The following is a 57,671-nucleotide window of genomic DNA, read 5'->3' as shown; positions in this document are numbered from 1 at the left end:
AGCGCACGAACTTGGTTCTGACGTACGCGAGTACCTTTCGATAACATTTCAAGAATAGGTAGCGTGAAGCCTGCAGTTTTACCTGTACCTGTTTGAGCAGCGGCCATAACATCTTTGCCCGTTAGGACAGCTGGCACGGCTTTCTCTTGTATTGGTGATGGCTTATCGTAACCTTGTGCTTCAATAGCTTTAAGGATCGGTTCAGAAAGGCCAAGGGAGGTAAAACTCATAGATTATTTTCTCAGTTGAATAACATTTAGTATGAGCAACACGTTAAAAAGTGCGTTGCTTCAGCTTTTGCTCATCAAATACATTGATACGGAGCAAAGCGCGGTATTCTGAGGCTTTTCCCCCCATTCAGCAACTAAATTCTAATCGCAGCTAAAATTCAACCTAGATAACTTGTCGCTTCTGTTCGTACATTTTTTCATCAGCGGCTTTTAAGAGCGCATCGACATCATTGTAGTTGTTATTGTGAATAACCCAACCCACACTGATTCTGAGATAAATAGAGTGCGCGTCGTACACAACTGGTGCCGAGCATATCGCCTTTCGTAGTTTAGTCACGATCGACGATACGTGTTGATCATCGATAATGCGTGGCAACAAGACCAAGAACTCATCACCGCCTATCCTTGCGACGATATCTGAAACACGCAGCTCACTTCTGATGCGGTTAGCACACTCAATCAATACCTGATCGCCTGCCGCGTGACCATAAGTGTCGTTGATTGCTTTAAACCCATCGAGGTCGATATTTACAACGGCAAAGGTTCTCGCTCTCTGTTTTTGAGTGGTTTTGAAGGCCTGTTTGAGGCTATACATGAAGTATCGACGATTCGGTAACATCGTTAGCTCATCATGCATAGAGCGGCTATCTGCAATCCGGTACAGACGATAAATAGTAAAGAAGGCAAACGCCAACACTAATATAATGGAGTAGCCTACCAGCCTTACCGCTTGGATTCGATACCAAGGCTCATCCATCAATACATGTTCGTTACCGGAGAGAGCAAGGTACCAACCCCCGTATGGGAAACTCACCTGTTCAGTGGCGAACGCATTATCGAACACATCCTGAGTGCCATAAAAGACAGCGCCATCTTTCCCTGAACTGTTTGCACCACGAATTGCTAATTCATACTTGTTCTCTATCTTGCCGATTCCAACATCTTCAAACAGCTCATCTAAACCGATAACAGCACTGGAGACACCCCAGTAATCTTGATTGAAAGGCGGGTCTCGGAAGATCGGAGTGCGTGCAATGAGGGCTTGTCCACCTTGAAATAGCTCAAAAGGACCGGCAATAAAGGTGTTGCCAAGATTACGGGCTATCTCAACAGACTCCCATTGATTTGGGTGATCACGATAATTAATACCGAGAATCTGCTCATTACCTTCCATCGGGTAAACAAAGTTTAGAATGTCGTCTTTGGCGAGTCCGATAAGTCGAATATGGAAGCCATCTTGAATGATATTCTCAGCAATCTTATCCCAATTTTTCACCTCACCATCGGGGTTGATGGTCACTAAGGTCGAGAAATTATTGAGGATATACATATCTGACACGATCGCGGCTTCAATCCGAGAACGAATAATGGATAGTTGCTTTTTTGCCTCTGAATACGATTCGTTTTTAAGAAAAGTTAATTGCTTGGCATGAAAGAACTCAATTGCGCTTACTATCGCAAGGAAAAAAAGAAAAGATACTACTCTGGCAGACCACTGCTTGCTAGAACCACTTGGCATTTACGAACCTCTAACACTATTGTTCTATATACTGCCTTATAACGGCTCATTTCTGGCTTATTGCCCCAGTATGCCGCTAAGTCATTAAAAATCCATACTGACGTCGACTATCTATCAAATATTGAGTGATCCATCACTTCAAACTTCTTTACTAAACGAATGGTTTAATCAAAAAGGGTTAGTGAACCTTATAAAGCTTACATTGTATTGACTCAACGCTTACATTGAAGGATTCATCAATGTTATTTTACATAGACTAATAATCAGCTTGGTACCTCACGACATGAAGTTAAAAACTATCACACTGTGTACATTGCTATCAGCCTCGGTTGCCGTTCACGCACAAGAAAACGTTCAAGCGCCAACCGCAGTGAACGTTCAATCCCAAGCAGATTCGCTCAATTCTCAAGAACAATCTTTCAAGCAATCTGCAGACCTAATTCGCACCACCTACGAAAGCCAGCTTTACACCCTGCCTGCATTCAAAGAAGGTCACTACGGGCTGCGCATGTATCGTCAAACATTAGACGATAAGTATTCAGCGGCGGTGTGGAGCGACATGGCTCGAGTGGCAAGCAAGCTCAGCACCCTGTCGAATGACGTTCAAACCATGGAACAAATCGTACTCTACTCAGAGAAGCGAGTTGCATCTTATATTGGTGATAACGATGAGCGCAGTATTCGACGCTACAACATCACCAAGCACATGCCTGAATACCTTTACCTTGGTGTTGACCTTCTAGGCTCTATGGCTCGTGCTAACGAATACGGTTTAGAACACAAGAACGATGCCAAGCTACGCGAAATCATTCGTCGCTATGACTTCTCACGATACGTGACCAATGAAGACATGGTGAAAGCGTGGGCTGCTCAATTAGCGAATCAGGTTTACTGGTTGCGCCAACTGGGTGAGCAAGATGTCGTTGATGAGTTCGTCGATACCTTCAAAAAAGCATACCCAAACGATAAAGACAGAAAGCTTTCAAGCCAGCAATACGGTAATAAGATCTATGGTATGACACACGTCATCTTTGGTGACTCCGAGTACTATCAGCATCAAGTCAGCGAACAAGATCATCAATGGATCTACAATTACTTCAGAGAAAACATCGATACGATTCTGCTGCGTGCGAAAGAAGATGTGATTGCGGAGGTTGGATTAACTTTCTTATTAGCAGGTTTAGAAGATGACCCAGTTGTAGAGAAAACTCGACTCGCGATTCAAGCTTCAATCGATGAGAAACAAGGCATGATCCCTTCTATCACCGGTGATTTTGACCTTGAGTACGGTGAACACCGCAACGTGCTAGCAATCATGCTACTCGATTGGCAGCAAGTGAATGAAGCGCCGACTTATGAGGGCAACCCTAAGGTGTTTACTAACATCCCTTACGGACTCATTAAAAACCAACCACCGAAGAACTAGCAACATACCTAGCCTAGGTTCATCATAGAACCCAAAAAGCCTCATACCTTTCAAGGCTGCGGCTTTTTGCTGTTTACTACGTCAGTACTCGTATCAAAAGTTGTTAATATCAAAACCTGCGTAAAGATAAAAACAAAGACGACATCAAGCTCCTGACACGGCTTTGTTCATCACTATCGTAAAATCCCCTTCTGCGTAGCCCTCCGTTAAAGAGACATCATCGCAGAGCGTTTTACAGAAACGATAGACACCTTGAGGGTGATAACTCATCAAGGTATTACGCGAAGGATACTGGCTTGAGTTGAGAAGATTAAAAATCACCGTCTGATTCGCCAGTTCATACATGCGAGTAATCATGTTTGTCAGATAATCAGAATCACGAGAGATGTAGTTCAGTGAACCACTAGCGATGACAATGTCGTGCGCCTCAAGGTTCATTTTGCTCATATCACCCGCCAAAAACTGACAACGATCTTCTGTGTAGTTTTGCTTCGCCTTCTTAAGAAAGCCTGCGTGTTGGTCAACGCCGGTATAAGATTGAATACGATAGATGCTGTCGAGCAGTTCAAACAGCTCGCCATAGCCGCAACCCAAATCTAAAACACTCTTCTTTTCGAAGTCCGCCGCACGAGCGATTACTTCAAAGCGACACAATTGACTCTCTTCGCTAGTCCAACCTAAAGCTTTAGCCTTGTCGCCATTCGAGCGGTTTGTCTGCTTTCGATGATAGCGATACACCTTCCAACGATCGAGCCAGTGCATTCAAATCAGCCCTACTTCAATGAACATCAGCACACCTTGATAAGATTAAGCTTTAGAACTTGAAGAAAAGAGCCCACCGATTTTATAACCGATCGCATAGCAAACCACGGCGACAGTAACAAACACCAATGCCGAGAAGAAATACGCTACAGACGCTGCGACACCAGCCCCCCACACCACGCTGAACACCAAACCGAGATAAGCCTCTTTTGGCCACTGGTAGATAGGAAACTGAGCGCCGCCAGCAATTAGGTAAACCATCGCAAACAAGCCAATGAAGGTAACAATAAGACCGATGAGAACGCGAATGTTCATGGAGAGACCCTTGATTAATTTAGCTTGGTTGCCATTGTTCCTAATCGAAAGCGGATATGCTTAGTCGGAACCGAATGTTCTCAATCGAAATCGAATGTTCTTAATCGAAATCGAATGTTCTTAATCGAAGCCGAATGTTATTAATCGCAACCTGATGATATTCAAGTATATCGGATAAAAGGAACTGGCTCTATTACTCTTCCGAGTGAGCTTTTACTCACGATAGACAAATCACAGTCGACGGCCAAAACCTGATTTCGCCTGATTAACAGGCACAAAAAAGCGGACACCCTCCTTACGTTAACTCCGTAAGTAAAGTGTCCGCTTTAACTGAATATAGCTTAAAGCAGGATGAAAATACCCGCTAAGCATGCACTCATTAGGTTTGCTAGCGTACCAGCAGCTACAGCTTTCAAACCTAAGTTTGCAACTTCAGCACGGCGCTCTGGTGCCATAACACCGATTGAACCTAACTGAATCGCGATAGAACCAATGTTAGCAAAGCCACATAGAGCAAAAGTCACGATCACTTGGCTGTGTTCAGATAACAGAGCTTTGTTCTCAACGAAGTCGATGAAAGCAACAAACTCGTTCATAACGATCTTCTGACCGATGTAAGAACCCGCCATCAATACTTCGTCACTTGGGATACCGATCAGCCATGCAAGAGGCGAGAACAGGTAACCAAAGATAGCTTGTAGCGTAATACCCGCAAAACCGAACGTTTCACCTAGGCTTTCTAGGCCAGTGTTGACCATCGCAATCACACTCACGAATGCAACCAACATAGTACCAACCGCTACCGCAACCTTCATACCGTTCATCGCGCCGCTTGCCAATGCATCAATCACGTTGCTTTGATCAGCTTTATCTAGTTCGATATGGTCGTAATCACTTGGTGTGCTGCGCTCAGGAACAATGATCTTCGCCATTAACAGACTGCCCGGAGCCGCCATAAAGCTTGCAGCGATAAGGTATTTAAGCTCAACACCAAGGCCAGCATAACCACCAAGTACACTACCCGCTACCGACGCCATACCACCTGCCATTACAGCAAACAGTTCCGAACGAGTCATAGACTTTAAAAAGGGACGAATAAGAAGAGGAGACTCACCCTGAGAAAGGAAGATATTACCTGTAGCAACCAGAGATTCAGCTTTACTTGTACCCAGCAGTTTTTGCACCGCTCCGCCCAAGATTTGAATCACTTTCTGCATAACGCCTAAATAATAGAGCGCAGAGATCAAAGCACTGAAGAAGATAATGATTGGAAGTACGCGAATCGCGAAAATGAAACCTTCAGTAGCCAGATCACCAAATAGGAAAGCGATACCAACGTCTGCAAAACCAAGCAAACTCGAAACGCCATTGCTTAGGCTTGTTAACGCCAGTTGTCCCCAAGGGAAATACAATACTAAGGCTGCAAAACCGATTTGAAGTAATAGTGCACGAGAGACCGTTTTCCAGTTAATTGAAGAACGACTTTCAGATAACAGGTACGCGCAAGCAATCAGTGCAAGAACACCGACAAAACCAAATAGAATATTCATAATGTGTCCTAGTAATCCTTAAAGAGTGAACATGAGCCAAGCAAATGACATCAAAGGAACAGGACAAAGAACCGCAAGCAAAACGCTACGCGATGAAGGAGCTAACAGGGTTAGCGAATGTAACAACGAGTTGTTCATGTAAAAAATCACCTTATACAAGCAGTGGAACGTAGCTGGTCCGGTCCGTGGGGTCATTCACATATCCATGTGACGGCTTGTATTGGCTAAGCACCGGCTTAAAACCGGAAGAGAAGTATAAACAGTTAAGTGAGACTTTCATCACATTTTTTAACGCAAACGATCGCGCGATCAAGGATTAAGCAAAATGTATTGTTTGTCGTCGTTTTCGAGCTTCAAAACTGTAAACAATCTGTAGGGAGTTGAATTTGTAATGTTAAGTCTTTAAGTGTGTGAGCGTAATCACTCGGTTAATTCTGTGTGATTCTTACTACTTTTCTGTGCTCTGCCTCATTTCCCGAGACTTCAAGATTCATCTTAAGTTTAGATGCGTATATACTTTGTATGACCTCACCAAATAATTATCTATAAAATACCAATAGAGCTGATTAGATATAACAGCCATCGAGACTAAGAGAGGAAACACGTGAAGAAAATGGAAGCTCCGCACGATATGAACATTGGAGCTAAATTCAAAACAAATAGACACGGTTATGTGACAGTAGTTGAATATTATAATACTCATACTGTTATCGTCGCGTTTGAAAACACCGGAAATATTCGAGCTATCAGTGCGGCTAAATTACGTACAGGTCAGCTAACTGATCGTTCGGTTGCTCCTGAGTCAATTATGATTGGCGAACAGGTTGAATCGGTTAAACACGGAATATTAACCATTACTCAAGTTGAGTCTGAAAATATTGTCGTGTTAACAAATGCTGATAATGAAGAAATTAGAATGCTATTGCCAGCAGTACAAAAAATGAAAGACAAAGTTGAAGATATTGATGAAGATAAACTTGAAGCATCAAAACCAACCTCTCTAAGCCAGCTAACTAAAAGAAGTAAAAAGACTAAAGACGTTAATAGCATGCTTAAGAAAATGCTTACCGATTACGGCCGATACGATTAATTCAATATTTTGTCTTAGCTAAACCTTTCAAGATTCATATTCTAATATCCAAATAAAGATCCTCCTCCCTTTCTAAATAAAAGACGTTGCATATTCGAGTGAAAAGTTAAATTTGATCAAAGTCTCACTCTGGATCTTTACTACAAATTAACGAGATCTCCATCACAATCTCATTTTAGTTTTGTGATGGGGATCTTATTGAAATCTGAATACTTCCATTACTATGCTCTCACACAATAAGAGAACGAAGTTTCTCAACCCCTAAAATCCAATTGAGACAAATATTATGAAAAAGATTCTTGTAGTTTGCGGTAACGGCCTTGGTACTTCTCTAATGATGGAAATGGCAGTAAAAGAAGTCGCTAAAAAAATCGGTTTCGAAGCAGAAGTTGATCACGAAGATCTATCATCTGCAGCATCAAGCAATGCGGATATTTGGGTTGCAGCAACAGACGTTGCAAACCAACTAAAAGACGCTGGTAAAGAGAATATCATCAGCCTTAAAAATATTTTTGACAAAGCATCTATTGAAGAACAACTAAAAACTTTCATGTAAGGTCAAAATTATGCAAAACTTTTTCGAGTTCATGCTCGGCTTATTAAAAGAGCCGGCGATCATGGTAGGTTTAATTGCTTTTATCGGCCTGGTTGCACAAAAAGCAGATGTTTCTACCATTCTAAAAGGCACAATTAAAACCGTAATGGGTTTCCTAATTTTAGGTTTTGGTGCTGGCGCTCTTGTTGGCGCACTAAATAACTTCTCTGTTGTATTTACTGAAGCATTCGGCGTAAGTGGTGTTATTCCAAATAACGAAGCAATTGTTGCATTAGCACAAGAAGCATTCGGTTATGAAATGGCTCTAATTATGTTCTTCGCATTCGTTGTGAATATTTTATTGGCTCGTTTAACACCTTTAAAATATATTTTCTTAACGGGTCACCACACAATGTTCATGTCTATGCTGGTAGCGGTAATCCTGTCTACAGCTAACATCGAAGGCACTGCTCTCGTTGCAATCGGCTCGATCATTGTGGGTTCACTGATGGTTATCATGCCTGCACTTGCTCAAAAATACACAGAGAAAGTGATGGGTACTGATCAGTTGGCGATGGGTCACTTCTCAACGTTCTCATACTTAGTATCGGGTTACATTGGTAGCAAGTTTGGTGACACTTCAAAATCAACAGAAGACATCAACGTACCTAAGAGCCTAATGTTCCTGCGTGATACGCCAGTTGCTGTAGCAACAACAATGGCTATCTTCTTTATGTTTGCCTCAATTGTTGCTGGCGGTGACTTTGTTGAAACAGTATCAGGCGGTCAAAACTGGGTAGTATTCACCTTCATGCAATCTCTTGTGTTTGCCGGTGGTGTTTACATCGTACTGCAAGGTGTGAAGATGCTGATTGCTGAAATCGTTCCTGCATTCAAAGGTATCTCTGACAAGCTAGTACCGGGCGCAAAACCTGCTCTAGACTGCCCTATGGTATTCCCTGTAGCACCAAACGCGGTACTTATCGGTTTCCTTTGTTCTTTCGCTGCTGGCCTACTAGCAATGGCAGTTCAAGGCGCGCTTGGCTGGACAATCATTGTAGCTGGCGTCGTTCCACACTTCTTCGTAGGTGGTGCAGCAGGCGTTTACGGTAATGCGACAGGCGGTCTACGCGGTGCAATTCTCGGTTCATTCACGCAAGGTCTGTGTATCTCTTTCCTACCAATGCTACTGCTTCCAGTACTGGGTGGCCTTGGTCTTGAAGCGACAACGTTTGCTGACTTCGACTTCGGCGTTGTTGGTCTTATCCTAGGGTGGATTGTTTCATGAGCTTATTCGATTTAATTGGTAACCAAGGCGTTATCATCAACTCTGAAGAGAACCTAACGGTTGATGCTGCGATAGATGTGACCTGTTCAACACTGCTAGCGAGCAACAAAATCGAAGCAAGCTATGTTGAAGCTATCAAGCAAAAACACAAGGATATTGGCGCGTACTATGTTCTAGCACCAAAGATTGCGATGCCTCATGCTCGCCCTGAAGATGGTGTGAACGAAGCATCACTGCAAGTAACGGTATTCAAGAAGGGTGTTGATTTAGAGTCAGAAGACAACGGTGACGTTTACCTTTCGATTACTCTGGCAGCGATGGACTCAGATAGCCACATCCATACGATTATGGCGCTATCAGAGTTGTTCCAAAATGATGATGACATCGATGCCATCATCGCAGCGGAAACTGAGCAAGCGATCATCGAGATCTTAAAACGATACTAATCTCGATATAAAGATCCTGATAAGCCCCCATGAAAAAAGCGATAGCCTCGGCTATCGCTTTTCTGTTTCTGGTGCTTGGTCATTTCTCATCGAATATGAGTTAAGGCATCACACCTAGAAAGCATTCAGTGGCGTTAAAACGCGTACATTCGTTTGTCTGTCGATAATTCAAAGCAATATTGCGCGTGTTTATTAAGGCACTCAAACACTTCTCGATCCAACTTAAAGTTATCAACGTGGTCCCTCAAAATAGCGAGAGTCTCTTCTAACGTCATGCCTCCACGATAAGGTCGAGACTGAGTTAGCGCTTGAAACACATCCACCACAGCAACAATTCGACTGGGTTGATCCAACTCTTCCGCCGTTTTTCCCATTGGGTAACCCGAACCATCTAACCTTTCATGATGATCAGATGCCCACTGACAAACCTGAGGTGAACTGAACAACTCCTGCAATGCGAATCGAGTGTCCGTTGCATGGCGTTTAATACAGCAATACTCTTCTTCAGTGAGTAAATCCGGCTTATGCAGAATGTCATTAGGGGTTTGCAGTTTACCGATATCATGAACCAAACCTGCTAAATAGAGTTTGCGCTGAGTGGTGTAGGAATAACCCAGTTGTTTGGCGAGGTATTCTGAAAGCTGCCCAACCTTTAAAGAGTGCTTAAAGGTAAACGAACTTTTGGTATCAACAACATTGGCGATAAACTCGGCAAAGGCCACCGTCTCATCCAGCGACATTTGCTGGGAGAAAAATGGCACAGGTTCAAAGTTATCCCTCATGTTCTCGATGTATGGAATCTCCATAGAAAACCAGAAGTCATCCAAATCAACCAACTCGCACATGTGTTGCACAAGGTTGGTTTCGAACATCTCATCCGCTTGTTCAGTCAAACGTTCAATGATGCACGCTTTGCCATCTGGTGTTAGGTTTCCATAACGATCAGAAGAGGTTATGCCGTATAGATAATCGACTCTATCGGCAAGCATCACGATGGCAGCTAGTTCTCTTTCTAACTCGCTGATATGAATAGCCCTTAGCTCAGACCACGGAGTATGGTGATAAAGAACCGGCTTAGCAAATATAGAAAGAACTGGGCACTCTTTTAAGATTTGGTAGCCCTTTTGACAATGGTGATAGCTTGAGTCAGGTACAAACCCAGACGTTAAACTGAGCTGTTCATCAATTTGCGAGACACCACAGTCGTGAATCAAGCCTAACGAAAACGCGAGCTGCGCTTGCTCTTCTTCCCACCCCACACTCAGAGCACATCGATACGCGATATAGCCCACTCTCTGTCCATGATTTTTACTTTCGAAACCGACGTTATCAAGCGCCTTAGCAATACCGAATAGAGCCTTCCTTAGGTCCACGGTCACGTCCTGGCAATGTTGATTCATTATTTAAGCCTAGCATTTTTATATTTTTTATATATTTAGGCCGCTAATACTAATGCATAGCTAATGATTATATACACAACTATTGTAAGGTTTAATGAGTTTCGTGATAGAACCAACGTATCACGAAAAATCCGCACTACAAATGGTTGCATATTAAAAATCATGCGACATTATAGCCTGCCGACTAAGATTCGCTTAAATAAGCAGCCATAAGAAAAGGAAAGACATGTTTAAAACGGTTATCGACAACGAACTCTCCATCGCATTGGTTGAAGAGAGCTTCGCTTCTCACTACGCGGAAATCTCACAAAGCCAGAATGAGTACCTAAGTCAATGGCTCGTGTGGCCGCCACATTGTAAAACCGAGCAAGACTTTAGGATCTTCATCCAACGCTCGCTACACGATTATGCCGAAGGGAAAAGCATGACTTGTGCAATCGTGTATCAAGACAAGGTCGTCGGTAACTGCAGTTTCAATACCATTGATCATGATAAGCAAAAGGTGACGATAGGTTATTGGTTATCTGAGACATACCAAGGAAAGGGGATTGTGACGCGCGTTGTCCAGAAGCTGATTGATGTTGCTTTCAATGAGTTAGATATGGAAAAGGTAGAGATATCAGCCGCAACCGGTAACCAAAGCAGCCGCAAGGTTTGTGAGCGCTTACATTTCACGTTAGAAGGTATTATAACTCGTAACGAGAACTTGAATGGCCGCATCGTAGACCACGCTATTTATGGACTTCATCGCTCTAAGCTCTAGGCTCTAGGCTCTAGGCTCTAGGCTCTAGGCAGCAGTACTAAGAAGTCACTAGCTTGTAAATCGGAATATGAAAAAGCCACGGTATTAGTCCGTGGCTTTGTTATTTGACGAGCCTGAAGAGTTCTTAAAGCTACAGTTTATGCGATCTTAGGAATCACGATACTGAACTTGGCACCACCATGGTTGCTGTCGTCGATTTTGATATCCCAAGAAAGTTTTTTAGCCGCCGATAGAGCAATCGCGAGGCCCAACCCCAATCCACCGTTGGTCGACGTTCTGCTTGAGTCTAGTCGAGAGAACGGAAGGAATACCTCATCACGCCTATTCTCTGGTATTCCAGAACCATTGTCTTCAATCACCACCAGCCAGTTTTCTGAGTTCTCATCCAGCGTCATCCACACTTTGTCTTGTGTGTAATTACCCGCATTCTTGAGAACGTTATCGAACACCAAGCGTGCCATTGAGCAATCACACTTAATCTTGCACTCTAGCTGTACCTTAGATTCAAAGGTGGCATTGTCTAGTTTCGAGTAACGAATTCGGTCTAGGCAATACTCACGAAGATCGGAGGTCACTTTAACGAGCTCAAAGAAAGAGTTATCCATGACATTCAACTTCGACAGCATGATGATTTCTGACGTGAGCTCGTTGATATCCTCAATGTAGGTATCAATGTCATCGAAAAGAACCTGATGATTATCGGGGGCTCCCCTTCTTAGGATATCGGTCGCCAGTTGAATACGACTTAGCGGAGTTCGTACTTCGTGTGGGATAGCTTGAGCGAAAATATGACTTTGTTTTACTTTGCTTTCGATCTCTTCAGCCATGAAGTTAAAACTGCTGGCCAAATCAGAAACAGGATGGATGTCGTCCATGTCAGATCGAGTACTAAGCTTGCCCTTACCAAACTGTTTCTGCTTCTCGACGAGCAACTCTATTCTTTCTTGAAAACGCCTCACAGGTAAGTAAACACTTGCTCCAATCGCCACAATCACAGCCAACAACAGCCCTAACAAAAAGTGTCGTTCTGAGTCTTCGTACCATTCAATGTCAGGAGAGAAAAAGTCCCCTACCTCACTGAACCCAAAACTGAATTTAGAGTTTGGTAGCTGAAACACGGTCGAATAGAGGTTGTCATCACTTAGATATATCGGCACACCGTTTAAGGTTGTGTATAACTCACATTGTTGGCAAGGCGCCTCGCCCGACCAATTCTCCAACAGGCGTAAATTGAAGATATAAAATTGTTGGTAGCCTATTCTATCGAGCTCTTTATAGAGTGAGTTTTCTTGATTGTGTTGACGAACATACTGCTCCGCAAAGTAGATGCCATCATTGAGGAAGGTTTCGATCTCGGTGCGTCGCATGTACCCCTCACCAAGGTTCAAGAACAAAAATATCGTTGCCGACATCCCAGTCACAATCCCAAGGTATAAGCGAGCAAACATCGAAACCGAGAGAAGCTTCGTAGCAATGAACTTACGCAACCAGCATGTACCCCTTGTTGCGAACCGTACGAATCAACTGTTTGTCTTTTGCGTGAATGCGCAGCTTTCGGCGTAACCCAGACACGCGCATATCAATCGAGCGGTCGTTGAACGCGTAATCTATCCCTCTAAATAACTGACAGCACTGGTCTCGAGTCACGACCTGACAGATGTTATTAACGAGAAGGTTTAAGATTTCAAATTCAGCAGAAGTAAGCTTGAGGTTTTGGCCGTAGAGCGTGGCACTTTGAGCAGAGCTGTTGATTACAATATCGCACTGTTTTTCAGCCGTAGTTTCTTGCGCAGTTTTTACGGGAGTCGCTCGACGCAATAACGCTTCAATTCGCGCTAACAAGGCATGGCCACGAATCGGTTTGGCAACGTAATCGTCCGCACCAAATTTAAACAAGCTGACCTCGCTCATTTCATCGGCGGAAGCCGTTAGCACTAAAATCATTCCATTATAAAACTCACGGGCTTGACGGCAAATTTGCGCGCCGCTCATCCCTGGAAGCATCAAGTCCAACAGCACTAAATCAGGTTCAATACTACGGATCGCTTCAAGTGCCAAGTTCCCTTCATGAACAACGCTAACATTGTAACCTTCAGCTTCGAGGTAAAGCGTCGTTAGACGAGCTATCTCTTGGTCATCTTCAACAATGAGCACTTTGGTTTTCGACATTCCTATCACCAGTATTTATTAAAAGCGAAGGCAGTATATATACTGGTCATAGATCATCAATGTTGGAATCAGAGCCCTACATTTACCGTACGCAAAACATAGTAATCACTTTTGTACATACACGTTTACAGAATAGAGAACCAACAACCGGTGCGCCTTGGTTTATCAAGGTTTCCTCCTTCAGAGCACACCATTTTGATGTGCAAGGAAAGTGGCTCTTTGATAAAAGCGAACTGCTGCTAAACCTAACCTGTACAACAAAGCAAAAAGAGAAGCTGATAAAAGCCAGATACAACGCAGAACACGACTGTTTAACGGAGCTTTATAATCGCCGTGGGATCAGCAACCTTCTAGAAACCAGCATTGCCTATCGCTCACCGTTTGAATTGATGTTTGTCGACCTTGATGGCTTCAAATTAGTTAATGACACTTATGGGCACACTGTCGGAGACCAACTACTCAAACAGGTTGGTGAACGCCTTAAACAGTTGGTTGATGAGAAATGCATGATAGGGCGATTTGGTGGCGACGAATTCATTGTGATTGCCCACACCTGCCGAAATCAAAATATCCCACTACTTTGCTCTCGCATCATTGATGCCTTAAACCGAAGTTTCCATATCAGAGGCATCGGCAGTTTATCTGTCGGTTGCAGCATAGGTACCGCGCATTTCCCTGATAACGCGGTTGACCAAGAAACATTGCTAAAGCAAGCGGGTATGGCGATGCATCTTGCAAAAGCGAATGGTCGAAACCGCTTCCAAACGTTTACCCCAGACTTAGCACAAACCCTGCATCGCAAAGTAGAGATCCGCCATCGACTGGCACGCGCCATAGAAAACGACGATCTCAACCTTCACTATCAACCGATCATGAACACCAACAGCGACAAGGTGAAAGGGTTTGAAGCCTTGCTTCGATGGTCAGACAAAGAGCTAGGTAACATAGGCCCTGATGAGTTTATTAGCTTAGCGGAGGAGACGGGGCAGATTGTACCGCTCGGGAAATGGGTTCTGAACTCTGCACTCAAACAGCTATCGATATGGCAACGTGAGTTTGATAGTGAGTTGATGATGAGTATCAATATTTCGAGTATTCAGATGCACGCGACCTTTGCCGAGCAGCTATTAGCAATGTTGAACTTCTACAATATCCAACCTCAAAGCATCGCCCTTGAGATCACCGAATCTTCCATGATCTTCAAGCATGGTGAAGTCAGGCAAGCGTTAAGCGATATTTCTAAATTGGGCGTAGAGCTTCACCTTGATGACTTTGGCACAGGCTACTCGTCACTGTCGATGTTGCATGACTTACCGATTAGCACCGTGAAACTCGATAAAAGCTTCGTCCACGGTTCACACAAAGGGAGCAAAGCGATTGTCCAAGCCACCCATGCTATCTATGAAAAATTGGGGCTAAAAGTGGTTGCTGAAGGTGTCGAAACCGAAACGCAAAAAGCGTTCTTAATCGATTGTGGATACCAGTATCTTCAGGGATTTTTATTTAGTAAACCAATTCCCTCAAATGAAGTCGAAAGTCAGTTTTTGAATGGTCGACAATCCTACAATTAAAGACTTATTTATCAATAAATTAAGTCGTTTGAATGCTTCCTAAACAATCGGCTTCTGTGGGTGTGTACGCTTACGTATGCTTACATAGCGTTTAACAGTAAGAGGAAATAATTAAGCTATTGTTTATAAAGAAAATTACTTAGAAATTCACACAATAAAACACCAAACCATTATACCCACTAACTGTAATGACTTTGGTATTTAGATTACCCTCATTCCGTCCCTTTAGCAGAGCAAATAATCGGTAACCATGAACAGACAAAACGGCTTCACTCTTTTAGAACTCATCATCTCTGTATTAATTTTAGCGATCGTTTCGGCGACAGCTATGGTCAAGTTCTTAGACGTTCAAGGAAGTGCTCGGGCGAGTAAAATACATGATGTGGCTGGTAACCTTCGCACGGGTATCGATATGATCTACGCGAAGTCAGCGATTGCTGGCGTTGAGGATGAGTGCAACTATGTTGAAAAGACGGAGATTGAGACCTACTACGTTTGTCATGGTTACCCAATCGCCTATGTTGACTCACTAAGAAGACTGCTCAATATCGACGCAACAGAGCTTCATGTCATCAACAAAGAAGTAGACTCTGGCAGCAATGCAGAAAGAGTAGCCGCCATCTCTTTCGACACCGAAAACTACACCTATTCGCCAGAAGGAGACTTTTGTCAGGTGCTTTATCAGCCAGAAAAAGAACCACAGATCGTGGTGCTTGATGGTGCATGTTAAATACTCAACGATTGCACGCTTCCATAGTTAACACAAAGCCTCCGCGACAGGTCTTTGAATATCATGTGGTTACGCTAACATTTGCTCAAAAATAACACTAATTGATCTAACTTGTTGCTGCTTATACTTTTAGGCAGTGCTCATGGTATAACACCAACCTCATTCATATCTTATTTTCATCACTAGCCGATTAATATTTACATAGACACATATTTGATACATATGTCAATAATAATTCCATTAAAATTCTTTAATCAACACATCATGATAAAAATCATCCTTTCCCTATTTTAAATATCCCACCTTAAAGTTTAATTATTTAAATTTCGTAACAGAATAAATTAAAGTCAATCATTCAACAAATATAATTAATTCTATCATTTATTACTTTAATTAAATCACCAAAACAATACGCCACATAAATTATATTAATATCACATAAAATGACATAATTTAATTTTATCATGAAAAATTCTGATAAATCTCACGCATCGATAAGCCGAATGAATACCATCAGAAGCTACATTAGAAACCTCTAAATCCAGTCGCTAAACCTACCGCGTAGAAGCTGTGAAATGGATAAATACCAAAACAAATGGATAAATCCCCTTTACCCCTTGTAAATCATTGGCTTTCATTTATAAATTCAACTTTTGGGTGAACATCTCCATAACCTTTCATTAAAGCCCAAATTCTGCGATTAGTATCAACATCTTAAGAGGAAATGGTGACATTTTGGTTATATTATTTAGATCGAACTCTTGTGTTGAATGACAATCCCAGCCATCACATATCCATCACACAAATATAATAACTATCGCTTAGGAGTTGAGCTATGCACTGTTCTTTCAATATAAATAACAATAATGAGAGCTTGCAACTGATCTACAATGAAGAAAAAATATACATAAAAAGAGACAGTAATAAGATATCAGAGGAAACTCTTAATAGTAAAGAGAGTTTTGTTTTCAAATACCTTATTGAACACTCGTCAATATCAAACCCTCAATCTGCACGAGATGTTGAAGAATCATTTAAATTACACTTTGACGAAGAGTTTAGCTTATACGCGTTAAAAAATATTATTGCTTCTATAAGAAAGAAATATCGAAGCTTATGTAAGAAAGCGAAGGTAGATAATAATAGCGAACTTATCTCTAACCTTTATAAGGTAGGTTACTTTATCGATCTCGATAAAAGCTCAACCAACCGTATCGCACCTAAGTACGACATCAACCAGTTCAAGCCCAGCCAGTTCGAGATGTTGAAACTGATGTTCAACACCTATCATCGAGAGCTGATTAAGGCTCTGATAGCCGTGTTCACCATCTCTTCCTTTTTCCTATTCGTTGTCTACTTTTCCCAAATCCTTTATACGACGAAGATTGCGAATGAATACAGTGAGAACACCAAACACATTGCCGCAGAAGTCATGGACTACGGTTGCGATAGCCACGGGGCTGTGCACTCGCTAAGGCACTCGCTCAACCTTGATTCTGTCGTCATGACCACACCTTATGACTCCTGCTATATCTCTAAAACACGTTCTAAGATGATAGAGCTCAATCAATTAGACGACTTCTACGATAGTGCTGACTTTGCCTATTCACGCTTCATGGATACCGAGCACGACATTGAGATGGTTGCTCGAATATCTAAACGATCTATCGAAGCTCGATACAAGAACTCACTATTGCCTCTATTAGTCGATTCGATTTCCATCCAGAAGAATGGTTACCACATCTTAAACCTTGGCGAAGAGAGTAAATCTATCTATCAAACCTCCCTACCAACGGGTGCAACCATCACCTTCTACAGTGACGACATTGTTGCACTATGGATTGCGCTTTCTCTGATACTCGCCACCCTGCTTTATCGCTCCTATATTCTGGGTTTCGTGATCTACCTGTTTCGTTGGAAACACATCTCCTTTGAAGAAGAGCCGATCATCAACACCGAAGACAACTGCGTCCTGTATTACGAGTTGCTATCTCGTGTGCGTAACGTTGGCGTTTTAAGCTTCATCAACACCATGAGACGCACCAATTTACTCACCTTTCACACTATCTTGCTCATCGAGACGGTCAGAAAAGCCAAATTACACAACAGCCATGAGATCTATGGTGTCAACGTGTGTCCGAGCGCTTTGGTGGGATCGAACTTCGCAAGGCTCAGAGAGCATTTGGCCGCGATGGAAGCGAATGAATTTGTCGTCGAGATTACTGAATATTCGAACATTGGCTATGGATGTGAGGTTATCGATAACATTAAGGATATCAAAAAGCTTGGTATCACTATCGCTCTGGATGACTTTGGTACAGGCAATAACAACATCGAAATCATCAATGTTATCTCTCCGGCCTATCTAAAACTGGATCGTTGCTTTGTTAAGGATATCGAGTCAGGAGAGCACCATCAGGGTGTATTGCTTAATATCTCGGAGATTGGACGCTTATCAAATATCACGATGATTTATGAAGGTGTCGAGACGCGCAGGCAGCAATATATCTTGTGTCAGCTAGGCTACAACTTACATCAAGGCTATCTGTATAGCCGGCCCAATGACTCAGAGGAGCAATAGGCCCCCCCTAATAGAAACCTTGACGAGCAACCATTGCCTATTCAAATAATCATCGCTCATACAGCTGCTTGAAGCCCACAAGGATGTGGGCTTCAAGTACCCTCCCCGCCAAACATGCTTTATCCAACTATAAAAATATCCGATCCATTTTCATAAAACCCTTGCCAATTCGAATAAAAAGGTTAGTGTTATACACATGTATATCACCATGCAGTTTTAATTATGACCGAATGGAAAGAAGACCAACCGATTTTTAGGCAGCTTGCCGCCAAGATCAGTGACCAAATTCTTCAGGGTGTTTGGTTAGAGCAACAAGCATTACCCTCTGTGCGTGCGGTTGCTGCCGATCTCAAGATCAACCACCTTACTGTCATGAAAAGCTATCAGTTACTGGTGGATGAAGACTTGGTAGAGAAAAAACGCGGCCAAGGCATGTATGTGGCCGAAGGGGCACTTCAAAAATTGAAAGAGTCTGCACACCAATCATTCATCAACACACAGATCCCAGCCATCGCTGAGACGCTAGGCATCATTGATATGAGTGTCGAAGAACTCGTGAAACAGCTAGCACAACATATAAAGGACAAGTCATGAGTACTTTACTTTCCGTGAAAAACGTAACCAAAACCTATTCAAATCAAGTGGGTGTCGAAAACATCAGCTTTGAGTTAAAGCCAGGGCAAGTACTTGGTCTGCTGGGCCATAATGGCGCAGGTAAATCGACTCTGATCAAATCACTGCTTGGTGGACACAACTATCAAGGTGAGATTGAAGTAAACGGCTACCACCCTATCCACCAGCACGCAGAGCTCATGCAGCATTTGTCGTACATTTCAGATGTTAACGTGTTACCAGAGTGGATGACGGTTAAACAACTGCTTCGATACACACAAGGTGTGCACCCTAGCTTCAACAAGCAAAAAGCAGAACAGACATTAAGCAGCACCAACATCAAGCTCTCTTCGACTATCAAGCAGCTTTCTAAAGGGATGAAAGTACAACTTCACCTTGCGATCATCATCGCGACTGACACCCAAGTGTTGATCTTAGATGAGCCTACACTTGGCCTAGATTTACTGTACCGCGATACTTTTTATCGCCATCTACTTGAGTGGTTCCACGACGGCGAACGCGCCATGATCATTGCAAGCCATGAGGTTTCAGAGATTGAACATTTATTAACGGATGTTCTGATTTTAAAACAAGGCCATTGTGTGCTGCAAAAGAGCATGGAAGACATCGAAAGCGACTATTTCATTATTGAAGTCGCAAACAACCATTCAAGCGAGATTCAGAAACTCAACCCACTGACCTCACAATCAGGGCTAGGCACTACTAAGTGGTTATTGGAAGGTCAATACAAAGCGCAAGTTGAATCACTGGGTAACATCTATAACGTTGGTCTCGCAGATCTATTCCTTGCAACACAGACGGAGAAGGCATAATGGATCCAAGTTTTTACATGCTAGAAAAAGAACTCATCGAGCACAAAATTAACACTCGATTGCCTCTGTTTGTCGCGTTATGTGGTTTCTTACTGTTCGTTAGTCTGTTCTTCAATGGCGCAGCGCAGCATGAGTTTTTCTTCGAAATGCAAGTGAACGGTGACGTGAGCGACATCCACAGAGAGTTCGCACAAGACCTCAACTCAGTGATCTACTTTGGCGCGGGCCTTATTTCACTGATCCTATCAACGCTTTACATCCCTAAAACGCTGCGTAAAGAGCGCCAAGAAGGCAGTTCGATGTTTTGGAGAAGTATGCCGGTATCTAACGCAATGACTCACGGTGTGAAACTCGGCTTCGGTTTAGTGGTGATTCCGGCTATCTGTGCATTGTTAGTACTGTTCGCAGATTTTCTATTCTGGATATTGAACGTCTCAAGTGAACAACAACTGGCGCTATTGGTTGAACAACAATCTCTGTTTTATGTGCTGAGCAACTGGGTCGTGTTTTTTGGACGAATGATGTTAGTTGCACTGGTTTTATTGCCACTGGCAACCGTCACTCTAGCGATTTCGCAGCTGGTAAACTCTCCATTGCTTGTCATTTTCATCTCAAGCTATGCGATTAAGTTCCTCTCTGTCGCAGTGTTTGGGTTCTATGGCATCAATGACTTCCTATCTCTCATCGCGTCATTACCAATGAATGTACTCATAGCAAGCAACCCATTAAGTGCGATTGCAGAAGCGCCGATTTTATCTTTAGGTATTTACGCACTGATCGGTGTTGGTGGCTATCTACTGAGCCTAAAGCTAAATAGAACGGACGATGTGAGCTTAAAGACGCTGTTCCAACGTTAGAGTCTATCCTAAGCACGAGCCTTTATCGGGCAGTCACATCAGATATCAAAATCTAAATCAAAGCTTCTGAGAAATCGGGAGCTTTTTTATTATCAAGACGTTAACGAGTACAGGGATGCGATAACAAGGAACAAGGAACAAGGAACAAGCTTTAGTTTGGGGTAACAGGTTTAACAAACGAAGATAAACTTAGAGGAGGTATTAATGAGCTGACATTGAATTGCATTGTTGTTAATGCCTGCCAGCTCTTTGGGGATGATTTCGTTAGTCGCCGACCAGATGAAGGTCCTTGAGAGTGCTAATGAAATCAGTTTGTTGCGTTTTACATTTGATTAAGCTTTTCAGCTTTTAAAGCTCTACGATTAAAGCTTATTTCTTTGATGCTTCTTTTGACGTGTCTTTCCAGTATTGGATACGAACGCGATGAAGCTGTGCTCTTCTCATTTTTTTCATAAGGGATATTTCCTTTTCTTTAACTGCTCTTCATGAGCTATTTTTATTGCCAACCATTCGAATCTAACGGTGTTTGATGCCCAGATCAATGATACAAATCACAAAATATATAGAGTTTTGAGTACCATTTACATCAAAGTACGACCTAGATATCAACTATGGCTCAAATCAATCCTATGAGCCGCTGTTCAAAATTAAGGTTAGTTCTCTCAGATGACAAATTCATTTCAGTATCAATACAGTTCAATGATACTAATTTAATAGACCGGACCAACGCTGATTTAGTTCCAGTGTCTTATCATTTGTTGATTACATCACCTTTAAAGTTACGGTGTAACTAAAAAATACATTCAATGTGAACTAATAATCGCCACATTAGCCTATACGTTACAACATCAAAATGGGATTATGTTTGTAACGGATAGAGCTTTTGATAGAAAAAAGCCGTAATGGACCAAATTAAATAGACGTAATTAAATAGACGTAATTAAATGGACGTAATTATGAGTAAAGTAATTCTGCAAGGGCATATTCTAGTGCCAGACAACGACCTAGAAGCAGTGACACATGCCTTGGTTGTGCACAAAGAACTGACACTAGAAGAACCTGGTTGTATTGTGTTTCGAGTCAGTCAAAGCACGCTTCAACCTAATCGCTTTGAAGTGTATGAAGAATTCACTAGCCGAGAAGCATTCGAAATGCACCAACAGCGAGTAAAAGCCTCTGAATGGGGTGAAATCTCCCAGAACGTGACACGTCATTACCAAGTCACTGATGTTCCGACATCATAATGATACATCCGCTAGCCAAACGCATCGTCACGTTGATCAAACAAGATCCCTTACGAATGAAGGTTTTAGACTGTGTCGCTCAGTTGGATTTGCCGCAGTGTTATGTCGCTGCGGGCTTTGTGAGAAACCTCGTTTGGGATCACCAGCATGGTTATGCCTCCCCGACTCCATTCAATGATATTGATGTGATCTACTTTGATCCCATTGATATCTCTTACGAATCGGATCTTAGATACGAGGCTCAGCTTAAACAACGGTTACCCGAACTGAATTGGCAAGTTCGCAATCAAGCCTACATGCACACTAGAAATGGGGATGAACGTTACCAAGGCTCATTGGATGCGATGAGTTATTGGCCAGAGAAAGAAACCGCCGTCGCCGTGAAACAAAGCCTCCATGGAAACATCGAGTGTATTTCTGCCTTTGGCTTAGAGAGTTTGTTTGATTTGCAAATCACACCCAATCCAAAGCGTAGCCGAGATATCTTTGATCAAAGAGTGCAATCCAAAGGTTGGCTAACCCAGTGGCCCAAGTTAACGATGAGTCACAGTTAACTAGCAGTCGAATTCAAACGCTAAAACCATTGACTAAAAGTCCAATCAGATCGAACATGCCCCACTTACTAGCTTATTAAGTTAGTAATTAACCAACTCATCAACCACGCGTGGCGACTAGCTGCTACGCTCTCTCGTCATACTGAGTAACGACCATGAACCAACAATACATGCTGCAAGCACTCGAAGCTTCGCGCCAAGCCTTACCTGATTGCCAACCAAACCCGCCAGTAGGGTGTGTTTTGGTGAAAGACGATAAGGTGGTGTCTGTTGGATACACGCAAAAAGTCGGCGGAAACCACGCCGAGGTTGAAGCACTCAATAACTATAACGACAAAACGGACGGAACAATGGAAGGGGTTACCGCTTACGTAACTTTAGAGCCATGTTCGTTTGTCGGCAGAACACCCGCTTGCGCCAATACATTGGTTAAAGCAGGTGTAAAACACGTAGTCGTGGCGATGCTAGACCCAGACCCTCGTAATAATGGTCGTGGAGTTGCCATCCTTGAATCGCACGGTGTGAAGGTAGATGTGGGGTTATGCCAAGCGCAAGTGAGCACCTTTTTAGCCCCTTACCTTGGTAAGTCCTAGATCTTAAACAGCCAGTATTAGTTCAATTTCACTCGATAAAGCGGATTGACTGGCTTATCGACAAAATACGACCAAATATGATCGTAGACGGCATGTTGGTTGGGGAACGGCGCTAACGCTTTTGCTTCTTCTAAATTACACCAGCGGTACTCGGTGTGTTCGTCATTCAGTTCAATCGCTTGGTTGGGTGGGCATAGCACCGCAAACACAGGGATTAGCTGAATCACATTCACGTGCGCCTCATAAAACTGCTCCAGAAACTGCGCGTTATACAAAGCTTCCACTTTAATTTGGGTCTCTTCTTCAAACTCGCGCACGATAGCCTGCCAGCCTGTTTCACCCGCTTCAATCGAGCCTGCGACGTGACACCAAAACTCACCTTTAACACGCTTCATTAATAGCATTTTCATTTGTCCGTCGCTCTCTGAAATAGCGACACCGGAAACAATCGAAGTATTGAGTGGAATCATAACGTTACCTTAGTTTTAATAAGAGGGCGGCAAGGCTACCACCCTTGGTTTGTTAAATTGTCTTCTATGATTAAAAACGAGAAGTTACTCATCAATTAATGGCGTTCAAGCCATAACTCATAGGCTCGTCGCTTGGCTACCCAGTAAGAGAACTATTTCTTATTTGAGGCGCTTTTCGATAAAGAGTAGAATCGCCGCCTTGTACTGTGTTTAACGTCTCTGAACATACACAGTAGACTCACAACCATTTATCACCACGATATAAGTATTAATACGACTATGCACTCATCAAAACCAACGCACGACTCAGAAAACAGCCACACACCTGAGCATTGCTTCACTCGTTTTCAACAGCCGATCGAGTCATATTCGTTGCCTGAGCGTTTCACATTCCCGTTCTACTACGAACCGCACCCATTGTGTGAAATCGCTTCTCATCAGCTTCAACAATATCTAGAAACTCAAACCGACTGGCAGCATGACTTCGGACTTGATACTGACGCTGGTCGCGGCAAAATGTTTGGTGTGTTATTGGTGAAAAGCCCTGAAGGTGAATTGGGGTACTTCTCTGCTTTTTCAGGGAAAATCGCCGACCAAAACCTACTGCCTCACTTTGTACCGCCCGTGTTCGACATGCTCAGCAGCGACAGCTTTTTCCATCAAGACACAGCCGACATGATGGCTGTCAACGCTGAGTTTAAAGCGCTGCAAGCAAATACTGAATACCTTGAATTGTGCGAGCAACTGGCACAGCAAAAAGCGCAAGCCGAGCAAGAGATTGAAGCTCAACGTCTATTGATTATTGAAGGCCGAAAAACGCGTAAAGAACAACGTGAACAAGGTAAAGAAAACCTTGATGAGCAAGCTTTCGAACAGCTAAATAATGAGCTAAACAAAGCCAGTGTTGCCGACAAGAACCAGCAGAAGTACCTAAAACTTAACTGGGAACAGACCCTGCAAGTGTTGCAAGCTAAAGTTGATGTGTTCAACACTCAACTGGCTGAGCTAAAAGAGCAAAGAGCACACATTTCTCATCAGCTTCAGCACAAGTTGTTTTCACAATACGCTTTCCAAAATGCGGAAGGGAACGTTGAAGACCTTAACCAGATCTTTGAAAACACGCCAAACAAGATACCACCAGCTGGCTCTGGTGAATGCGCTGCGCCTAAATTGCTGCAATACGCGTACTTACATGGTTACACGCCACTGGCATTGGCTGAATTTTGGTGGGGCCGCTCTCCAAAGTCGGAAATCCGCAAGCACAAGAAATACTACGCTTCTTGTCAGAGTAAATGTGTGCCGATTTTAGGCCATATGATGAAAGGCCTAGAAGTCGATCCAAACCCATTGCTAGAGAACCCAGCAGAAGGCAAAGAGCTGGATATTCTGTTCCAAGATGAGCACATCGTGGTAGTACACAAGCCAGCAGGTTTTCTATCTGTGCCGGGTAAAACCATCAAAGATTCCGCCTACACACGTGTTCAAGAAATGCATCCCGATGTTGAAGGCCCATTTGTGATTCATCGCTTAGACATGGCGACCTCTGGCATTCTAATCTTCGCTCTCACACGACGTGCGAACAAGAGCTTACAGAAGCAGTTCATTACTCGTGAAGTCGAAAAGCGTTACGTGGCAATGATTGAAGGCGTTCTAACAGAAAATGAAGGCTATGTTCGACTACCATTACGTGGTGATTTGTATGACCGCCCTCGTCAAATTGTCTGCTTCGAACACGGCAAGCCAGCAGAAACCAAATGGGAAGTGATTGAGCGAAACGGGCAAACCACTAAGGTTTACCTGCATCCTAAAACAGGGCGTACACACCAGTTGCGTGTTCACTGTTCACACCAAGAAGGCCTTAACATGCCTATCGTCGGTGACGGCTTGTATGGCAATAAAGCCGACCGATTGCACTTACACGCAGAAAGACTTGCGCTGCACCACCCAGTCACCAAAGAGTGGATGGAATTCCAGTTCGACGCTGAATTCTAAAATCTCTCATTAGTACCGAGCTTTGACAAGGAGTCACAACCGCTTGTGGCTCCTACCTCTTTTGGGTATATCTCCACGCTTATTGCACTACATCAAGATTCACTTTGTTGTGAAGAGTAGCATGCCCACCTTCTTCTCTCCTTGAGGCCTTTGATATGTCATCAGCTGCTTTGAATTTACAACCTAACAAACTGACTTCCCCATTAATTGCAACTCAAGCACCAAGCTTGAAGCCAATTACATCCAAAAAGCCAGACTTAAACTCGGCAATGCTTAACTTAATTGAAGAAGTTAAAAACGAACTCCCACTTTACGAGTCAGAGACGTTTATCTGTGGTCCAAAAGGAAATTGCTCGGGTTGCTCTAAGAAACTACTTGAGATGGTCGACAGCGAGTTAATGTATTGGGAGCACAGTATTTCCATTGGCCAAGGCCCTAACTTCGAAGAACTGCGCCGCTTTGGTAAACTATGCAGCAGCGTTCGACGTGGTTTAGAGCGTAACGGTTTAGTCGAAAAACGCCCAAAGAAAAGATAACAAGCCAAGTCGATAATCATTACAATGTGTCGCTGGCGATTACAAGCTACACTGCTACTAACTGATTGAACTCGTTAGCTATAAAAGCAATAATGTTTTGTAATACAATTCAGTGCACAGACCGACTTCGTAGATTCGAACTCATTAGAGATAAGTTCATCGTTACTTTCACCATATTCTTGAACGACTCTATCCTTCTTGTCTGACGTGCCTTAGCCTTCTGTATAGCAATATCACACCAATTAAAAACCTATTTTGGACAACGGAGAGCCACCTTGAAGAGACCACAACCAGTACTGGGAAAGACCGGTATGCTATTTTTTCTCGTCATAATAAGTGCTTTCCCTCCATTGACCATCGACCTTTACCTACCTGCGCTTCCGCAGATGGTCGACGTGTTTAATACTGACCGATCCATGGTCAACCTAACCCTGAGCAGCTACTTCGTTACTTACGCTATTGGTCTTTTATTTTGGGGGCCGCTCAGCGAGAAATTCGGTCGTAAGCCGATCCTATTAATTGGATTAGCGGGTTATATGGTCGCGAGCATATTGTGCGCGATGACCAATAGCATCGAACAGTTAATTGGTGCTCGTGTATTCCAAGCCTTTGCTGGTAGTGCTATCACCGTTATCGCTACCGCCATTGTCAAAGATCTTTATGATGGCAGAGAACGTGAAAAGATCATGGCGACTATCATGTCACTGGTGATCATCGCGCCAATGGTTGCGCCTGTATTTGGTGCCTTTCTACTGAAAATTGCGTCTTGGCGAATGATGTTCGTCACCCTTGCCATTTTTGGTGCATTTGCGTCAGTATTAGCTTGCTGCTATCGAGAAACGCTCGAAAACAAATACCAAGGTTCCATGTTCCGTTCATGGGGAAGAATGGGCGTGGTCATGAAAAACAGCTCGTTCCTCAAGCTACTGGTCATTTTCTCTATCATACCGATGGCGTTGATGGGCTTTCTTGCGGCGGGTTCTTATATCTACATCGATCACTTTGGATTGACCGAACAACAGTTTAGTTACGCGTTCGCATTCAATGCACTGTGCGCCTCATTTGGTCCAACAATTTACATGAAGTTGTCCTACCGAATGCCGGTTCAAAAGGTCATCTCAGGATGTTTTGCTTTATTAGCGCTTGCGGGAATCTTCACCCTAACTATTGGCGACCTGTCCCCTTGGTTCTTCATGTTCATCGCTGCACCAGCGACATTAATGGCGATCATCATGCGAGTACCGGGGACCAACTTGATGTTGAATCAACAAGATCATGACACGGGCTCTGCCGTCGCACTGATACAGTTCTTCAGCATGATTTGTGGCTCGCTTGGCATGGTATTAGTTTCAATCCGCCCAGAGTCACTGATTGAAAACCTAGGCTTTATCCAATTATCCATCGGTACGCTAGGCGGCCTGATGTGGCTAATGGTCAGAAACAAAGAGTTCGTGACTAATAAGCTGAATTAAAGCTCTCAAGCCTAATTGTCATTCACACTACAATAAACTTGAAAACCGCTATAACGAAATTAGAAACCGTCTACATAGGCGGTTTTCTTGTATTTGAAGACGTACATTGAATTTTCAAGCCATGAGTTTCACGCACAAAAAAGCTCCTATTAAGGAGCCTTCTTATCAGAGCCAGTGAGCACTCAGTTTGGTCAATTGTTACTAAGCTTGAGCCACTTGACGTGCTGGGTGTTTAATAAACACAGCAACCACAGCCACGATTGCAAGAGCAAAACAGTAGTAAGAGTTAGCTACAATATCCAAAGGCGATAGGTTAAATACCGAACCTAACAGCAATACCTGCGCACCGTAAGGCAATACGCCTTGAATCACACACGAGAAAATATCCAATAAGCTTGCAGAGCGGCGTGGAGATACATCGTTCTCTTCAGCTAATTGGCGAGCCACACTACCAGAAACAATGATTGCTACGGTGTTGTTTGCCGTACATAGGTTCACCATTGATACCAAGCCTGCAATGCCTAGCTCACTTGCGCGGCCATTCGCTTGCTTAGAGTGAGAAGAACCAAATGCACGAATCAAACCGCTCACTAAGTTAGTCAGAAATGCTAATCCACCTTGGCGACGCATCAGCTCACTCAAACCACCAATCAGCATCGACAGTAAGAAGATCTCTTGCATGTTGCCAAAGCCTGCGTAGATATCTTGAGCGTAATCCGTCATACCGTAGTTCTCAATAGAACCTAGGCTCACTCCACCCGCTAGCAAGATACCAATCGTCAACACAACGAACACATTCATGCCCGATACCGCAAGGATTAGGATAGTGATGTACGGAAGGACTTTCAGCCATTCAATTGGGCCTGTTTCAGGAACTTGAGTTGCTGTGCTGTTGAAAGCAAAGATAACAATCGCGATAAGTGCAGCAGGAAGTGCTATACGGATGTTCTCTTTAAACTTGTCTCTCATCTCACAGCCTTGCGAGCGAGTCGCGGCAATCGTGGTATCTGAGATGATAGAAAGGTTGTCACCAAACATAGCGCCACTTAGCACTACGCCAGCGGTTAGAGGAATACTCATACCAGCTGATTCAGCAATGCCTAGTGCAACAGGAGCAACCGCAGCGATAGTACCCATAGAAGTACCCATTGCCGTCGCAATGAACGCCGAAATAAGGAAGATGCCCGGTAGGATCATGCTCGTTGGGATAGCCGATAGACCAAGGTTTACCGTCGCGTCCACACCACCAGAAGCTTTAGCCACAGCAGCAAAAGCACCCGCTAATAGGTAAATCATACACATTGCAATAATGTCTTTGTGACCCACGCCACCTAAGAACTGCTCGATCGCACGGTTCAATTTATCTTTGCTCAATAGCAGCGCTAACATCACGGCAGGCAGAGCCGCAATCGGAGCTGGAAGCTGATAGAAAGCAAAATCGACGCCTTGTAGCGACAGGTATGTACCCACGCCAATAAACAGCGCAAGGAAAACGATCAGAGGGATAAGCGCCACTGCCGAAGGGGCAATTACCGCGTTAGAATTTTTTGAATTGGACATGGAACGACAACACAATAGAACAGGAAGGAGAGCAGACTAATGTCACACTTAGAACTTGTCAACGTCTAGACGTCTAAACGCCTAATTTAATGCAAAGTAATAAGAACCCTATTGAGCATCACGTAATAAAAAAGGCTATTTACTCATCAGTAAACAGCCTTTCGATAACAGATAGTGCGTCGCTAGAAGTTAGCGTTTCTGCTTGAAGGTTACTTGGTATTCGCCAATACCTTCATAATGGAAGGTCGTTGGTTTATCGAATTCCATTTCCACGATACCGCAGTAAGAGCCCGTGATAATTGCTTCACCCGCTTGGAAATCAACACCACGACGCGTCATGTAGTTAATCAGCCAGTAAATTGGGCTTGGTGGCAGTGTATTCGGGTGCTTACCGTCGAATGCTTGAACTTGCTCGCCTTGAGTCACTTCAATACTGATCTCTGCAGAAGTGAACGCTTTTTCGCGATCAATCTCAGGGCCAATGAATAAGCCTTGGTTTACTAGGCCATCGGCCAGTTTTTCATAGAACTCAGCGCCGCTGTCATCCGCAAAACGAGATTGCATTAACTCAAGTGCCATGTGACAAGAACCAATCGCTTCGTTGATTTGCTCTTCGCTGTAGCCTTCTTGGTTTGCAGGCAGACTCTTAGCAAGAGTAAATGCAATTTCAGGCTCAACACGCACTACATCGTTGTCTGCAAACAGTTCACAAACTTCGCCTTGTTGAACGCTGCCCGAGAAGATTGGCGCAACAACAAACTTGTCTTCAGCCAGAGGAAGTAAGCACTTCCAACCGCCGACTTTATCGCTTTTCAAATCGATCATTGAAGATTGGATCTTTAGCGCATCTTCCAAGTTATTCGGACGGTACTGTTCGTCCAATCTTGGTGCTTTGGTGCCAGCAACGCGACGACTCAACAGTTCTTCAGCTGCTTGTTTAAATACATTTGTCATATAATACCACCTTTAGTTTTATGACCAGTATAATATCGGATTTCTTAAAGCTTGAATAGACAATTCAACAACGGTGCTACACCGAAAATTCAGCCATCAATTTTCGCATATTCTAGACGCAAACAACTGAAATTATTTTGATTTAAAGACAACAAAAGCCAGTAAGTTCGTTACTGGCTTTTCGATGTGTTGCTGATGGTTAGGCTTTACTGCCCTTTCAAGGTCTTCTTAAGGTTTTGCATGAAGTCTCTGAAGTGAGGCATAAAATTAACAAACAGAGGATGCTTTCTATCTTGCATCATCAATGGGCCGAGTAAGCGGATACTCACGCCTAGTCGTGCTGCTGATTGCTCATCTAAGCCGCTGTCTTGTTTGATCTTCTCAACAATCGCGAACATGTTTTCTCTGTCTTCAATTTCAAACTGCATGGTTTGAAGTTCGCGGTCTTCTTTAACGCTCACTTCTTCAATAGTGATGCGGTAGTTATTGTGTTTGCCTGTAAATGCTTTCATGTGGATCTCCTACAATGCTGTGAAATGTTTTGGCTAGCTCTTCATGAATCGTTCTAGCTTAGGTTTAACCGTCATCGACATTACGACCATGATCGTAAGGCCAACAGGAAGCGCGGCAATAAATCCATTAAACCATCCACTGGTAAACGCCGATGTATCCGAAAATCCAATGTTATTTGCCGCTGTTACAAATGCCATCATGGACTCCATTATGAATGCCATGATCAGTCCTACGATCAGGTTGCGAACTTTCTCGCTATAAGTTGTGAACACTCTAGCAACGGCTTTGGTGACTAAAGCCATCATCACCGTGCCCATTGGCATCATGATCACGACAACAAGGGCTAACGAAGAAAGCCAGTTGCCAATAAATTCCTCGCCGAATCCGACATTCATGTAAGTCATCACAGCCGTTAAACTGCCGCCAATCGTCAGCATTAAGCTCATCATGACAAAAACTTTGTATAAAACCGGTGTGCCTTTTTGCTCAGGAAGAGTTGGCGTTAGAGTTGCTTGAATCGTCATATCTATTTCCTGTCTTGAATTTACGAACAATTAAGTTGATAATGTCAACTATAAATACAGTAGTTGATAATGTCAACTATATTTCTAAGGATCGTTTATGTCTGATAACACATCGCTAGAATCAATCTTTCGTCTAGTGCACTCTTTGAAACGTCAAATGAGCGAACAGATTGAGAGCTTAGACTCAGAGATCGCACCTATGAACATTCGTGTCATGAAGATCATTACTAAGAAGTCTCCATGTACCGCTATCGATATCGCACACTTCCTAGATCGTGATAAAGCACAGGTCACTCGGCTCATTAATGCCTTGATCAATCAGGAACTTGTGAAGAAGTCTCCGAACCCGGAAGACAAGCGCAGCCAGTTATTGGTTCTGACTGATAAGGGTCAAGAGATCATGAGTAAGGTCTCGGATATCGATCGAGACATGCTGAAGAGAATGACCAAAGGCATGGCCGAAGACGAGTTAGAACAATTCAGAAAAATTGCGAAGAAAATGGCGCAGAACTTAGAAAGCTGATCTTAAAAATAAAACGAAAAAACGCCACCGAATCGTAAGATCGGTGGCGTTTCGTGTATAAGTTGGGTTGTACAGCTTAGTGGTTTAGCTATGTCTATTTGGATGACAGCTCTAATTCGATGCTAGTTTCCACCATGCCTGAACAGGTACAGGCTCTGAGATCACCAAACGTTCACCCATCACCGGGCTTACCATTTGTACATCTCGCTCTTTGCTTATCGCCAGTGCTTGTTCCATTGGGTCTTGCCAATCATGCATAGAAAGGTCGAAGGTACTGTTGTGGATTGGCATCATCACCTTACCTTGCAGATCAATGTGTGCCTGAACACTCTGTTCTGTGAACATATGAATATCCGCCCAAAGTGAGTTATACGCACCCGTTTCAACCATGGTTAAATCAAACGGCCCAAAACGGTCGCCAATCTCTTTAAAGCCATTGAAGTAACCAGAATCACCGCTAAAGAAGACTTTCTTGTCTGAAGCGTTAATAACCCAACTGCCCCACAGTGTTTGGTCACGATCAAGCAAGCCACGACCAGAGAAATGCTGTGTCGGTGTCAACGTGAACTCAATGTCTGAGGCCGTTGCCGATTCCCACCAGTTCAATTCGATGATCTTCTCTTTATCCACGCCCCACTTTTCCAACAGTGCGCCCACTCTTAATGGCACTAAGAACGTCCCTACTTTGTCGGCTAATACCTTCACGGCACCTTTGTCTAAATGGTCGTAGTGATCATGGCTGATCACCACCACATCAATATCGGGTAGGTCTTGCAGTGTGATTGGTGTCGGATGAAAACGCTTTGGTCCCATCCATTGCACCGGTGATGCACGATCACTGAACACAGGGTCAGTCATCACTAACTTGCCATCCAGCTTCATCATCACGCTTGAGTGACCTAAGCGGTAAGCAACGTCGTCTTGTTCTTCGATCAATTGCTCAGCTGTCATTGGAATCAAAGGCAATGCAGCGCGCGGCACTGGCTCGTTTCTTTCCACAGTCACGTATGCTTTCAAGATTGAAAAAATATCAGACATACCCGATTTGTATTCCAACTCACTGTTAGCAAACTTCTTTGGAAGCTTATCTAGATTGTCGTTTGATTGTGAACCTGTGCTTACGATAGCGACCACGGCAAGTACTCCTAAAATCGGTAATAGATATTTTTTCATTGGTATCTCTTTAACCGTTGGGATAGACCCAACACATAAACTACACCGACTAGTTTATATGCCAAAACCAAAAAGTAAACCACCGAGTGTAATTTTTAATTTATCTAGACGTAAGCGTGTCAAAACCAATTTTGGCAACGAGTTAACTTAGTTATTTAGCTAGTAAGAAAGGTTAATCAGCAGACCATACATTCTTGAAATCTGGCCATCCCCAGTTGGTAATGGCCACGTTTTTCAAAATGCCTTGAAAACGCACGGTTTGTAGGTGATGGAACATAGGCACTAGCCAATAATCAGAAATCAACGTCGATGCAACAGGCTCCAACTCTGCCAAGTAATTCGGCAGTTCAACTGAGGCTTTGTGATGATCTAAGCGCTGTTTAAGCCAATCACTGTTCATCTCTCCGAGCGCGGAATGCAATACAGGGTCATTCATCAACCACGAGAACAGCGAAGATGGCGCATTATCATCGAGATTCAGGTTACACAATACCAAATCTTCTTTTAAATCGCCCCGCTGAGAAAGCAGCGCCAACTCTCGAAAGCTATAGGTGTTCACTTCAACTTCCACTCCATGTCGTTTAAGGATGTCCGACACGGAAATGGCACACCGATAAAGGGCATAGTAGTTATATACCGCAATGCTCAATTTCTTAGGCAACTCGCTCTCTCTGGAAGGCGTTCGATACAGCTTCTGCCAACTTGGCAATATGTTCTGAGCCAAAGAGACACTGAATAATCCTTGGTTTTGCTCCAGTTGCGCCAAAATAGCCTGAGGGTTTGCAAGGGCTGATAGGTACTTACGTTGCTCGTCGCTTAACGGATTCACTGCTGAGTTTTGATTGAACAGAACAAACAAACAACCATCTTCGATTCGACTACGAAGCCCGTCAGTTTCAGCCGAGACTAGCTCAGTGTCGCTTTTCCCTAATTGGTGAAAACAGGCGGAGTCTTCATAAGGTGACACCTGCATCTGGCTATCATCGAATCGAGCACTACCTGTCATCGACTCTTCAAACTGCCAAATAGTCACTTCATCGGTTAAAGAGCGACACCCGTAAAAGTGTTCGAATGCCGAGAGCTTGATGCGCTCACTATTGGTTTCAACCACTCTGAAAGGGCCAGTACCGATCACAGCATGAGACATTGAGCTCAATGGTAATGGTTCACGCATCACTTGCTCGGCGGGTTGAATCGAATACTTAACACCAGCAAGCAACCCCGCAAAACCTGTGTCCGCTTGGGTTAATTTAAAACTGATCCTTAATGGCTGCTCACTGTAGATGGAAGCGACATGATCTAACTCAGCTTGATAGAAAGGCAGAGCTTGTAGAGCAGTAAACAAAGCAACCAGCTGCTTGGCATCTACTGGCTGACCATCATGAAAAGTCAGACCGGGGCGCAGATAGAAAGTCCAAACCAGTTGCTCTGTGTCATATTCCCAATGGTGAGCTAATTCAGGCTTTAACTCACCTTTACCATTACACGTCACTAGGCAGCTAAAAACCTGTCTTATCAAAAATCGTTCGCTACTGCGGTGTATATGGTGCGGAAACAAATCCTCAAACTTACGCTTATAGGTTAATTGAACGTGCAGCAGCCCTTCACGCATGGTCGCGCCGGAAGTTTCTTGCAGTAAAGAACCAAACACAGCGCGGTCATTATCCAATATGGAAAGTGCTTTTTCGTACTTGCCCTGCTCTATCAGTTTACTTGCAACATGCTGCGCCAACTCTGAATTGCTAAAACGCAGTGTTAAGTTAGAGCGTTGATTCCTGCCAACTTTTGGCTCCCACACCACCCATTCAGCTTGATGCATCTTACCAAGTAAGGTTCGAGCGTGACGCAAGCTTGTAAACAGCATATCCGCTACTTCGGCTAGGGTGACTGAATGAGAAATGTTTGGCTCGAACGACTCTAGCCGCGTGTAGTAACGCATCATGTTTAGATCAGACAAATAATGAACCTTTTAAAGATAGCTCTTCCTAATTAAGCCCATTATAAAACACATTCATCAAAAAGTAGTGTAATGCGACCAAAACAGGAACAACCAATAAAAATAACATCTGTTTTTTAGTTCCTCTTAATTATCCATAATGAACGGGTCAGCAACAAACCATAGGTTGTAAATAAAGCCTAACCAGAGAGAGTAATGACCATGAGAAAATACTATCTTAACAAGCTAAAAAGCACCTGCAGTAAGCTCGAAAGAGAAGCACTACGAACACTTATAGATCTATGTAACTGGCGTTATTAGTACACTTTTTAGCACCGAGTAAACGCGAGTTGGGTACAACCTAATATGCTCCTACCCCCAATATGAGTTAGGTCTCAACTCGCTTTTCCATTCCAATTTCCCTCTCAAGCCTGCTGTACCAATAGCTCACACAATCGATAAATTTCCGTTGTCGACTCGACAAATTTAATTCGTTTTCTTAGTTGAACGAAAAGCCTTAAGGTTCGCCCCGAAGCAAGCAAGGAGCCTCAGAAAAAACTGAAAGCTCAGCTAACAACTAATTTATTTGCAGTTACCAATCAGGTATTAACTAAGGAAACGCCATGCGTATCGCAATTCTTTCTCGCAACGAAAATCTATACTCTACCGCTCGTCTAAAGCAGGCTGGAGAAGCACGTGGTCATCAGGTCGATGTTATCGACACGTTGCACTGTGATATAGATATCGCGAGTAACAATCCGAAGATTCGCTACATGGGTGAAGAGCTACCTCAATACGATGCTGTTATTCCACGTATTGGCGCTTCCATTACCTTTTACGGAACTGCGGTTGTTCGCCAATTCGAAATGATGGGCACTTTTTGTATCAATGAGTCAGTAGCAATCAGTCGCTCTCGCGACAAACTGCGCTCACTACAACTGTTGTCTCGTAAAGGTATTGGCTTACCAAAAACAGGTTTCGCTAGCCGCCCAGACAAAATTCAAGACCTGATCAAAAACGTAGGTGGCGCGCCACTTGTGATCAAGCTACTTGAAGGTACTCAAGGTATCGGTGTAGTTTTAGCTGAAACAAACAAAGCAGCAGAAAGCGTTATCGAAGCGTTCATGGGCCTAAAAGCGAACATCTTGGTTCAAGAGTTCATTGAAGAAGCAAATGGCGCAGACATCCGTTGTTTTGTTGTTGGCAACAAAGTAATTGCTGCAATGAAACGCCAAGCTGGTGAGGGTGAATTCCGCTCTAACCTGCACCGTGGCGGTACTGCTCAACTGGTTAAACTAACCAAAGAAGAGCGCGCAACAGCAATCAATGCAGCGAAAATCATGGGACTAAACCTATGTGGTGTAGATATTCTACAATCTAAGAACGGCCCAGTGGTAATGGAAGTAAACTCTTCTCCAGGCCTAGAAGGCATCGAGAAAGCAACGGGTAAAGATGTAGCAGACATGATTTTCGAATTCATCGAGAAGAATGCAAAACCAAACGCTAACCGTACTCGTGGCAAGGGCTGATTGAATACCGATAACTCATGATTGGAAAGAAAATGAACAATAAAATGATCATAGGGAATACCGAAGCACTTTGCTTACCAGAGTTAGGGATAACTGGACTACATACACGTGTTGATACAGGGGCTAAAACCTCTTCTCTACACGTAGACAATCTACTATGTGTTAAATCAAATGGTGAGAAATTCGTAGAGTTCGACCTTCACCCAGACGTTTATCACCTAGAAGAGACGGTGCGCTGCAAGGCGAAACTGAAAACAAGTAAGAAAATTAAATCATCTAACGGCGAAGTTGAACACCGTTGCGTGATTGAAACCATGCTAAGAATCGGTGGCCAACAATGGCCGATCGATATCACGCTAAGCAACCGTCAAGACATGACTTACATGATGTTGCTTGGACGTCAAGGCATGAGTGACAAAGTGATTGTTGACCCTGCGGGTGAATTCCTGCTGACTCACTAATCCGAGTCATCGTAACCGCTCCACAGGTTATAACTAAAGCTACTCACAACGATATAAGGCCAGTCTCATGACTGGCCTTATTGCTATCTATTTTTCTATTTCTACTTTCAGCTCTGAATACACGACTTTGCATTCAGACTTCTGATCTATTTCTTCGATTTACCATGAGATTGAAAACCAAATCGCCCAATCGATAAAAGTAATTTCTTGGTTTTGATTTTCGTCACTCGCCAATGTGTAACAGGCCTTCTTGGGGCACTCATCAGCAGGTGTTCAAAAGCCTTCTGACTGAAATCGACTTGCCCACCATGCGCCACCAGCAAGGTATCGAGCTGCATGTCATAAATGCGCGATACAGACGCTCGATACTTATTAGGGTGAAAGATAGGAAACGGCGGAATCAGCTTCTTCTTAACCTCGACCATTAAATCGGCAACATAAGCCACGCTGTGTGATGGGCAATAGACCGAGAGATCACGGTCGGTATGGCCCGGTGTTTCAAGAACCAACCAATCATCAAACCCTGGAATACTATCCCCATCAGACAGCTTGTAGTCCGGCTTTAACTTTCTTGAATACCATAGGTTTGCTTTAGGCTTGCCTAAGCGGTTCGCCATCCACCTAGCAAGCGCTAAGTCGGTCAGGTGCATCAAAATGCCATCGATGCCGTGATACCAATCTTTGTCTCTGTTTGCTGCCACCAAATGACAATTAGTCAGCTTTCTGAGCGTATGCGCTGCCCCTGCATGGTCCGGATGCATGTGTGTAACAACCACAGTATGTAGGTCGCTAAATTCACGGCCAAGCTCATCTTCAATGAAAGCCCTAAGATGAGGAATATCCGCACGGCACGCACCATCAAGTAACAGCAACCTATCTGGGTACTCTACGAGATACATGTCTTGGATATAGCCTTTGATGGTATGCAGCTGCAAAACCGCTCCTTGTGATAAAACAACTGGTCAGACCTATACAATAGCAAATTCAACTTCAATTGTGATCATTTTGTTAAAGACAACAATCTAAAACCGGATAGAGAACCCGAATCAAGATTTCTATTGGTATTCACTCAATTACTCAATTCCAATTCAACTCAGTGCACAGGAACAAATTCCAAAGATTGCCATCAATTTCATCCGATATTTTTCAGCATTATCGAATGCCCGCATTGCCGTAAACCTTACTCTATAGGCCTTGCTACTCTAGCCTCCACATGTTTTATCGTGACGACAAAACATGTGATTTGTTGGCCTGAGTTATTAGGACTATATATGCGCCTCTAATTTATTGTCTGAGTGCTATACATGAACCAACTAATCGATGCTCTTTCTACCCAAGGCTACTTTGTTTGGGATGACTTCTTAACTCATGAAGAAGTGGTGGCATTGAGGGATTGCATTCCAGAGAACTGGAAAAAGGCTAGGATTGGCCGTAACGATGAAGTAACGCGAGAGTCGACCATTCGTAGTGACAAGATTCAATGGGTGCGCCGCGATATGGGTCAGCCAGCATCTCTGTTCCTAGACAAAATGGAACAAATTCGTTTAGCGGCAAACCAAGCGTTCTTTTTGGGTCTGTTCGAGTACGAAGCGCACTTTGCTAAATACGAAAAAGGCGACTTCTACCAGAAGCACTTAGACTGTTTCAAGGGCAATGAAAACCGCCGCCTGACCACTGTGTTCTATATGAATGATGAGTGGACAGAAGAAGACGCTGGTGAACTTGTGGTTTACGACCTAAAAGACAACCACATCGCGACCATTCCACCAAAGTCAGGCCGCTTATTTGTGTTCTTATCTGAACAGTTCCCACACGAGGTACTGCCGACAAACACAGAGCGATTCAGTATTGCAGGTTGGTTCCGTATTAACGGCGTGAAAGACAACCAACTCGATATCGCACACTAGAACAAAGCCGATTATAACAAGCTCTAGCTTATTCAAAGCCTCTCCTTCGAGAGGCTTTTTTATGGAACAAATATTGAGCGAGTATTGAACAACATACCTCTTAAAAACCGCACGCAATAAATATTAAAACCATCAATAACTTTTCTCTTAAATGAAATCGAAATGAATCTTTCATATCAGTGAAACGGTTTAGCCACTTAAGTGAAATACGCCCTGTTCAAGATAGCTTCAAACGACACCCCTACCGTCTCGTTAACACTCTAATCCAATACCTCGACATCGATTTCATCCAAAAGGAAACGAAGATGAATAAGCTAATTTTGGCAGGCGTTCTTTCTGCGACAGCGGCAATGCCAGCGTTCGCAACGACTCAAGTCACTTGGTGGCACGCAATGGGCGGCCAGCTTGGAGAAACAGTAAACAAAATTGCGACCGACTTTAATGCGTCACAAGATGATTACGAGATCACGCCAATCTACAAAGGTTCATACACAGAGACCTTAACAGCCGGTATCGCGGCATACCGAGCAGGTGAAGCACCCAATATTCTGCAAGTCTTCGATGCAGGCGCAGCAACCATCATGAACGCGAAAGACGTCGCGAAACCGGTACAGGATATTCTGGTTGAGTCGGGTTACAACTTTAATTCAAACGACTACCTAGCGGGCGTTCGTAACTTCTATGCCGACAACCAAGGCAAGATGGTTGGTATGCCTTTCAACAGTTCGACACCGGTTCTTTACTACAACAAAGATCTTCTCGCGGAAGTGGGTGCAGACGCGCCTAAAACTTATGAAGAACTAGAAGTGGTCGCTAAGAAACTGAAGGCTGAAGGACACATCGCGTTTTCTCAATCTCTGACGCCGTGGATCATGTTCGAGAACTTTAAGTCTCGCCACAACCTGCCAGTCGCAGATCAAAACAACGGCTACGATGGCTTGTCCACTAAGATCATGTTCAACACCAAAGACATGATGATGCACGTTAGCAAGATGAAAGAGTGGTCAGATCTAGGTTACTACAAGTATTACGGCAGCGACTGGGATGCAAACCAAACCCCTTTCGAGCGCCAAGAAGTGGCGATGTGGATGGGTTCTTCAGGCTCATTCGGTGGCTTACGTAACCGCGTACCTTTCGAACTCGGCACCACATACCTTCCATACTGGAAATCGGTTAACCCAGACGCAGGCTTAACCTTCATTGGCGGCGCAGCTCTGTTTGCACTCAATGGCCATGACCAACAACAAGACAAAGGTGTCGCAGCGTTCTTTGATTACCTGACTAAGCCTGAAACTCAAGTCTACTGGCACAAAACCACTGGTTATGTACCTGTAACAACGGCTGCCTATGAGCTAGCGAAAGAGTCTGGCTACTACAACGAACAACCAGATGCAGAAGTGGGCGTTAAGCAGCTAAGCCTAAAATCGGGCGAATGGACTAAGGGCTACCGCTTAGGTTACTACCCTCAAATTCGTGAAGTGATGCATCGTGAGTTCGACAATATCTTCGCTGACCGCTCTAGCGTCGAGAATAGCCTAGATAAAGTCGAAGATGAGAGCAGCAAACTGCTGAAACGCTTCGCTCGTACGATGAACTAATTTGGCTTTTTAACCAAAGCAGATTACTGAGCTAAAGGCTTAACAAACCAAAGCCGTTCATTGCTCCTCACCACTTGTCACTGCGTCATTAAAAACGTAATGGCAAGGAGTGAGGAGATTCTTCACTAGCGCCATTTCTTGCTCCAAAAACTACAACTCAACTGGATGCATTCCTTTGCTATAGCGCTAGTGCTCACCGTAACTAACAGTGATAACAGTCACTAATTTTTGGGGATTACCCTGTGGAACGACGTCAGCAATTCTTTCACTCTCCGCTGCCTTACCTATTTTTGGCGCCTCAGATACTCATCATTGCGGTTTTCTTTATCTACCCTGCGGCAAAGGCAGTTTACCTGTCCTTCATGCTAGAAGACCCTTGGGGCACCTCATCGATATTCGTATGGTTCGAAAACTATCAGATGCTATTCGAATCAAGCGAGTATCTGAACTCGATTGGCTTCACATTAATGTTCGCAATCGTGGTCTCTTTCTTATCGCTTGCCTTAGCGCTACTGCTCGCGGTTAAAGCCGACAACATCATTCACGGACAAGGCGCTTACAAGGTCACTCTCACTTGGGTTTACGCGGTTGCCCCTGCGATTGCAGGCGTAATCGGTGCTTTCTTGTTTAACCCACATATTGGCGTGTTTGCCGAGATATTTGCGGTTATAGGTTGGGACTTTAGCTTCCAGACCGACCCTTTGGATGCCACGTTTGCTCTGATTTTGGTTTCGGTTTGGAAACAGGTTTCGGTGAATTTCATCTACTTTCTGGCTGGGCTTCAATCGATCTCTTACGCCGTAAAAGAAGCGGCGATGCTCGATTGTGTCAGCGACTCGAAACGTTTCTGGACCATTACTTTTCCGCTACTCGCGCCAACCGGATTTTTCCTACTGGTCATCAACCTCACCTACTCGTTCTTTGAAACCTTTGGCGTGATCGACACCATGACCAATGGCGGCCCGGGTGGCGGCACAACGTCGTTGGTGTACAAGGTGTATCGAGACGGGTTTGTTGGCGCAGATTTAGGCGGCAGCTCTGCGCAGTCAGTTGTGTTGTTGCTATTGGTGCTCACTCTTACATTTATCCAGTTTCGTGTTGTAGAAAAGCGTGTTCACTACTAGCCCATCACAGCTAGGTTTTAACGCGACAGGAGTTATTTATGAAAAGTAATAAGGTCTCTGACCACCTAATTTTAATTGCTGGGATGCTGTTCATGTTGGTCCCTATTTGGCTAATCTTCGCCAGCTCGACGCATAACCCAAACACCATTGTCAGCGAAGGCCTGCAATGGCTTCCAGGCGATAACTTTACGGCCATTTATAGCGAAGCTTGGAACAAAAGCATGGGCTTCAGTGGCGAAGTCACCGCCAGCAAAATGATCGCCAACTCAATGATCATGGGGCTAGGTTTTGCGATCGGTAAGATCATCATTTCAATGATGGCCGCGTATGCTTTGGTCTACTTCAGACTGCCTTATGCTACAGCTTGGTTCTGGTTGATCTTCGTGACGCTTTTGCTGCCATTAGAAGTGCGCATTATCCCTTCCTATGAGGTTGTCGCTGGGCTTGGGCTTCTTAATAGCTACACAGGTTTAATTCTGCCTTTGATCGCCTCAGCCACCGCGACGTTCTTTTTTAGGCAGTTCTTCAAAACCATCCCCGATGAATTGTTAGAAGCCGCTCAGCTAGATAACGCAGGTCCATTTCGATTCTTTGTCGACATCTTATTGCCACTGTCTAAAACCATGATTGCCGCAATCTTCATCATCATGTTTGTGGTGGGTTGGAACCAATATCTGTGGCCAATCATGATGACCACGGACGAAGGCTACAACACCATCGTGATGGGCATCAAACAAGTACTCAACAACATCAATGAAACCAGTTTACCGCGCTACGACTATGTTTTTGCCATGGTGATTTTAGCTATGTTGCCACCCGTTTTAGTAGTGGTTGTATTTCAGCGTTGGTTTGTAAAAGGGCTAGTAGAAAGTGAAAAATAATAACGACACAACTCAAATGAACGATAACCGCATTCAATCACTCGCTGAGTACAAGATGTCTCACCTGCCTTCTCACCAAGCTATCCACAAAAATACAGAGGACACCCCGATGCCAAAGTTAAAACAAACGTTAGGGCACACCCAAGCCACTCACAACCATACGCACAAAGCACCTACCATGTTAGGCATCAAAAACTTGGTAAAGACTTATGAGAACGGTCATCGTGCAGTGAAAGATGTCTCGCTTGATATCGAAAAGGGTGAATTTCTTGTGTTGGTTGGCCCATCGGGTTGCGGCAAGTCTTCTATCCTACGTTCAATAGCGGGGCTGGAAAGTATCTCTGGCGGAGAGATTCACTTAAGTGGCCGCCGTGTTGATAACGAAAAGCCAGCTCAACGAGATATCGCAATGGTCTTTCAAAATTACGCACTCTACCCTCACATGACGGTATACAAAAACCTCGCTTATGGTTTAAAGAACCGAGGTGTCAGCCAACACGTAATTGAAGAGAAGATTGAGAAAGTCGCCAAGACACTAAAGATCGAAGAATACCTAGATCGCAAGCCAGCCAAGCTTTCGGGTGGTCAGCGCCAGCGTGTTGCTATGGGGCGAGCGATCGTTCGCGACCCTCAACTGTTCTTGTTTGATGAGCCTTTGTCTAACCTAGATGCCTCATTGCGCGCTCACATGAGATTAGAAATCAAAAAGCTACAACGCGAGCTAGGGGTAACCAGTGTTTACGTGACTCATGACCAAGTCGAAGCCATGACACTGGCAGATAGAATCGTAGTTCTCAACAAAGGCCAAATAGAACAAGTCGGCACACCAAGAGAAGTCTACCACCAGCCTGCCAGTACCTTTGTGGCAAGCTTCATTGGTAGCCCCGCGATGAACTTCTTAACTGCCACGCTCGATGATGGCTATCTTGAAATCGGCGAGCAACAAATGTATCTGCCAGAGTACGCGCACGTTAAGGACGCGACTATCACGCTTGGCATTCGCCCTGAACACTCTGAGGTTTGTTCCGAATTAAAGATGAACACCTTGCCTCTCGAACTGCGTATCAGTGTGGTTGAGCCGTTGGGGCCGAATCAATTGGTTCATGGCCTTGTGAACGACCAACCCTTTATCGCCGTCACGCCTGAAACGACACTATGCCAAGTACTGCCGCTCGGATTAAGCATTGATAAATCCAACCTGCATATTTTTGACAGTCGTGGGAAGCGTATTCAGCCGAATAACTTTACTTCACAAGAGTCACGCGAAGAGGCGACAAGCATAACGACGGCTCTCGCTTAATCGAGTACACTGATATTTAATGCGTTTTTACGGTGCGTCTTTAAGAAGGATTAATTATGTCGTCTATCATCGTAGGTCATCGGGGTGTAGCAGGTACTCACCCAGAAAATACCAAAGCAAGCATTGAACAAGCCGCTAAACTCGGCTTGAAATGGATTGAAGTAGATATTCAGCCAACTCAGGATGATCAACTTGTGGTTTGTCACGACCACACCCTTGAGCGCTGTAGTGATGGCAAGGGTCGTGTCGACGAACACACCCTTGCAGAACTGCGTCAGCTCGATTTTGGCAGTTGGAAGTCTGAGCAGTTCGCTGGTGAAAGAATATTGACGTTGGAAGAGTTGCTCGCGCTTGTTGAGCAACATGACCTTAGCGTCAATTTAGAAATCAAAGTCGACAGTCGACATCAAGCGCCTCATGTCGTTGATTTGCTGCATACCGAGTTAATTCGTTCAAATCTAGACACCGACAGAGTGCTGCTTTCAAGTTTCAGCCATCAAGTCGTTTCTGAAATGGCTCGTCACCTGCCGAGATACCGAGTTGGTGTGCTCACTGAGCAACTGACTCAAGCCGACTTGATGTTGATTGACGAGGTTAAAGCGTTCAGCTGTCACATGAACTACGAGCATGTGAATCAGAGCGATCTTGATACACTCAGTGAAGCAAACATCCAAACATGGTGCTACACAGTAAACGATCCCTCTCACTTCAAATTCATCTCAAAAGTAGATGCCGTATTCACTGATTTTCCGAATCAATTTACCTCTATAAATTGACCAAACAAATACCGCAAAAACAACCCCGAGAGACTTTAAAATTAACTCTCGGGAAACCTTAAAATTAGGTAGCAAACACAAGTGAGTAGGAGTACATTCCGCTACTCACTTGGTTTCATTAGCTCGCTCTATACAGACAGCTTCATTGGTTACTTAATTTATGGATCTCATTTTTAGTCCAACCTTCCCAATTTTGGGTGCAATCTTCATTTTCGCCGCTATTGTTCGTGGCTTCTCAGGTTTCGGTTTCACCTTAGTGGCATTGCCATTAAGTGCGTTATTCGTGCCTGTTATCGAACTGGTTCCCGTCTTCATGTTGATCGATCTCCTAGGCAATGTTCAATTACTGCCTAAAGTTCGAAAGCATGTTAACTGGCGCTGGGTTTTAAAGGTATTTATCCCTTGTTTTGCCTTCACACCAGTCGGCTTACTTCTGCTTAAATCCGTTAGCCAAGACACGATCATCTTGATCATCAGTGCCTTCATTTTTGCGTCTGCACTTATGATCTACAAAGGTTTCCAGTACAAAAGCGAACCTAGATTTACTCCCTATATTCTAGGAAGCCTTGCGGGTGTAATGAACGGCGCGGCTTCGATGTCAGGGCCTCCAATTGGCACTCATGCATTAGCAAGCCCAGTCGCTCCGCACATTGCCAGAGCAGGCCTGATAGCCTTCTTTATATTGGCTGATTCCACTGCGTTTGTTTCGGCATCTACCGCTGGGTTAGTCGACCACGATGTAGTTTGGCTGACTCTCGCGCTTCTACCAAGCAGCATGTTTGGCGGTTATGTGGGTTCTAAACTGTTCGAAAGATTTGGTGGAGCGAAGTTCAAGCCAGTCACCATTGCATTGCTGATTGTGATTGCAATATTCAGTGCAGGTCGAGTCATACTGTAACTGGCTTTAGCGGTTAAGTTTGGACGTTGCTTTTACGAATTGGTTTCGCTAATTGATTGCGCTAATTGACTGCGGAAAGTGATTAAGAAAACTGGGTACCAATGACTACCATTCGATATGGATAGGGGTACCCATTTTTACAAGTTGGAGAAACTCATCCATATCTTGATTGGTTAACGCGATACAGCCATCCGTCCAATCAAAACTTTGAATAAAGCTCGGCGAACGACGCTCGCCGTTTTTGATGCCATGGATTTTGATGTTTCCTCCAGGATCTACATCATTTTGCTCTGCCCATTGCATATCCGAAGGTTGCGGATAGTTAATATGTACTGAGCGATAAAAGTCCGACTCTTCCATCACATAATCGAGCTGGTATTCCCCTTCCGGCGTTCGGTTGTCCCCTTCAAAGCGTTTATGCCCTTTCGGTTGTTTGCCTAGCGCAATACGAAACTCCTGAATCACCTCTTCACCTTTTAGCAGATACATCCTACGTTTCGATTTATCGACTTTAACTAACGTAACCACTTGCGACAGCGAATCTATCTCAGATGCGCTATCCGGTACGTTGTAAAACTGTCGAGAGGAACTTTGAGGTGGACGTTTCGATGACCCTTGAGAAAGCTGAGCTACCTTTTCATCAGGGCTACTGTTAAGAACATCATCCACAATAATCACATGCTCGGAGTTTGAGCTCGTGGAAGAGGTTGAGTTAGATGAAGACGTTGAGACACGTTGAGAATGAGCCGGTGCAGACTCGAATACGATGGTTTCGATAGCGGTCGCGTCAGAGACTATTTTCTCGACCACGACTTGCTCAGCATTCGCGTTCGAAGCCACAAACAGTAAACACAGTGATAAAGGCAGAAACAGACGCACCTTTAGATCTCCTCAAAACGCATGGACATGGTTCGTGACTGAGTTTCCATTCCTAACGACTCATAGAAACCCTGAGCTTGTTGGTTAAACTCCATTACCTCCAACCTAAGTTCTATCGCTCCTCTCGCCTGCGCCCATTGATTAAAAGACTTCATTAACGCTCGACCAGCACCTTTGCTCTGAACCTGATCGTTCACCACAATCGTATTGACCCTTGCCACCTTGTGCGGCTGAATAAAACTGACGCCTTTGTTCTGCGTTACCTTACCCGCTAAAAAGCCAACGACTTGCTTGTCGTCTACTGCAACCAAGAAAGCGCCAAGTGGGTCAAGCATCAAACCTAACCAATACTCTTCACTGTCGGCCAAGCCTTGTGACGCTGGTGCAAATACCATAGGCGCACCAAGATGATGTTGACGGTTTATCTGCTCAGAGAGCGCTAAGATCGCGTTAATATCAGTTACCTTGGCCGTCCGGATTTGCATATCATCACCTTGTTTGAATTCAATAACACCTTAGCAAAAATGGCTTAGTTGTGCACCGTTACACTGGTCAACTCAGACGCTCTGTGAAGGCTGAACATTAATATTAGGCACTATGTTTAGGGAAATTGTTCCGTAAATCTCAGGCACATTGCCAGCCGTTGAGTGCTACTATCTCTGCAGAATCAATATACTAACGACTGGATACCTATATGATTAAGTTTGCTGTAATTGGAACCAATTGGATTACACAAAAGTTTGTTCAAGCTGCGCACGAATCTCAATCGATGCAACTTGCTGCGGTTTACTCTCGAAATCTAGACAGCGCGGCACAGTTCGCCCAAGAATTTGACGTTGAAACCACGTATGACTCACTCGACGCATTGGCCAATGACAACACTGTAGAAGCCGTGTACATCGCTTCCCCTAACTCACTGCATTGCGAGCAATCTATCTTCATGATGGAACACGGCAAGCATGTTATCTGTGAAAAGCCGGTTGCATCAAATATTGATGAAGCAACACGCATGTTCGAAGTCGCTGAGAAAAACGGTGTGGTGCTGTTTGAGGCGTATAAATCTCAATTCCTACCGAACTTTAAGCAAGTTCAACTTGGGTTAGAAAAGATTGGCAAGGTACATAAAGCACACATCAACTACTGCCAGTATTCATCGCGCTACCAAAAATACCTAAACGGCGAGAACCCAAATACCTTCAACCCAGCTTTTTCTAACGGCTCATTGGTCGATATTGGCTTTTACTGTGTTGCCGCGACAGTCGCGCTATTTGGCAAACCTGAAAACGCACAGGCTTCTGCAAAGCTACTTGATTCAGGTGTCGATGCTCATGGCTGTGCGATCTTCCAATACCCTGAGTTTGATGTGACCCTTGCGCACTCCAAAGTCAGCGACTCTTATGCGCCAAGCGAGATCCAAGGTGAATTAGGGGCAATCATCATCGATCACATCGCTGAATGTACTGACGTTAAGATCCGCTACCGCGATGGCACGGTAGAAAACCTTACTCAAGCACAAAGCGAAAACTCCATGAGTTACGAAGCGCAGGCCTTTGCTAGCTGCATTGCTGGCGACAACGCAACACAAGCGCAGGCCCAACTGCGCGCTTTAACGGTTGCGAAGTTAATTACAGAGATGCGCCAACAAGTTGGTGTAGTGTATCCAGCGGATAAATAACGTCACAGCGTAAGTTAACAAACTGATTTTTAATACATAATTATTTATACATAACTGAATTTAATCTTTACGACAAATAACCGGATTAGTTGATTGAGGTCCCATCTGTTTAAATCCGCGTTCGATATCTATCGTATTTATTTAATTTATTGAAGGTGTGTAAAGTGTTTTCAGTTGATGATCGCGTTGTAGCAACAAAAGGTGTTGAACTAGGTGAAATGGTAGTAACTGGCCTAAGTGCTGGTGGCGGCTACGTTCACGTTACAACGGTAGAAGGCGCAATGACGCTTACTTACCCAGCGCAAGATCTTAAAAAAGCATAGTTTAACCACTCTGCCCTTTTAGTAGTCACTCTACTAAAGGTAACAAAATTGAGGCTTTGGCTGACTTCACTCTTCTGCATTAGAGTAAGCAGCCAGAGCCTTTTTTATGCCCGTCATTTACCCACCAGCTTTCTCATTAGCTTACTCGTTACAATAAAACCGCACTCAACTGACAATAGAATTAGGCAACGAGTTTCTACACTAGGTGCTTATTCTCATCGTTCTCTTGATATTCCCGTGCACTTAATCGCAGTGAATAGTTCTTGTTAACAAAGTCTTATTGTCTGCGAAAGTTTCTGGTACATTAGCATCATCTTATACTAAGAATGACCCGAATGAGGGAAGCTATGAAGCTTTACATTTACGATCACTGCCCTTTCTGTGCAAGAGTCTCCTACATTGCTCAATCGCTAGGCTTGAACATTGAGCTTGTTTCTGTCGATTATGATGATGCCCAAACCCTTATCGATCTGATCGGTAAAAAGATGGTACCCGTCTTACAAAAAGACGATGGCTCTATCATGGCAGAGAGCCTAGATATCATCGCGTACTTCATGGACTTGAAATCAAGCGATGAACAGCGTGTGCCATCTGAGCAAGTGACTGTGTTCCAAACTCGCGCATTCCCTCTTACTCAACAGATTGGACGCCCACGTTGGTGGAACCTCGACTTGGCTGAATATCGCTCTTCTGGAGCCAAAGAAGCTTGGCGTGCCAGTAAAGAGACCGAAGGTTTTAACTTTGAAGAACTGTTAGAAAAGACGCCTCAGTTCGTTCAACTGATTAACCCATTACTGAAAGATGCCGAACTCTTACTGGATCTAGAGAATGGTGAGTCATCACTGCCTCTAATCGATCAAGCGGTGTATTTCTCGATGCTTCGTGGCTTTTGCGTAGAACCAAGCATCAGTTGGCCACCAGCAGTTGAACGCTGGTTAGAAAAGAAAAGCGAAACGCTAAAGCTGTCTTTACTTCGCTAGAAAGCTATCTCGATTAAGAAAGCAAGCTCTGATTAAGAAAACAAGCTCTGACTCGCAAGCGACTACAACGAGCACAAACAAAAAATCGAAGCTCTCAGGTGTAAACTGCGAGCTTCGATTTTCTTTTATCTGGCCATTCTATTTCTCTAAGGCTTTGTCTTACAGCAGACGCCTTCTCAAACCTGTTCGCTCCAAGATTCGTGTCGAAATTTCTTCAACCGATAGTGAAGAGGTGTTGATGTAAGGTATCGCTTCTCGACGGAACATCGCCTCTACCGTTTGCAATTCATACAAACATTGTGAGTCACTGGCGTATTCGCTGCCTGCTAAGCGGTTCTCACGAATTTCAGTGAGCCTTTCTGCATCAATGGTCAAACCAAACAGCTTATGTCGGTAGATCTCAAACTCTGGCAACAGCTTTAAGCGTGCCAAGTCATCGTGGATAAATGGGTAGTTTGCTACGCGTAAGCCAAACTGCATCGCCATATACAAACTTGTTGGTGTTTTGCCACTTCGAGAAACACCCAACAAGATGATGTCGGCTTCTTCCAGCCCTTTTAGCGTGATGCCATCATCATGCGCGAGCGTGTACTCAATCGCAGCAATACGGTCGAAATACTTCACCGAGTCCTTGTTTACACTGCGTGAGCGCTGCAACTTAGGAACAGGCGCCATCTGAATGTCATCCTGTACTTTCTGCACGATGCTCTCTAACACGTCATAACAGTGCGCGGGCGCTTCTAGCAATTTGGTTTTGATCTCAGGTATCACAATCGAAAAGAACACTAGCGGTTCTAATCCGGTATCACGATACGAAATTTCAATCTCTTTTAATAAATCAGAAAGTTTGTCCTCACTTTCCACAAACGGAAAGGTTTTTTCATTGGCTTTAAAAGGGAATTGACCTAGAACAACATGCCCTAAAGTCTCACATGTTATGGCCGTTCCATCAGAAACATAGAATACATCACGACTTTGAATATCAATTTGCATTTTTTATTTAATGTTTAAAATTATTTTGAGTAGGATGGTAACCATAATATAGATAATAAAACCCTGCTGACTATTACGTCCCCCACAGCTTTAGAAAATAATTTACATTTTTTTAAACTAACACGTAATCGTTTGCCTTTAAATCCCTACAATGCTTGCTATGTTTCTGGAGAAATAAATGCAAAATAATACCCTATGGTTCAATGGCCTATCCATGGAAGATGTCGACAAAGTCGGCGGTAAGAACGCCTCACTGGGCGAGATGGTTTCTAACCTGTCCAATGCTGGTGTTTCTGTACCTAATGGTTTTGCTACCACCTCTTATGCGTTTAACGACTTTCTTGACTACAAAGGTCTTGATGAGCGCATCCACCAACTACTTGATGAACTTGATGTTGAAGACGTTGACGCACTGCGTAAGACAGGTGCAACGATTCGACAATGGGTTCTAGACGCACCCTTCCCAGAATCACTAGAGCAAGACATCCGTGATAACTACCGCGAGCTAATCGAAGACAACGAAGAATTGTCTGTAGCTGTGCGTTCATCTGCAACCGCAGAAGACCTTCCAGATGCTTCATTCGCAGGCCAGCAAGAAACCTTCCTTAACGTGAAAGGCATCGACGCGGTACTCGAAGCAACCAAGCACGTTTACGCGTCACTGTTTAACGACCGCGCTATCTCTTACCGTGTACACCAAGGCTTTGACCACCGTGGCATTTCATTGTCTGCGGGTATCCAGCGCATGGTTCGCTCAGACAAAGCCTCTTCAGGTGTGATGTTTACGCTTGATACTGAGTCAGGCTTCGACCAAGTCGTGTTCATCACTTCTTCTTGGGGTCTTGGCGAAATGGTTGTACAGGGCGCAGTGAACCCAGATGAGTTCTACGTGCACAAGCCAATGTTAGAAGCGGGTCACTACCCAATCGTTAAAAAGACGTTTGGTTCTAAGTTGATCAAGATGATCTACTCGACCAATCAAGAAATCGGCAAGCAAGTCGATATCATCGACACCGACACTCAAGAGCGTAACGAGTTCTCACTCAACGATGAAGAGATCAAAGAGCTAGCAAAACAAGCGATGATCATCGAGAAGCACTACCAACGTCCAATGGACATTGAGTGGGCGAAAGATGGCATCGACGGCAAGCTTTACATCGTTCAGGCTCGCCCAGAAACCGTATGTTCTCAAAGCGATCAAAACGTTATCGAGCGTTACGAGCTAAACAATAAGGCGGATGTCTTGGTTGAAGGCCGCGCTATCGGTCAGCGTATCGGCTCTGGCCCTGTTCGCTTGGTTGATTCTCTAGACCAAATGTCACTGGTTCAAGAAGGCGACGTGCTGGTAACTGACATGACAGACCCAGACTGGGAACCTGTGATGAAGAAAGCGTCTGCGATTGTGACTAACCGTGGTGGCCGTACTTGTCACGCTGCGATCATTGCTCGCGAGCTTGGTATCCCAGCGATTGTTGGTTGTGGTACAGCAACAAGCAGCCTAAACGATGGCGATACCGTGACAGTGTCATGTTCAGAAGGCGAAACAGGCTACGTTTACAACGGCGAACTCGATTTTGAAATCAAACGTTCTGAGGTTGATGAGCTACCAATGCTACCAACCAAAGTAATGATGAACGTGGGTAACCCAGATCGTGCCTTCGACTTTGCACAAATCCCGAACGAAGGTGTTGGCCTTGCTCGTCTAGAATTCATCATCAACAAGATGATCGGTATTCACCCGAAAGCGCAGCTTAACTTCGATGCACAAACGGATGAGCTAAAAGCGGAAATCAACGAACGTATTCGTGGCTACAAAGATCCTATCGATTTCTACGTAAGCAAATTAACAGAAGGCATCGCGACTATCGCTTCTGCATTCTGGCCTAAGCGTGTGATCGTACGTATGTCTGACTTTAAGTCGAACGAGTACAGCAACCTAGTCGGCGGTAAAACGTTTGAACCGCATGAAGAGAACCCAATGCTGGGCTTCCGTGGTGCATCTCGTTACATCTCACCAGTATTCGAAGACTGTTTCGAGCTAGAAACTCAAGCGATCAAACGCGTTCGCAACGAAATGGGCCTTAAGAACGTTGAAATCATGATCCCATTCGTTCGTACTCCAAGCGAAGCGGCATCGGTTATCGACATTCTGGCTAAATTCGACCTTCGCCGTGGCGACCAAGGTCTGAAAGTGATCATGATGTGTGAGCTACCATCGAACGCAATCTTGGCTGATGAGTTCTTGAAGTACTTCGATGGCTTCTCTATCGGCTCAAACGACATGACGCAACTGACACTTGGCCTCGACCGAGATTCAGGCGATGTGGCACACCTCTTCGATGAGCGTAACCCAGCCGTGAAAGCAATGCTGAAAATGGCGATCGATGCGGCAACCAAAGCGGGTAAATACGTGGGTATTTGTGGCCAAGGCCCATCTGACCATGACGACCTAGCAGAGTGGTTAATGGAGCAAGGCATCAGCTCTGTTTCACTAAACCCGGATACGGTTATCGATACGTGGTTGAAGCTAGGTAACGTTGTTAATAAATAAGTAAATAAGTAAATAAGTAACGCTTCACGCGGTACCTTAACGACAAAAGCCAGTCACGTTGACTGGCTTTTCTAGGTTCTTTGCAAATTAGCTGGCTAGAGCGCTAGAAGTAGTATCTCACACCAACCCAAGCCTCGGTTTGCCAACCATTCGGCATTGGCACACCTTTCACATCAACATCCGCTTTGGTAATGTCATAGCGCGTATTCAACCACCAAGTTCTTGCAGTGTTCATCGGCACATTTAACGATGTTTTAAATGAGAAGTTTTGCATGTCGATATCATCACCAGAAAGATCTTGCCACTCAGGAACCAAAGACACATAAGCGCCAGAGTCACCGAGATGCTTCGCGGTAATCAAACCAAGCGAATATCCCGTTAAATCATCTTTAGATGAAGTGACGCCAGGGATCTCCATACTACCAGTCATCAGTCCTGCTCTTGGAAATACCAGGAATCCACCGGTATAAGCTGGATTAATCGCAACAACACCGCCAACCGACAATAAGTCATTTTTAATACTGTTGCGCGTATTAATATAATCTAATGAAAGACCCACTTTAGGCGTAGCTTTCGTCCCTGTTTCAAAGACGTGGAAGTACTGAATTCTAGAGTTGCTGTACTCTGTACCGAATTTGTCTGGATCGCGAAGCGCTGTGTTGCTTTCATCGACAAACGTCCCTTCGGCCAGTAGGGCAAACTGCTGACCGTTTTCTAAACCGCCAGAAACTTGCCCTTGAAATTGGATATCTGAACTACCATTCAGCATCAATGCAGCTTGAGTATAAACTTTAGTGACATCAGCAGGATCGATAACACGTTCGGAATCTGAATCGGCATGTGCAGGAAGGGCTAGACCTAAACTCAACGGGATTAATAGAGCAAACTTTTTCATTATATCTCTCGAAAGTCGTTTGCTTCCTCCTTGAAGCCTGGAACATCCTGTTAGGTAATAAATAGATTACTTGTCAGCAAGTAGTTTTGCTGCCGAACGCATTAGTGCAGGGCCTTTATTCTCACCAAAACCTGAGTGGTATGGGTTGGTTGAGAACATCACACCCACAAAGTCACGTGCAGGATCGATGTAAATAAATTGGCCTAGGTTGCCACTTTTCGACATTGCACCGTCATTGAAAATGAAATCAAATTGGTATGCGTTGTAGTCTGCTTTTTCGTTGTATGCGTGCAGTGAACTGCTCTCTTTGCTAGTACCTACGAATGCTTTTGGATCACCGCCGTTGCGGATACGATCAATCACAGCTTGTGACACCACTGGCTCATCAGCCACCGCTTTCCAGCTAGGTGTAAATAGTGTTCCCCAGCGAGCCATGTCTTCTACCGTTGATGAAACCAAGCCAACCGCGATCGCCATGCCATCTGGCGTCAAGTTGAATTGCATTGGTTGACGTGCGTGCACTTTTGACCAAACACGATCTTCGAATACTTGAGTCCAAGTTTTGTTCTCAACGTTTTCAACTAACTTAGTCAGCACCATGGTGTTGATAGATGCGTAACGGAAATGGTCACCGGCTTTTTCACCTTCCAGTTTCTGTGCACCTTGAGCCACTTCCATCCAAGTTTCCATTTCACCCGTTTTTGCACGAGGTGAGTTAAACGATGCCGCAAAGAAACGCACCACATCAGAGTCTGGGTTCAAGATAGACTCTAATGTCTCTTCATTGTCTAGCGCGGTCGACATGTTCAGAACTTGGTGTACTGTGATGCCATCCCAGTTCGTTCCTTTCAATTCAGAAACATACTCAGCGATCTCTTTTTCAGGGTCGACTTTGCCCTCTTCCACTAACATTGCGATCACTGTGCCAACCGTCGTTTTTGCTGTAGATGCCCAAACGTGCGTATCTGTCGGCTTCATACCTGGGTAAGCTTCGTAAACGATCTCCCCTTTGTGAATCAACATAAAGCCTTGGGTACGGAACTGTTCATCCGCCAAGTACTCATCCATTGTCAACTGACCTTTGCTTTCAGTATCAACTTTCAGTGCAGCGAGTCGTGGGTCGATATTTTTGACTAAAGGCTTGTACTCTTCGTTTGGAGCCGCCAGTGCCGTTGGTAGAAACTCACTCATGTGCATGTTGTAGTAAACGCTGTGGTCGCCGCCCATCTGCCAATGAAAGTTATTGAATAACTCACGAGCTGAGTCAGTAAAACTTGGGGTAAATGCTGTGCTCGCCTCTTTCACGGTCAAGGTAACTTGAGCACCTTCAACTTTCAGAGCTTCTTCAACTGGGTTTGCTGCAAGAGCAAATGATGATGGGGTCGCTAACGATACTAGAACGGCAATGTGTTTAAGTTTCATAATTGTTCTCCTGTTTGGGTTAGGAAAAGTATAGGGAGATGCGCTACACTTAATTAGGTCACTTGATGACATTTAATGGTAGGCACAAAACAATGAAAGCATCATCGAACACCACCAGCATACTGCTCACTTCGACCAGTAACATTGCTCCATATATTCAGTATTGTGACAAACATAGACTGGATTGGCGCACCGTCGCCGTTGCGTGCGGTCTACCCATTGAACTGACACAATCCAATCAATGGCTTCCTACACAAGACGTGATTCGCTTCATTCATGGCCTTGAGCGTAAGTTTGGCTATTCGATAGGGATTGAGGTTGGACGTAAGGCCTCTCTAGAGCAATTGTCACCTGAGCTAGACCGAAAAATTGAACAATGCACTTCTCTCGAGCAAGCGGTACGCTGCTTGATTACTGAAATATCGACCTTAAGTAATCACGTCACCATATGGACGGAAAAAAGCGATGGATTGTGGTGGCTGTGTCATCGAAGTTGCTATGACCCATCGACCTCAGGTTTTGAACAAGCAGAATGGTTTCGCGCCCTGACCGTGATTAGCCTATGCCGTAAGTTCATTGACAATCGCTGGCAACCATCACACGCCAAGTTGGTCTCTAAGCACAACAGCGCACGTAAATTACCTAAGCATTTCTTTGATTCTGATATTCAGTTTGAACAGCAATACGGTGCGTTCTCGATTCCGCTGCCCGATGATTATCGTGCCATTTCAGAACGAAATAGTACCCAAGATTGGCATCACGCTGTCGAGATATTAATAGACACCTATGCGACTCTACCTTGGTTCAATATTGAGTGGTTTGCGACCATGCTCGGCATGACAAAACGAACGCTGCAGAGAAACCTGAAGAGCAAAAACATTCTCTTTAAACAAGCCAAAGAACAAGTTCGGGAAGCTAAAGCAAAACAGCTACTTGAAGAGACCAACCTTTCTGTTCAAGACATCAGTTGGCAAGTGGGTTACAGCGACTTGAGTAATTTCAATCGTGCATTCAAAGGTTGGGTTGGAGTCACGCCACCAAGTTATCGGGATAAAGCGAAACATTAGAAATAGTCGAATGGAAAACCTTTAGACCCAATCCGCTAATATAAAACTCAGAAACAAGATACGACACCTTAAATTTCAATAAGCGAACGCATAAAGTTACATTGCACAATGCTCACATACCGATGAAACTGTGCAAAGGTAATATCGATAGATTTAATGACATTTATTGGTATCGAGCTAACGTTACGTTATCCTTTACGCAATTCTTCATTGAGTGGATTGTCACTACGACAAACCTACCTTCAAGACTGATAAGAGTGTTATGAATTCTACGACCGCAACTCCCTCGCCTTCTCTTGGCCGACAACTCTATACAATGACATGGCCAATGCTGTTTGGGGTGCTCTCCCTGATGAGCTTCCAACTTGTAGACAGTGCTTTTATTGGCCAGTTAGGCGTACTGCCGCTCGCGGTTCAAGGCTTCACGCTACCAATTCAGATGATCATTATCGGGATTCAAGTCGGACTAGGCATCGCGACAACGGCTGTGATCGCGAGAGCTATTGGGGCTAACGAGATACGCTATGCCAAACAGCTCGGCGGATTAGTCGTTGCGATGGGCAGTGTGAGTGTCGCGCTGTTCTCGGTCATCATCTATCTGTTGCGTGGTCCTATTTTACAACTCCTCGATGCACCACCGACGGTACTGCCGATCATTGATTATTACTGGATCTATTGGCTGGTAAGCTCTTGGACAGGCGCACTGCTCTACTTTTTCTACAGTGTGTGTCGTGCCAATGGTAATACCATGCTGCCCGGTTCGATGATGATCGCGACCAGCATCATCAACTTGATATTGGACCCGATTTTCATATTCACGCTCGACATGGGCATCAACGGAGCCGCGATTGCGACCATCTTGGCGTTCGGTGCGGGTATCTTTATCGTTGCTCCTAAGGTAACTAAGAAGCATTGGATGACATTCGACTGGCACGATCTTGATATCGGCAAGAGTATTCGTTCTATAGGAAACATCATGGGGCCTGCGATGATCAGTCAGCTACTGCCACCAGTCTCTTCGATGCTCGCCACCAAACTGCTTGCAGGCTACGGCACAGCAGCCGTTGCAGCTTGGGCGCTAGGTTCACGTTTTGAGTTCTTTTCGATTGTTGCAGTGCTTGCTCTGACTATGTCGATGCCACCTATGATTGGCCGAATGTTGGGAGAAAAGAACCTAGGGAACATACGTAGTCTTGTGAAGATTGCCGTGATGTTTGTATTAGGATTCCAATTGGTGATCGCACTGGTAACTTGGATGTTCTCTGGCGGGTTGGCAAATCTCATGACCAGCGAAGACGAAGTCTCGACCATTTTGAACTACCACTTACTTATCGTTCCTATCAGTTTAGGGCCGTTGGGTATCTGTATGCTGATGGTTTCTATCTCGAATGCGCTTGGTAAGTCTTATACTGCCTTAACGATATCAGCACTGCGCCTGTTCGCCTTCTTCTTGCCTTGCTTGTGGATTGGTTCGCAGCTTGCTGGTATTGAAGGCCTGTTCTGGGGTGCCATGGTGGGTAATGTGCTTGCCGGTACATGTGCTTGGTTTATGTACCAACGCGCACTTGGGCAAGTCGAGGCTAAACTTTCTAATTAATCAGTTAGCGAACTAAACGGCTTGCCAGCTAAACCGCTATAAAGTTATTAAACGAAAAAGCAGCCACTTAGGCTTAATGCCGATCAGTTAAAGC

55 protein-coding genes (1 of these 55 running past the window's edge) are annotated in these 57,671 nt (G+C 44.3%); 34 read left to right on the top strand and 21 right to left on the bottom strand.

The genetic code is table 11. The features are described 5' to 3' along the window. Together AB4274_RS07600 and AB4274_RS07595 are read right to left on the bottom strand one after the other, a co-directional pair. A protein-coding gene (locus AB4274_RS07600; RefSeq protein ID WP_372111540.1) for a DEAD/DEAH box helicase crosses the window boundary here: on the bottom strand, positions 1 to 230 show its 5' end (the start). It extends 1,420 nt beyond the left edge of the window; 230 of the gene's 1,650 nt are visible here — the first part of the coding sequence; the start codon lies at positions 228 to 230; the stop codon falls past the left edge of the window. Positions 231 to 393: 163 nt separating this feature from the next. After that, on the bottom strand, positions 394 to 1,749 hold the full coding sequence (locus tag AB4274_RS07595; RefSeq protein ID WP_102394160.1) for a diguanylate cyclase: 1,356 nt from the start codon (positions 1,747 to 1,749) through the stop codon (positions 394 to 396). A 283-nt stretch (positions 1,750 to 2,032) separates the two neighbouring features. On the opposite strand from AB4274_RS07595, the gene AB4274_RS07590 reads away from it, so the two are divergent. Next, positions 2,033 to 3,175 (top strand): DUF3541 domain-containing protein, encoded by a 1,143-nt coding sequence (locus tag AB4274_RS07590; protein WP_372111539.1) that lies wholly within the window; start codon positions 2,033 to 2,035, stop codon positions 3,173 to 3,175. Positions 3,176 to 3,319: 144 nt separating this feature from the next. Here AB4274_RS07590 and AB4274_RS07585 read toward each other — a convergent pair whose 3' ends face one another. The 3 genes from AB4274_RS07585 to AB4274_RS07575 form a co-directional block, all read right to left on the bottom strand. Beyond that, entirely contained in the window at positions 3,320 to 3,937 is a 618-nt protein-coding gene (locus AB4274_RS07585) for a class I SAM-dependent methyltransferase (protein ID WP_017064868.1), read from the bottom strand. A 45-nt stretch (positions 3,938 to 3,982) separates the two neighbouring features. After that, on the bottom strand, positions 3,983 to 4,252 hold the full coding sequence (locus AB4274_RS07580; protein WP_017064869.1) for a hypothetical protein: 270 nt from the start codon (positions 4,250 to 4,252) through the stop codon (positions 3,983 to 3,985). A 341-nt stretch (positions 4,253 to 4,593) separates the two neighbouring features. Beyond that, on the bottom strand, positions 4,594 to 5,802 hold the full coding sequence (locus AB4274_RS07575) for a NupC/NupG family nucleoside CNT transporter (protein ID WP_102320600.1): 1,209 nt from the start codon (positions 5,800 to 5,802) through the stop codon (positions 4,594 to 4,596). 613 nt (positions 5,803 to 6,415) lie between these two features. Here AB4274_RS07575 and AB4274_RS07570 point away from each other — a divergent pair. The 4 genes from AB4274_RS07570 to AB4274_RS07555 all read left to right on the top strand — a co-directional run bounded on the left by AB4274_RS07570 (position 6,416) and on the right by AB4274_RS07555 (position 9,161). After that, a complete protein-coding gene (locus AB4274_RS07570; protein ID WP_008217326.1) occupies positions 6,416 to 6,892 on the top strand; it encodes a hypothetical protein in 477 nt (158 codons plus the stop codon). A 286-nt stretch (positions 6,893 to 7,178) separates the two neighbouring features. Then, entirely contained in the window at positions 7,179 to 7,448 is a 270-nt protein-coding gene (locus AB4274_RS07565; protein ID WP_017064872.1) for a PTS sugar transporter subunit IIB, read from the top strand. A gap of 10 nt (positions 7,449 to 7,458) precedes the next feature. Next, positions 7,459 to 8,715: a PTS ascorbate transporter subunit IIC gene (locus AB4274_RS07560; protein WP_017064873.1), complete on the top strand. Its 1,257-nt coding sequence runs from the start codon at positions 7,459 to 7,461 to the stop codon at positions 8,713 to 8,715. After that, on the top strand, positions 8,712 to 9,161 hold the full coding sequence (locus tag AB4274_RS07555; RefSeq protein ID WP_017070990.1) for a PTS sugar transporter subunit IIA: 450 nt from the start codon (positions 8,712 to 8,714) through the stop codon (positions 9,159 to 9,161). The genes AB4274_RS07560 and AB4274_RS07555 overlap by 4 nt, the downstream gene beginning before the upstream one ends. A 134-nt stretch (positions 9,162 to 9,295) precedes the next feature. On the opposite strand, the gene AB4274_RS07550 is transcribed toward AB4274_RS07555, so the two are convergent. After that, a complete protein-coding gene (locus AB4274_RS07550; RefSeq protein WP_372111536.1) occupies positions 9,296 to 10,561 on the bottom strand; it encodes an HD-GYP domain-containing protein in 1,266 nt (421 codons plus the stop codon). A gap of 226 nt (positions 10,562 to 10,787) precedes the next feature. Between AB4274_RS07550 and AB4274_RS07545 the strand changes: the two genes are divergently transcribed. Then, the gene (locus AB4274_RS07545; protein ID WP_017069226.1) at positions 10,788 to 11,324 is read left to right on the top strand and encodes a GNAT family N-acetyltransferase; all 537 of its coding nucleotides are present in this window, start codon (positions 10,788 to 10,790) and stop codon (positions 11,322 to 11,324) included. Positions 11,325 to 11,461: 137 nt separating this feature from the next. Here the strand turns inward: AB4274_RS07545 and AB4274_RS07540 are convergent, their stop codons facing one another. Further along, positions 11,462 to 12,811: a sensor histidine kinase gene (locus AB4274_RS07540; RefSeq protein ID WP_372073533.1), complete on the bottom strand. Its 1,350-nt coding sequence runs from the start codon at positions 12,809 to 12,811 to the stop codon at positions 11,462 to 11,464. Further along, on the bottom strand, positions 12,804 to 13,493 hold the full coding sequence (locus AB4274_RS07535; RefSeq protein ID WP_017060591.1) for a response regulator transcription factor: 690 nt from the start codon (positions 13,491 to 13,493) through the stop codon (positions 12,804 to 12,806). Before AB4274_RS07535 ends, AB4274_RS07540 begins: the two co-directional genes overlap by 8 nt. A gap of 59 nt (positions 13,494 to 13,552) precedes the next feature. Here AB4274_RS07535 and AB4274_RS07530 point away from each other — a divergent pair, with 59 nt between their 5' ends. From AB4274_RS07530 to AB4274_RS07490, 9 genes are all read left to right on the top strand, one after another. After that, a complete protein-coding gene (locus AB4274_RS07530; protein ID WP_372111534.1) occupies positions 13,553 to 15,064 on the top strand; it encodes a putative bifunctional diguanylate cyclase/phosphodiesterase in 1,512 nt (503 codons plus the stop codon). 250 nt (positions 15,065 to 15,314) lie between these two features. Next, positions 15,315 to 15,794, top strand: coding sequence for a type II secretion system protein (locus AB4274_RS07525; RefSeq protein WP_017060589.1), 480 nt, complete (start codon positions 15,315 to 15,317; stop codon positions 15,792 to 15,794). Positions 15,795 to 16,629: 835 nt separating this feature from the next. Continuing rightward, positions 16,630 to 18,375, top strand: a complete 1,746-nt coding sequence (locus tag AB4274_RS07520; RefSeq protein WP_372103557.1) for an EAL domain-containing protein — start codon at positions 16,630 to 16,632, stop codon at positions 18,373 to 18,375. A gap of 222 nt (positions 18,376 to 18,597) precedes the next feature. Then, on the top strand, positions 18,598 to 18,969 hold the full coding sequence (locus tag AB4274_RS07515) for a GntR family transcriptional regulator (RefSeq protein ID WP_372111531.1): 372 nt from the start codon (positions 18,598 to 18,600) through the stop codon (positions 18,967 to 18,969). Then, positions 18,966 to 19,820 carry an ABC transporter ATP-binding protein gene (locus tag AB4274_RS07510; protein WP_017072200.1) on the top strand — a complete coding sequence of 285 codons (855 nt, stop codon included), beginning with the start codon at positions 18,966 to 18,968 and terminating at the stop codon, positions 19,818 to 19,820. The genes AB4274_RS07515 and AB4274_RS07510 overlap by 4 nt, the downstream gene beginning before the upstream one ends. Further along, the gene (locus tag AB4274_RS07505) at positions 19,820 to 20,677 is read left to right on the top strand and encodes a hypothetical protein (RefSeq protein ID WP_372111529.1); all 858 of its coding nucleotides are present in this window, start codon (positions 19,820 to 19,822) and stop codon (positions 20,675 to 20,677) included. The genes AB4274_RS07510 and AB4274_RS07505 overlap by 1 nt, the downstream gene beginning before the upstream one ends. Positions 20,678 to 21,633: 956 nt before the next feature. Continuing rightward, positions 21,634 to 21,921 carry a putative quinol monooxygenase gene (locus AB4274_RS07500; protein ID WP_017060584.1) on the top strand — a complete coding sequence of 96 codons (288 nt, stop codon included), beginning with the start codon at positions 21,634 to 21,636 and terminating at the stop codon, positions 21,919 to 21,921. After that, a complete protein-coding gene (locus tag AB4274_RS07495) occupies positions 21,921 to 22,475 on the top strand; it encodes a nucleotidyltransferase family protein (RefSeq protein ID WP_102321050.1) in 555 nt (184 codons plus the stop codon). Before AB4274_RS07500 ends, AB4274_RS07495 begins: the two co-directional genes overlap by 1 nt. 155 nt (positions 22,476 to 22,630) lie before the next feature. Next, entirely contained in the window at positions 22,631 to 23,068 is a 438-nt protein-coding gene (locus AB4274_RS07490) for a bifunctional diaminohydroxyphosphoribosylaminopyrimidine deaminase/5-amino-6-(5-phosphoribosylamino)uracil reductase RibD (protein ID WP_017060582.1), read from the top strand. A 17-nt stretch (positions 23,069 to 23,085) separates the two neighbouring features. On the opposite strand, the gene AB4274_RS07485 is transcribed toward AB4274_RS07490, so the two are convergent. Continuing rightward, positions 23,086 to 23,538 (bottom strand): NUDIX pyrophosphatase, encoded by a 453-nt coding sequence (locus AB4274_RS07485; RefSeq protein ID WP_017060581.1) that lies wholly within the window; start codon positions 23,536 to 23,538, stop codon positions 23,086 to 23,088. 279 nt (positions 23,539 to 23,817) lie between these two features. Here AB4274_RS07485 and AB4274_RS07480 point away from each other — a divergent pair, with 279 nt between their 5' ends. The 3 genes from AB4274_RS07480 (at position 23,818) to AB4274_RS07470 (ending at position 27,538) form a co-directional block, all read left to right on the top strand. Then, positions 23,818 to 25,530 (top strand): RluA family pseudouridine synthase, encoded by a 1,713-nt coding sequence (locus AB4274_RS07480; RefSeq protein WP_017060580.1) that lies wholly within the window; start codon positions 23,818 to 23,820, stop codon positions 25,528 to 25,530. 155 nt (positions 25,531 to 25,685) lie between these two features. Continuing rightward, positions 25,686 to 26,066 (top strand): hypothetical protein, encoded by a 381-nt coding sequence (locus AB4274_RS07475; RefSeq protein WP_017060579.1) that lies wholly within the window; start codon positions 25,686 to 25,688, stop codon positions 26,064 to 26,066. 311 nt (positions 26,067 to 26,377) lie between these two features. Continuing rightward, positions 26,378 to 27,538 (top strand): multidrug effflux MFS transporter, encoded by a 1,161-nt coding sequence (locus tag AB4274_RS07470; RefSeq protein WP_372111526.1) that lies wholly within the window; start codon positions 26,378 to 26,380, stop codon positions 27,536 to 27,538. Positions 27,539 to 27,739: 201 nt separating this feature from the next. Here AB4274_RS07470 and AB4274_RS07465 read toward each other — a convergent pair whose 3' ends face one another. The 4 genes from AB4274_RS07465 to AB4274_RS07450 all read right to left on the bottom strand — a co-directional run bounded on the left by AB4274_RS07465 (position 27,740) and on the right by AB4274_RS07450 (position 31,089). Continuing rightward, a complete protein-coding gene (locus AB4274_RS07465) occupies positions 27,740 to 29,098 on the bottom strand; it encodes a Na+/H+ antiporter NhaC family protein (RefSeq protein WP_372111524.1) in 1,359 nt (452 codons plus the stop codon). A gap of 189 nt (positions 29,099 to 29,287) precedes the next feature. Then, on the bottom strand, positions 29,288 to 30,052 hold the full coding sequence (locus tag AB4274_RS07460) for a hydratase (RefSeq protein WP_017069213.1): 765 nt from the start codon (positions 30,050 to 30,052) through the stop codon (positions 29,288 to 29,290). Positions 30,053 to 30,258: 206 nt separating this feature from the next. Beyond that, entirely contained in the window at positions 30,259 to 30,564 is a 306-nt protein-coding gene (locus AB4274_RS07455; RefSeq protein WP_017069212.1) for a DUF3861 domain-containing protein, read from the bottom strand. 33 nt (positions 30,565 to 30,597) lie between these two features. Next, positions 30,598 to 31,089 (bottom strand): DUF2798 domain-containing protein, encoded by a 492-nt coding sequence (locus AB4274_RS07450; protein WP_372111521.1) that lies wholly within the window; start codon positions 31,087 to 31,089, stop codon positions 30,598 to 30,600. A gap of 97 nt (positions 31,090 to 31,186) precedes the next feature. Between AB4274_RS07450 and AB4274_RS07445 the strand changes: the two genes are divergently transcribed. After that, positions 31,187 to 31,612: a MarR family winged helix-turn-helix transcriptional regulator gene (locus AB4274_RS07445; protein ID WP_017060573.1), complete on the top strand. Its 426-nt coding sequence runs from the start codon at positions 31,187 to 31,189 to the stop codon at positions 31,610 to 31,612. A 111-nt stretch (positions 31,613 to 31,723) separates the two neighbouring features. Here the strand turns inward: AB4274_RS07445 and AB4274_RS07440 are convergent, their stop codons facing one another. Further along, complete coding sequence (locus tag AB4274_RS07440) at positions 31,724 to 32,785, bottom strand: MBL fold metallo-hydrolase (RefSeq protein ID WP_372111519.1); 1,062 nt, start codon at positions 32,783 to 32,785, stop codon at positions 31,724 to 31,726. A 172-nt stretch (positions 32,786 to 32,957) separates the two neighbouring features. Beyond that, positions 32,958 to 34,742 (bottom strand): SgrR family transcriptional regulator, encoded by a 1,785-nt coding sequence (locus AB4274_RS07435; protein ID WP_372111516.1) that lies wholly within the window; start codon positions 34,740 to 34,742, stop codon positions 32,958 to 32,960. Between the two features lie 602 nt (positions 34,743 to 35,344). On the opposite strand from AB4274_RS07435, the gene rimK reads away from it, so the two are divergent. Both rimK and AB4274_RS07425 read left to right on the top strand, forming a co-directional pair. Beyond that, positions 35,345 to 36,250 (top strand): 30S ribosomal protein S6--L-glutamate ligase, encoded by a 906-nt coding sequence (gene rimK / locus AB4274_RS07430; protein ID WP_004740040.1) that lies wholly within the window; start codon positions 35,345 to 35,347, stop codon positions 36,248 to 36,250. A gap of 32 nt (positions 36,251 to 36,282) precedes the next feature. Continuing rightward, the gene (locus tag AB4274_RS07425) at positions 36,283 to 36,711 is read left to right on the top strand and encodes a RimK/LysX family protein (protein ID WP_004740039.1); all 429 of its coding nucleotides are present in this window, start codon (positions 36,283 to 36,285) and stop codon (positions 36,709 to 36,711) included. A 146-nt stretch (positions 36,712 to 36,857) separates the two neighbouring features. Here AB4274_RS07425 and AB4274_RS07420 read toward each other — a convergent pair whose 3' ends face one another. Beyond that, the gene (locus tag AB4274_RS07420) at positions 36,858 to 37,646 is read right to left on the bottom strand and encodes an MBL fold metallo-hydrolase (protein ID WP_017067276.1); all 789 of its coding nucleotides are present in this window, start codon (positions 37,644 to 37,646) and stop codon (positions 36,858 to 36,860) included. 369 nt (positions 37,647 to 38,015) lie between these two features. On the opposite strand from AB4274_RS07420, the gene AB4274_RS07415 reads away from it, so the two are divergent. The 7 genes from AB4274_RS07415 to AB4274_RS07385 all read left to right on the top strand — a co-directional run bounded on the left by AB4274_RS07415 (position 38,016) and on the right by AB4274_RS07385 (position 45,195). After that, the gene (locus AB4274_RS07415; protein ID WP_050711798.1) at positions 38,016 to 38,618 is read left to right on the top strand and encodes a 2OG-Fe(II) oxygenase; all 603 of its coding nucleotides are present in this window, start codon (positions 38,016 to 38,018) and stop codon (positions 38,616 to 38,618) included. A 305-nt stretch (positions 38,619 to 38,923) separates the two neighbouring features. After that, positions 38,924 to 40,216 carry an extracellular solute-binding protein gene (locus AB4274_RS07410; RefSeq protein WP_017064900.1) on the top strand — a complete coding sequence of 431 codons (1,293 nt, stop codon included), beginning with the start codon at positions 38,924 to 38,926 and terminating at the stop codon, positions 40,214 to 40,216. 242 nt (positions 40,217 to 40,458) lie between these two features. Continuing rightward, positions 40,459 to 41,340, top strand: a complete 882-nt coding sequence (locus AB4274_RS07405) for an ABC transporter permease subunit (RefSeq protein ID WP_017060567.1) — start codon at positions 40,459 to 40,461, stop codon at positions 41,338 to 41,340. A gap of 38 nt (positions 41,341 to 41,378) precedes the next feature. After that, positions 41,379 to 42,221 carry a sn-glycerol-3-phosphate ABC transporter permease UgpE gene (gene ugpE, locus AB4274_RS07400; protein ID WP_017060566.1) on the top strand — a complete coding sequence of 281 codons (843 nt, stop codon included), beginning with the start codon at positions 41,379 to 41,381 and terminating at the stop codon, positions 42,219 to 42,221. Continuing rightward, positions 42,211 to 43,521, top strand: coding sequence for a sn-glycerol-3-phosphate ABC transporter ATP-binding protein UgpC (ugpC, locus tag AB4274_RS07395; protein ID WP_372111513.1), 1,311 nt, complete (start codon positions 42,211 to 42,213; stop codon positions 43,519 to 43,521). The genes ugpE and ugpC overlap by 11 nt, the downstream gene beginning before the upstream one ends. Positions 43,522 to 43,577: 56 nt before the next feature. Further along, positions 43,578 to 44,297, top strand: a complete 720-nt coding sequence (locus AB4274_RS07390; RefSeq protein WP_372111511.1) for a glycerophosphodiester phosphodiesterase family protein — start codon at positions 43,578 to 43,580, stop codon at positions 44,295 to 44,297. Between the two features lie 160 nt (positions 44,298 to 44,457). Further along, a complete protein-coding gene (locus AB4274_RS07385; RefSeq protein WP_372111508.1) occupies positions 44,458 to 45,195 on the top strand; it encodes a sulfite exporter TauE/SafE family protein in 738 nt (245 codons plus the stop codon). Positions 45,196 to 45,300: 105 nt separating this feature from the next. Here AB4274_RS07385 and AB4274_RS07380 read toward each other — a convergent pair whose 3' ends face one another. Next, positions 45,301 to 46,074, bottom strand: a complete 774-nt coding sequence (locus AB4274_RS07380) for a murein L,D-transpeptidase family protein (RefSeq protein ID WP_017067270.1) — start codon at positions 46,072 to 46,074, stop codon at positions 45,301 to 45,303. A 2-nt stretch (positions 46,075 to 46,076) separates the two neighbouring features. Further along, positions 46,077 to 46,559 carry a GNAT family N-acetyltransferase gene (locus AB4274_RS07375; protein ID WP_017064907.1) on the bottom strand — a complete coding sequence of 161 codons (483 nt, stop codon included), beginning with the start codon at positions 46,557 to 46,559 and terminating at the stop codon, positions 46,077 to 46,079. Between the two features lie 209 nt (positions 46,560 to 46,768). Here AB4274_RS07375 and AB4274_RS07370 point away from each other — a divergent pair, with 209 nt between their 5' ends. From AB4274_RS07370 to grxB, 3 genes are all read left to right on the top strand, one after another. Next, a complete protein-coding gene (locus AB4274_RS07370; protein WP_017060561.1) occupies positions 46,769 to 47,749 on the top strand; it encodes a Gfo/Idh/MocA family protein in 981 nt (326 codons plus the stop codon). 164 nt (positions 47,750 to 47,913) lie between these two features. Then, positions 47,914 to 48,072, top strand: a complete 159-nt coding sequence (locus tag AB4274_RS07365; RefSeq protein WP_004733064.1) for a hypothetical protein — start codon at positions 47,914 to 47,916, stop codon at positions 48,070 to 48,072. 347 nt (positions 48,073 to 48,419) lie between these two features. After that, complete coding sequence (grxB, locus tag AB4274_RS07360; protein WP_372111506.1) at positions 48,420 to 49,052, top strand: glutaredoxin 2; 633 nt, start codon at positions 48,420 to 48,422, stop codon at positions 49,050 to 49,052. Between the two features lie 159 nt (positions 49,053 to 49,211). On the opposite strand, the gene AB4274_RS07355 is transcribed toward grxB, so the two are convergent. Further along, positions 49,212 to 50,045: a pyruvate, water dikinase regulatory protein gene (locus tag AB4274_RS07355; RefSeq protein ID WP_372089705.1), complete on the bottom strand. Its 834-nt coding sequence runs from the start codon at positions 50,043 to 50,045 to the stop codon at positions 49,212 to 49,214. Between the two features lie 178 nt (positions 50,046 to 50,223). Here AB4274_RS07355 and ppsA point away from each other — a divergent pair, with 178 nt between their 5' ends. Next, entirely contained in the window at positions 50,224 to 52,596 is a 2,373-nt protein-coding gene (ppsA, locus tag AB4274_RS07350; RefSeq protein WP_372111504.1) for a phosphoenolpyruvate synthase, read from the top strand. 103 nt (positions 52,597 to 52,699) lie between these two features. Here the strand turns inward: ppsA and AB4274_RS07345 are convergent, their stop codons facing one another. After that, complete coding sequence (locus AB4274_RS07345; RefSeq protein WP_017060557.1) at positions 52,700 to 53,491, bottom strand: hypothetical protein; 792 nt, start codon at positions 53,489 to 53,491, stop codon at positions 52,700 to 52,702. A 66-nt stretch (positions 53,492 to 53,557) separates the two neighbouring features. Next, positions 53,558 to 54,913: a serine hydrolase gene (locus AB4274_RS07340; protein ID WP_017060556.1), complete on the bottom strand. Its 1,356-nt coding sequence runs from the start codon at positions 54,911 to 54,913 to the stop codon at positions 53,558 to 53,560. 92 nt (positions 54,914 to 55,005) lie between these two features. Here AB4274_RS07340 and AB4274_RS07335 point away from each other — a divergent pair, with 92 nt between their 5' ends. Beyond that, a complete protein-coding gene (locus AB4274_RS07335; RefSeq protein ID WP_017069197.1) occupies positions 55,006 to 55,980 on the top strand; it encodes an AraC family transcriptional regulator in 975 nt (324 codons plus the stop codon). A gap of 262 nt (positions 55,981 to 56,242) precedes the next feature. After that, positions 56,243 to 57,577, top strand: a complete 1,335-nt coding sequence (locus AB4274_RS07330; RefSeq protein WP_017069196.1) for an MATE family efflux transporter — start codon at positions 56,243 to 56,245, stop codon at positions 57,575 to 57,577. Positions 57,578 to 57,671 lie beyond the last annotated feature (94 nt).

Source organism: Vibrio sp. 10N.261.55.A10 (assembly GCF_041470825.1).
GTDB lineage: Bacteria > Pseudomonadota > Gammaproteobacteria > Enterobacterales > Vibrionaceae > Vibrio > Vibrio crassostreae_C.
The sequence above is the reverse complement of the archived record's forward strand: the minus strand, read 5'-3'. Positions and strand labels throughout refer to the sequence as shown.

Coding starts and splice junctions, on each gene's coding strand:
- AB4274_RS07595 (WP_102394160.1), bottom strand. CDS start 1,749: ATGCCAAGTGGTTCTAGCAAGCAGTGGTCTGCCAGAGTAGTATCTTTT.
- AB4274_RS07590 (WP_372111539.1), top strand. CDS start 2,033: ATGAAGTTAAAAACTATCACACTGTGTACATTGCTATCAGCCTCGGTT.
- AB4274_RS07585 (WP_017064868.1), bottom strand. CDS start 3,937: ATGCACTGGCTCGATCGTTGGAAGGTGTATCGCTATCATCGAAAGCAG.
- AB4274_RS07580 (WP_017064869.1), bottom strand. CDS start 4,252: ATGAACATTCGCGTTCTCATCGGTCTTATTGTTACCTTCATTGGCTTG.
- AB4274_RS07575 (WP_102320600.1), bottom strand. CDS start 5,802: ATGAATATTCTATTTGGTTTTGTCGGTGTTCTTGCACTGATTGCTTGC.
- AB4274_RS07570 (WP_008217326.1), top strand. CDS start 6,416: ATGGAAGCTCCGCACGATATGAACATTGGAGCTAAATTCAAAACAAAT.
- AB4274_RS07565 (WP_017064872.1), top strand. CDS start 7,179: ATGAAAAAGATTCTTGTAGTTTGCGGTAACGGCCTTGGTACTTCTCTA.
- AB4274_RS07560 (WP_017064873.1), top strand. CDS start 7,459: ATGCAAAACTTTTTCGAGTTCATGCTCGGCTTATTAAAAGAGCCGGCG.
- AB4274_RS07555 (WP_017070990.1), top strand. CDS start 8,712: ATGAGCTTATTCGATTTAATTGGTAACCAAGGCGTTATCATCAACTCT.
- AB4274_RS07550 (WP_372111536.1), bottom strand. CDS start 10,561: ATGAATCAACATTGCCAGGACGTGACCGTGGACCTAAGGAAGGCTCTA.
- AB4274_RS07545 (WP_017069226.1), top strand. CDS start 10,788: ATGTTTAAAACGGTTATCGACAACGAACTCTCCATCGCATTGGTTGAA.
- AB4274_RS07535 (WP_017060591.1), bottom strand. CDS start 13,493: ATGTCGAAAACCAAAGTGCTCATTGTTGAAGATGACCAAGAGATAGCT.
- AB4274_RS07530 (WP_372111534.1), top strand. CDS start 13,553: ATGTTGGAATCAGAGCCCTACATTTACCGTACGCAAAACATAGTAATC.
- AB4274_RS07525 (WP_017060589.1), top strand. CDS start 15,315: ATGAACAGACAAAACGGCTTCACTCTTTTAGAACTCATCATCTCTGTA.
- AB4274_RS07520 (WP_372103557.1), top strand. CDS start 16,630: ATGCACTGTTCTTTCAATATAAATAACAATAATGAGAGCTTGCAACTG.
- AB4274_RS07515 (WP_372111531.1), top strand. CDS start 18,598: ATGACCGAATGGAAAGAAGACCAACCGATTTTTAGGCAGCTTGCCGCC.
- AB4274_RS07510 (WP_017072200.1), top strand. CDS start 18,966: ATGAGTACTTTACTTTCCGTGAAAAACGTAACCAAAACCTATTCAAAT.
- AB4274_RS07505 (WP_372111529.1), top strand. CDS start 19,820: ATGGATCCAAGTTTTTACATGCTAGAAAAAGAACTCATCGAGCACAAA.
- AB4274_RS07500 (WP_017060584.1), top strand. CDS start 21,634: ATGAGTAAAGTAATTCTGCAAGGGCATATTCTAGTGCCAGACAACGAC.
- AB4274_RS07495 (WP_102321050.1), top strand. CDS start 21,921: ATGATACATCCGCTAGCCAAACGCATCGTCACGTTGATCAAACAAGAT.
- AB4274_RS07490 (WP_017060582.1), top strand. CDS start 22,631: ATGAACCAACAATACATGCTGCAAGCACTCGAAGCTTCGCGCCAAGCC.
- AB4274_RS07485 (WP_017060581.1), bottom strand. CDS start 23,538: ATGATTCCACTCAATACTTCGATTGTTTCCGGTGTCGCTATTTCAGAG.
- AB4274_RS07480 (WP_017060580.1), top strand. CDS start 23,818: ATGCACTCATCAAAACCAACGCACGACTCAGAAAACAGCCACACACCT.
- AB4274_RS07475 (WP_017060579.1), top strand. CDS start 25,686: ATGTCATCAGCTGCTTTGAATTTACAACCTAACAAACTGACTTCCCCA.
- AB4274_RS07470 (WP_372111526.1), top strand. CDS start 26,378: ATGCTATTTTTTCTCGTCATAATAAGTGCTTTCCCTCCATTGACCATC.
- AB4274_RS07465 (WP_372111524.1), bottom strand. CDS start 29,098: ATGTCCAATTCAAAAAATTCTAACGCGGTAATTGCCCCTTCGGCAGTG.
- AB4274_RS07460 (WP_017069213.1), bottom strand. CDS start 30,052: ATGACAAATGTATTTAAACAAGCAGCTGAAGAACTGTTGAGTCGTCGC.
- AB4274_RS07455 (WP_017069212.1), bottom strand. CDS start 30,564: ATGAAAGCATTTACAGGCAAACACAATAACTACCGCATCACTATTGAA.
- AB4274_RS07450 (WP_372111521.1), bottom strand. CDS start 31,089: ATGACGATTCAAGCAACTCTAACGCCAACTCTTCCTGAGCAAAAAGGC.
- AB4274_RS07445 (WP_017060573.1), top strand. CDS start 31,187: ATGTCTGATAACACATCGCTAGAATCAATCTTTCGTCTAGTGCACTCT.
- AB4274_RS07440 (WP_372111519.1), bottom strand. CDS start 32,785: ATGAAAAAATATCTATTACCGATTTTAGGAGTACTTGCCGTGGTCGCT.
- rimK (WP_004740040.1), top strand. CDS start 35,345: ATGCGTATCGCAATTCTTTCTCGCAACGAAAATCTATACTCTACCGCT.
- AB4274_RS07425 (WP_004740039.1), top strand. CDS start 36,283: ATGAACAATAAAATGATCATAGGGAATACCGAAGCACTTTGCTTACCA.
- AB4274_RS07415 (WP_050711798.1), top strand. CDS start 38,016: ATGAACCAACTAATCGATGCTCTTTCTACCCAAGGCTACTTTGTTTGG.
- AB4274_RS07410 (WP_017064900.1), top strand. CDS start 38,924: ATGAATAAGCTAATTTTGGCAGGCGTTCTTTCTGCGACAGCGGCAATG.
- ugpE (WP_017060566.1), top strand. CDS start 41,379: ATGAAAAGTAATAAGGTCTCTGACCACCTAATTTTAATTGCTGGGATG.
- AB4274_RS07390 (WP_372111511.1), top strand. CDS start 43,578: ATGTCGTCTATCATCGTAGGTCATCGGGGTGTAGCAGGTACTCACCCA.
- AB4274_RS07385 (WP_372111508.1), top strand. CDS start 44,458: ATGGATCTCATTTTTAGTCCAACCTTCCCAATTTTGGGTGCAATCTTC.
- AB4274_RS07375 (WP_017064907.1), bottom strand. CDS start 46,559: ATGCAAATCCGGACGGCCAAGGTAACTGATATTAACGCGATCTTAGCG.
- AB4274_RS07370 (WP_017060561.1), top strand. CDS start 46,769: ATGATTAAGTTTGCTGTAATTGGAACCAATTGGATTACACAAAAGTTT.
- grxB (WP_372111506.1), top strand. CDS start 48,420: ATGAAGCTTTACATTTACGATCACTGCCCTTTCTGTGCAAGAGTCTCC.
- AB4274_RS07355 (WP_372089705.1), bottom strand. CDS start 50,045: ATGCAAATTGATATTCAAAGTCGTGATGTATTCTATGTTTCTGATGGA.
- ppsA (WP_372111504.1), top strand. CDS start 50,224: ATGCAAAATAATACCCTATGGTTCAATGGCCTATCCATGGAAGATGTC.
- AB4274_RS07345 (WP_017060557.1), bottom strand. CDS start 53,491: ATGAAAAAGTTTGCTCTATTAATCCCGTTGAGTTTAGGTCTAGCCCTT.
- AB4274_RS07340 (WP_017060556.1), bottom strand. CDS start 54,913: ATGAAACTTAAACACATTGCCGTTCTAGTATCGTTAGCGACCCCATCA.
- AB4274_RS07335 (WP_017069197.1), top strand. CDS start 55,006: ATGAAAGCATCATCGAACACCACCAGCATACTGCTCACTTCGACCAGT.
- AB4274_RS07330 (WP_017069196.1), top strand. CDS start 56,243: ATGAATTCTACGACCGCAACTCCCTCGCCTTCTCTTGGCCGACAACTC.